The organism is Nonomuraea sp. NPDC049637, assembly GCF_040675235.1.
Lineage (GTDB): Bacteria > Actinomycetota > Actinomycetes > Streptosporangiales > Streptosporangiaceae > Nonomuraea.
Window position 1 is genome coordinate 1 of record NZ_JBFAOM010000010.1, and the last position, 57671, is coordinate 57671.

A 57671-nucleotide genomic window follows, 5' to 3' on the forward strand; every position below is an offset into this window, starting at 1 on the left:
CGCGCGGAGTGGCCGCCGCGGCGGCGCATCCGACCAGCACCACCGCGGCGGCCGCCAGCACCAGCACCCTGGTACGCCGGCGCACCTCGCGATCGCGCCCGGCGCCGCCCCGGCGGTCGTCGGCGTCGTCGGTCCAGCCGGAGCCGAGGAAGCCGCGCCTGGTCTCACCCGCGTCGTCGTCGCGTCCGGGCTTGTAGCCCTGGTCCAGCGGCAGGTAGGGCAGGTCGTCGTCGGCCGCCCGGTCGCCGCCGGGAACGTCGGTTCCGTCCGCCCCGACGACCGCGTGCGGCCCGCTCAGGCTCTCGTGCGGCCCGGCCAGCGTCTCGTGCGGCCCGGCCAGCGTCTCGTGCGGCCCGCTCAGTGCCTCGTGGGACCCGCTCGGCCCGTCCAGGACGTCGTGCGGGCCGCTCGGGCCATCGAGCACGTCGTGCGGCGCATCGGCCGGGGTCGCCGGGGTCGCCGGGGTCGCCGGGGTCGCCGGGGATTCGACGGGCTGCGCGCCCTGGCCGGCCGGGAGGATGTAGGTCTCGTTGCCGGAGACCTGGATCGCGGGCTGCTCGTCGGTGTCCTCGGTGCTCCACCGGGGGGACAGCACGTCTCCGGTCAGCTCCGGGTTTAACGATTTACCCTGCCCATCCTCGTACGGCCTGTCGTTCTCGTCGCGCGCCACGATGGAACCTCTCTAGCTCTGAATACGGACCGCGACCTTTCTTAACAGACTTGTCCGGATATTTCACATGTTTCGCTAAAGTTACTCTCCGTCACATCCGCCCCAGCCAGCGGGCGAGCGCGGCCTCCAGCGGGTACCCCCGCGCCGCCGACGTCCAGGCCGTATAGCCGTCGGGCCGCACGAGCAGCGCCTCGGCGTCGTGCTCGGCGGCGCCCCGCACGATCTCCAGCCGGTCCGCCCACGGGGCGGCCGCGGCCACCAGGTCGTCGCGCCCGCCGAGGTCCAGCAGCAGCGCCCGGCCGCCGCGCAGCAGCTCCGCGGTGCGCACCACGCCGCCGGCCGTCTTGACCGGCAGGTCGGGCGCCATCCGCCCGGCCCCCGGCACGCCCACGTCGTAGGCGGTGTCCACCCCGGCGATCATCCCGCTCAGGTACTCGTTGACCTGGTCGAACCGCATCAGCTCGGCGAACAGCTCGCGCAGCGGGTCGACGGCCGGGTCGGGGTCGGCCAGCGCGCTCTGGGCCCGCACGTTCCACAACACCCGCGCGCCGACCGGATGCCGCTCGGCGTGGTAGCTGTCCAGCAGCCCGGCGGGGGCCTCGCCGCGCACCTCGGCGGCCAGCTTCCAGCCCAGGTTGAAGGCGTCCCCCAGGCCGGTGTTCAGCCCCTGGCCGCCCCACGGGAAGTGCACGTGCGCGGCGTCGCCGGCCAGCAGGACGCGGCCCGCGCGGTAGGTCTCGGCCTGCAGGGCGGCGTCGCCGTACCGGGACAGGTTGCGGGCGCCGGCCATCGGGACCGGGGCGCCGAGGATGTGTTCGGCCGCCTCCCGCAGCTCCTCGATCGCGACGGGCGCCTCCCGGTCGGCGTGCGGGCCGCGGAAGTCGTAGGTGGTGACGCGGCTGTGCCCGGCGGGGTCGAGCCAGACGATGATCCAGCCCCGCGGCGTACGCGTGTAGCCCGGCGGCACCGTGTACGGGTCGAGCAGCCGCACGTCGCCCATGAGCGCGGCGACGCGGGCCCCGGCGCCGGTGAACGGGATGCCGGCGGCCTTGCGCACGACGCTGCGCGCGCCGTCGGCGCCGACGACGTACCGGGCGGTCAGCTCGCGGCCGTTGACGGTCAGCACGACGTGGTCGTCCCGCTGCTCCAGGCCGGTGACCTCCTGGCCGCGCCGGATCTCCGCGCCCAGGGCCGCCGCGCGGCGGGCGAACACCTGCTCGGCCCACGCCTGCGGGCTGCCGACGATGCTCGGGCCGCCGTCCGAGACCGCGCCGAGGTCGAGCCCGAACATGCCGGAGAAGTGGAAGCTCACGCTCCCGTACGTGGACCGTCCCACCGCCTCCAGCAGCCCGCGCCGGTCGAGGCTCCGGGCCGTGCCCGCGTGCAGCGTCCCGGCCTTGGACTGGCCGGTCGGGACGGCGAGCCGTTCGAGCACGAGCGGCCGCACCCCCTGCAGGCCCAGCTCGGCGGCGAGCAACATGCCCACGGGCCCGCCGCCCACCACGGCGACATCGAACACAGCACCCTCCTTGAACCCGGATGAGTACGCAATCTTCGTACATACGAACAATGTCCGTCAAATCATCGTTCGTGTTATCCGTACAATGGCGGCATGCTGCACCCGTCGCGTGACCAGATCCAGTTGGTGGAGGTGCTCGCCGCGCTCGGCCATCCCGTACGCGCCAAGATCGTGCGCGCGCTGGCCTCGGGGGACGAGCTGTTCTGCGGCGAGGTCGTGGCCGACGTGCCGAAGTCGACGCTGACCGCCCACTGGCGGGTGCTTCGCGAGGCCGGCGTCATCTGCCAGCGCCCGGAGGGCCGCAAGCTGTTCATCCGGCTGCGCCGCGACGACCTCGACGCCCGCTTCCCCGGCCTGGTCGACCTGGTGCTGGCCGAGGACCTCTAACCCGCCGGCCGGCTCACAGGCAGGGGTTCGTGGTGGAGTCGACCACCTTGTCCTTGAGCGAGCCCGGGATCGCCGACGCCACCCGCACGCCCGGCCAGTCGGCCCCGATGACGAGCTGCACGATCGGCCCGTCGGGCAGCGGGGTGACCTTGGTGGGGTACGGCTTCGGGTTCACCGGCGCGACCTTGCCCGCCACCGGCGTGCGCTTGTCCTTCGACAGCCGGGCGGCCACGGCGTCCCCGTAGGCGGCGCCGTTGTCGGCGTCCTTCTTGGCGTACCGGATCGAGGTGGTGGCCACCGGCGCGGCGTTGCCGACCTGGACGACGGCGAACCCCTGGTCGGCCAGCTCGTCGGCCACCTGACCGGCCTTGCCCAGCTCGGTCGTGCCGTTGAGCACCTGGACGCGTACCCGCTCGTTCGCGACCTTCGGCGTGGTGGCGGCGGCCGAGGGCGGGGTCACGTTGACGTCGGAGCGCACGGCCTCGAAGAAGTTCCGGGCGTCCGGCTGCTTGAGCTGCACCCGGTTCTTGTCGGCCGGGTACGCCTCCACCGGCACGGTGATGCCCTTGAGCTCCTTGGCGGTCAGCCCCTGGACGCTTCTGGCGATCTCCAGCATCCGGTCCGGCTGCGCGAGCTCGGTGTCCAGGGAGACGGCCTTGACCCCGGCCCGCAGGAACGCGTTCAGCTTGACGGGGTCGGTGAGCAGCCCGCCATCGGTGATCTTGTCCAGCACCTTGGTGAGGAAGACCTGCTGGCGCTGGATGCGGCCGAGGTCGCTGCCGTCGCCGAGGACGTAGCGGGTGCGCACGTACCCGAGGGCCTGCTCGCCCTTGACGACGTGCTTGCCCGCGCTGAGCACGAGCTTGGCCTTGGGGTCGTTGACCGCCTTGGGCAGGCAGATCTCGATGCCGCCGAGGGCGTCGACGATGCCCTTGAAGCCGGTGAAGTCGACCTTCACGATGTGGTTGATCTTGATGTTGGTGAGCGACTCCAGCGTGCGGACCGTGCAGTTGATGCCGCCGTCGTTGAAGGCGGAGTTGATCTGGCGCAGCCCGCCGGCCAGCATCGCGCCGGAATGGCTCCGGCACGGCGGGATCATGACCATGGTGTCCCGGGGGAAGCTGATCATGGTGGCCTTGTCCCGGTCCGGGGAGATGTGCAGGACCATGATCGTGTCGGTGCGCTCGCCGAGGCCCTGCGACTTCGCGCCGTACTTCTTGTTGTCGCCCTCGCGCGAGTCCGAGCCGACGAGCAGCACGTTGAGCGCGCCGGTCTCGGGCGGCCGCGATCCGGCCTCCACCGGCGGCAGGATCGGGATGCCGGCGAAGATGCTGCGGTAGTACGCGTACCCGCCCAGCGTGACGACGACCAGCACGAACGTCAGCGCCATGCTCACCCACGCCAGCGGCGTGATCCGCCGAGCAGGCCCCGAGGGCCGGTCCAGGCGACGGCCGGGGTGGCGGTCCGGGAGGCGGTCGGGGCGATGCTGCGGCCGTTCCGGCGCTCTCCGGCCCTCGCTCACGCGCCCCCCTCTACGCGCGCCCGCACAGGACGCAACCCCGCGCGCCCCTCGCAGAGCGCGGCCCCCTCTGGTGTGACGCGCAGCATACTGACAATCCGCCGTATATACGGCGTGTCGCAAATTTCGCCCGATAGCAGCCTCCGGCGGACGCGTCCGGCGAGGGCTCCATGCAATGCGCGCGAATCCGCGGCGTCACTACCGTCCGTGACGCCATCATGACGTCCATGTTTCTGACCGAGATGGCGCCCCCTCCAGGCGCCGAGGCGCTGGCCGGGCTGCGCGCCGCCGCCCGGACCGCCCGCCGGGCCGTCTTCGTCGCGCTCACCGGCTCGATCGCGCTGCTGGCCACGTCCCAGGTGCTGGCCGACCGCGCGCCGACCAGAGAGCAGACGTTACCGCTCGCCATGCTCTCGCTGGCGGTGTTCGTGACCGCGGTGCCCATCCTGGCGGGCACCCAGCTGGTGTGGGGCGCGCGGGCGCGCCTGGTGCGCCGGCGCGAGCGCGAGCTGTTCGCCGTGCCGCCCTCGGCCCGGCGGCGGCCGCTGAGCCGGCTCGGCGTCGCGTCCGGCTGGGCCGTGCTGCTGCTGCTCGGCGGCACCTCTCCCGGGCAGTTCAGGGCGGCCGCTCTGTACGCCTTCGCCGACGCCCTGAGCTGGGCCGTCGAGGCCGCCATGGTGATCGGCCTGGCCGCGGGGGTGTCGTTCCTCATCTGGTGGGCACGGGACGCCCTGGGGATAGTGGCGCGCGCCGGCCGTCCGGGAGGATCACCTGGCGATCCGTGGGATCCCGGCCGGAGCGCGCGTCCACGAGGGGGCGCGGCGCTCTGGACGGGCGCGGCCGTGGCGGTCGCCGCCCTGCTCGGAGCCCGCGCCCATCTCTGGGAACCACCCATGCCGATCGTTTACGGGCTGCTGACCGCCGCCCTCGTCTGCGGGGTGGTTACCGACGAGTAGCATAGGCGCGGAACCCCATCCAAGAACGAGGAGCGAATCCGTGCCTTCCTCTCGTGACGTCGTGTTCGTGGACGGCGTACGCACGCCCTTCGGCAGGTCAGGGCCGAAGGGACTGTACGCGGAGACCCGCGCCGACGACATGGTCGTCCGCGTCATCCGCGAGCTCATCCGGCGCAACCCCGGTCTGCCTCCCGAGCGCGTGGACGAGGTGGCCATCGCCGCGACGACCCAGATCGGCGACCAGGGCCTGACCATCGGCCGCTCGGCCGCGGTGCTGGCCGGTCTGCCCAAGAGCGTGCCCGGCTACGCGATCGACCGCATGTGCGCGGGCGCGATGACCGCGGTCACCACGGTCGCGGGCGGCATCGCCTTCGGCGCCTACGACGTGGCCATCGCCGGCGGCGTCGAGCACATGGGCCGCCACCCCATGGGCGAGGGCGTGGACCCCAACCCGCGGTTCCTGTCGGAGAAGCTGGTCGACCCGAGCGCGCTGGTCATGGGCATGACCGCCGAGAACCTGCACGACCGCTACCCGTCGATCTCCAAGGAGCGCGCCGACGCCTACGCGGTGCTCTCGCAGGAGAAGGCGGCCAAGGCGTACGCCGACGGCAAGATCCAGCCCGACCTCGTGCCCACCGCGGTCAGGACGGCCGAGAAGGGCTGGGGCCTGGCCGCCGAGGACGAGGCGCCGCGCCCCGGCACCACGATGGAGGCGCTGGGCGCGCTCAAGACGCCCTTCCGCCCGCACGGCAACGTCACCGCGGGCAACTCCTCCGGCATCAACGACGGCGCCACCGGCTGCATCGTGGCCGCCCGCGAGGTCGCCGGCGAGCTGAACCTGACGCCGAAGATGCGCCTGGTCTCCTACGCCTTCGCGGGCGTGGACCCCGAGGTGATGGGCGTGGGCCCGATCCCGTCCACCGAGCGGGCGCTGCGGCTGGCCGGGCTGTCCATCGGCGACATCGGCCTGTTCGAGATCAACGAGGCGTTCGCCGTCCAGGTGCTGGCCTTCCTGGAGCACTTCGGCATCGCCGACGACGACCAGCGCGTCAACCCCTACGGCGGCGCGATCGCCTTCGGCCACCCGCTGGCCTCCTCGGGCGTACGGCTGATGACGCAGCTCGCCCGCCAGTTCGGCGAGCGGCCCGACGTGCGGTACGGCATCACCACCATGTGCGTCGGCATGGGCATGGGCGGCACTGTGATCTGGGAGAACCTGGCATGAGCGACATCGAGACCTGGCGCGCGCTGCTGAGCGGGCGCAACACCGACGAGGTCGTCACCAAGGCCCTCGTGCGCGACGTGCCGCTGCCCGGCGGCGCCGGCACGATGGCCCTGATCACCCTGGACAACGGCTTCGACCACACCAAGCCCAACACCTTCGGCCCGCACGGCCTGTTCGCGCTGGAGGAGGCCCTGTCGGAGATCGCCGCGCGGACCGACCTGGCCGCCGTGGGCGTCACGGGCAAGCCGTTCATCTTCGCCGTCGGCGCCGACCTCAAGGGCGCGGCGGCCGTGGCCTCCCGCGAGGAGGCCGAGGCCATCGGCGCGCTGGGCCACCACGTCTTCCGCCGGCTGGGCGAGCTGCCGGTCCCGACGTTCGCGTTCGTGAACGGCGCGGCCATGGGCGGCGGCCTGGAGATCGCGCTGCACTGCGCGTACCGGACGATCTCCTCCGGCGTGCCCGCGGTGGCGCTGCCCGAGTGCTTCCTCGGCCTGGTGCCCGGCTGGGGCGGCACGCAGCTGCTCCCCCGCCTGATCGGCCCGGCGAACGCGATCAAGCTGATCATCGAGAACCCGCTGTCGCAGAACCGCATGATCAAGGGCGCGGACGCCTACAAGCTGGGCGTCGCGGACGCGATGTTCGAGCCGGCCGACTTCCTGGAGGAGTCGCTGCGCTGGGCCGCCCGCGTGGTCAAGGGCGAGGTGACCGTCGAGCGGCAGGAGCACGACGACTGGGACAAGGCCGTCGCCGACGCGCGCTTCCTGGTGGACATGAAGCTGCGCGGCGCCTCCCCCGCCCCCTACCGGGCGCTCGACCTGATCGCGCTGGCCGCGACCGCCTCGCGCGACGAGGGCTTCGCCGCCGAGACGCAGGCGCTGGCCGACCTGCTGATGAGCGACGAGCTGCGGGCCGGGCTCTACTCCTTCGACCTGGTCCAGCGCCGGGCCAAGCGTCCGGCCGGCGCGCCGGACCGGTCGCTGGCCCGCAAGGTCACCAAGGTCGGCGTCGTGGGCGCCGGGCTGATGGCCTCGCAGATGGCGCTGCTGTTCGCCCGCCGCCTGGAGGTCCCGGTCGTGCTGACCGACCTCGACCAGTCCCGCCTGGACAAGGGCGTGGGGTACGTGCACGCCGAGGTCGACAAGCTGCTGGGCAAGGGCCGCGTCTCGGCCGACCAGGCCAACCGGCTCAAGTCCCTGGTCACCGGCTCCCTGACCAAGGACGCCTTCGCCGACGCCGACTTCGTCATCGAGGCCGTCTTCGAGGACATGGCGGTCAAGAAGCAGGTGTTCGCCGAGGTCGAGGCCGTGGTCTCGGCCGAGTGCGTGCTCGCCACCAACACCTCCTCGCTCTCGCTCACCGAGATGGGCGCCGGGCTGGCCCACCCCGAGCGGCTGGTCGGGTTCCACTTCTTCAACCCGGTCGCCGTGATGCCGCTGCTGGAGATCATCAAGGGCGCCTCGACCGACGACGCCACGCTGGCCACGGCGTTCGCGGTGGGCAAGTCGCTGCGGAAGTCGTCCGTGCTGGTCAAGGACGCGCCGGCGTTCGTGGTCAACCGGCTGCTGACCTGCTTCATGGGCGAGGTCGTGGCCGCCGTGGACGAGGGCACGCCGCTGGAGGTCGCCGAGCACGCGCTCGACGGTCTGGGACTGCCGATGACGCCGTTCGCGCTGCTACAGCTCGTCGGCCCGGCCGTCGGCCTGCACGTCGCCGAGACGCTGCACGCGGCCTTCCCCGAGCGGTTCGGCGTCTCGGAGAACATGGCCAAGCTGGTCGCCTCGGGCAAGCCGGGCGTCTACCGTCCGGACTTCTCGCTCGACCCGGAGGCGGTGGCCCTGTTCGCCGGCGGCACGTCGCCGTCCACGGCCGAGCAGGTCCGCGAGCGGGTGCTCGGGGCGCTGTCCCGGGAGATCCGGATCATGCTGGACGAGGGCGTCGTCGCCGGGCCGCAGGACATCGACCTGTGCATGATCCTGGGCGCCGGCTGGCCGTTCCATCTGGGTGGCATCACGCCTTATCTGGACAGGTCGGGGATCGCCCAGCCGCGGTTCCTTCCGCCCGGTGTGGCCTCGCTGCCCGCGTGATTTTACGGAGGCCCGCCCGGCGGGTCTCCGTACGTCATGGCCGCCTTCGCCGTAGCGTACTGTGCCGTCCTACGAACGGAGAGTAACCATGATGCGAGCAGTCGGCACGATCGCTCTGTGCGGAGCCCTCGTGCTGGGCGCGTCGTCGCCCTCCCTGGCGGCGCCGCGCACCCCCAAGGTCGTCCTCAAGGTCACCATGGCAGTGAAGAACGGCCCCACCAAGGGCGCCTGGCTCAACTGCAGCCCCGACGGCGGCACCCACCCCTCCGCCCACGCCGCCTGCGACCTCCTGCGCAAGGTGAAGGGCGACCCGGCCAAGATCAACGTCTCGCCGAAGGCGGCCGCGGCCTGCGGCAAGGAGGTGGAGCCGCGCGCCGTGATGATCCTCGGCAAGTGGTACGACAAGACCGTCAAGTGGGGCAAGGTCTACACCAACGCCTGCACGATGAAGGCGGGCCTCGGCACGCTCCTGGCCATCTGAGCGGGTGAGGGGGGCGGGCGGCCGGCCCGCCCTCCTCGCGCGTCACCGGCCGGGCACGGCCCCCCGCCTGCTGTGACGGTAGCCGTAGGCGAAGTAGACGACCACGCCGATGACCATCCAGACGACGAACCTGAGCCAAGTCTCCAGCGGCAGGTTGAGCATCAGGTAAAGGCAGGCCAGCACCGACAGGATCGGCAGCAGCGGCACCATCGGCACCCGGAAGGCCCGCTCCAGGTCGGGCCGGGTGCGCCGGAGCACGATCACGCCGACCGAGACCACCATGAACGCGAACAGCGTGCCGATGTTCACCAGCTCGGCCAGCTCCCCGAACGACACGAACCCGGCCAGCGCCATGGTCACCAGGCCGATGAGGACGGTGAGCCTGGCGGGCGTGCCGAAGGTGGGGTGGACGACGGCCAGCCGGCGCGGCAGCAGGCCGTCGCGGCACATGGCGAACAACACCCGGGTCTGCCCGAGCAGCAGCACCAGCACCACGGTCGTCAGACCGGCGATGGCGCCCACGCTGATGATGCCGGCCAGCCACGGGTGGCCGACGGCGGTGAACGCGTCCGACAGCGGCGCGCTCGTGCTCAGCTGCTTGTACGGCTGCATGCCGACCACGACCAGCGAGACGGCGACGTAGAGGATCGTGCAGACGGCCAGCGAGCCGATGATGCCGCGCGGCACGTCGCGCTGCGGGCGCACGGTCTCCTCGGCGGCGGTGGCCACGATGTCGAAGCCGATGAAGGCGAAGAACACGATCGCCGCGGCCGAGAAGATGCCGATCACGCCGAACGCGACGGGCGTGATCCCGAACAGCACCTGGATCAGCGGCGCCTTCAGCCCCTCGACCCGCGGCGAGGCCACCGGCTCGGGGATGAAGGGCGTGTAGTTGGCGGCCTTGACGAAGAACAGCCCGGCCACGATGACCAGCAGCACCACCGTGATCTTGGTGATCACCAGGATCAGGTTGACCCGCGAGGAGATCTTGATGCCGGCCACCAGGACCGCGGTGAGGATCAGCACGATGGCCACCGCGGGCACGTTGACCACCGGATCGTCGCCCGCGATGGAGGCCGGCAGGTGGATGCCGACGGAGTCGAGCATCGAGGCGAAGTAGCCCGACCAGCCGACCGACACCACGGCCGCGGCCAGCGCCAGCTCCAGGATCAGGTCCCAGCCGATCACCCAGGCGGGGAACTCGCCGAGGGTGGCGAAGGAGAAGGTGTAGGCGGACCCGGCCACGGGGATCGTCGAGGCGAACTCGGCGTAGCACAGCGCGGCCAGGCCGCACACGACGCCCGCCACGACGAACGAGACCGCGACCGCCGGCCCGGCCACCTCCTTGGCCACCTGACCGGTGAGCACGAAGATCCCGGTGCCGACGATCACGCCGATGCCGAAGACCATCAGGTCCATGGCGCTCAGGCGCTTGCGCAGCTGGTGCTCGGGAGTTTCGGTGTCGCGGATCGACTGTTCGACGCTCTTCGTGCGAAAGATGTCCACGATCAGCGATCCTTCCCAGACCCTCCGTGATCATGCGCTCGCGCCGGGCTCGCCGGTGAAGCGCCTCGTCGGGGGTAGCGGACCCGCATCATGCTGGACGACCTGCTGGACACGCTGGCCGGTCAGGACGTGGCGGTGGTGCTGGCGCTCGTCCTGGTCTTCCTGACGCTGGACGCCTCGGTCGGGATCGGCCTGATCACGCCGGGCGACGGCCTGCTGCTCGTCGCGGGCGCCACGTCGGGCAGCGTGCCCGAGACGCTGGCGCTGATCGGCACCGGCGTGCTGGCCTGCCTCCTGGGCGCGACGGGCGGCCACCGCCTGGGCCGCCGGTACGGCCCCCGCCTGCGCAACAGCAGGCTCGGCCGGCGGGTCGGCGAGGAGCGCTGGGCCCGCGCGGAGCGGATCCTGCGGCGCAGCGGCTGGGCGCTGGCCCTGGCCTACTTCCTGCCGGTGGTGCACGCGCTGACGCCGGCCCTGGCGGGCGCGGTGGGCATGCCCTACCGCCGGTTCATGCCGTGGGCCCTGCTGGGCAGCACGGCCTGGGTGAGCGCGTACGTCGTGCTGGGGGCGGTGGCCGGGCAGGTGGCGCGGCGGGAGGCGGGCCTGCTGCTGCCGGCGGCGGCCGCGGCGGTGGTCGTCATGCTGGCGATCACCGCCGTGGTCCGCCGGGTGCTCAACGGCGGACCGGCTGCTCCACGCGGGAGGTCCGCTTGGCGACGGCCTCGGTGATCTGGCGTGCGAGGTCCTGGCCGGTCAGGCCGATGCGACCGAGGATCGCGGCCCGCTTGGCGTGGTCGAGGAACTCCTGCGGGATGCCGAAGGTGCGCACCGGGACGTCGACGTCGGCGTCGCGGAGCAGGCGGGCCACGGCGTCGCCCACGCCGCCCACGCGGCCGTTGTCCTCGACCACGGCGACCAGCTTGTGGGCGCCGGCGGCCAGCGTCAGCGCCTCGTCGAGCGGCTTGACCCAGCGCGGGTCGACCACGGTGGCCGAGATGCCCTGCGCGTCGAGCAGGACGGCCGCCTCCATGCACACGTGCGCCATCGGGCCGACGCCCACCAGCAGCACGTCCGGCTCGCCCTCGGCGGCCCGCAGCAGGTCCATCTCGCCCAGGCGGCCCACGGACTCCAGGGGCTCGGCCACCGGGCCCTTGGGGAAGCGCAGCACGGTCGGCCCGTCGGAGACCTCCACGGCCTCGCGCAGCAGCTCGGTGACGCGGTCGCCGTCGCGCGGCACCGCGATCCGCAGGCCGGGCACGACCTGGAGGATCGACAGGTCCCACATGCCGTTGTGGCTGGCCCCGTCGTCGCCGGTGACGCCGGCCCGGTCGAGGACGACGGTGACCGGCAGCCGGTGCAGGGCGACGTCCATCAGGAGCTGGTCGAAGGCCCGGTTGAGGAAGGTGGCGTAGACGGCCACGACCGGGTGCAGGCCGCCGAGCGCGAGGCCGGCGGCGCTGGTCAGCGCGTGCTGCTCGGCGATGCCGACGTCGTAGATGCGGTCGGGGAAGGCGTCGGCGAAGGCGTTGAGGCCGGTGGGGTGGAGCATGGCCGCGGTGATGGCGACCAGGTCCTCGCGCTCCTTGCCGAGCCTGACCAGCTCCTCGCTGAAGACGTTGGTCCAGATGCGCGGCTTGGGCTTCTCGGCGCCGGTGGCGCGGTCGAAGGCGCCGGGCGAGTGGAACTGGTCCTCGTCGTGGTTCTCGGCGGGGGTGTAGCCGCGGCCCTTCTGGGTGAGGGCGTGGACGATGACCGGGCCGCGGAAGGCGCGGGCCTTGCGCAGCGCCGCCTCCATGGCCTGCTCGTCGTGGCCGTCGATGGGGCCGACGTACTTCAGGCCGAGGTCCTCGAACATGACCTGCGGGGCCAGGACGTCCTTGACGCCCTTCTTGAATCCGTGGAGGGCGTCGTAGAGGACAGGAACGTTCCCGAGCTTGTCCTTGACGTATTCGAGCATGTCCTCGTAGCGGCGGTTGACGCGCAGCGAGGACAGGTGGGAGGCCAGGCCGCCGATGGTCGGGGAGTAGGAGCGGCCGTTGTCGTTGACCACGATCACGACGGGCAGGTCCTTGATCGCGGCGATGTTGTTGAGCGCCTCCCAGGCCATGCCGCCGGTGAGCGCGCCGTCGCCGATCACCGCGACGACCGTGCGCTCGCGCTCGCCGCGCAGCTTGAACGCCTTGGCCAGGCCGTCGGCGTAGGACAGCGCGGTGGAGGCGTGGGAGTTCTCGACGAAGTCGTGCTCGGACTCGGTCTGGCTCGGGTAGCCGGACAGGCCGCCCTCCTGCTTGAGCGCCTCGAAGCCGGCCGCGCGGCCGGTGAGCAGCTTGTGCACGTACGCCTGGTGGCCGGTGTCCCAGATCACCGGGTCGCGCGGGGAGTCGAAGACGCGGTGGACGGCGATGGTGAGCTCGACCACGCCGAGGTTCGGCCCGAGGTGGCCGCCGAACCTGGCGCAGGCGTCGACGAGCAGGTCACGGATCTCCCCCGCGAGCCGCGGCAGCTCATCGACAGCGAGCCGTTTGACGTCGTGCGGTCCCTCTATCGAGCCCAGCAACCCGCTCACGGATGCGACTCCCCTCTGCCTCGTTCGCCGTCTGTTCCTTTTCGACGACGCAGAAGAGTCTAGTTCGCCGACGTCTCGCTGACTCCATCGAGTCAAATCCGCCCACCTATGTCCGATCTTGACCTAGTCTTGCAGGACATATGAACTCCGTCCCTAAAGGTAAGGTCGCGGCACTGGTCGGCGCGGCCCTCGCGCTCGCCCTGGCCGCCGCCTCCTTGGTGCTCGTGCTCGCCGACGTCGCCACGACCTCGACCGAGCGCTCGCCGATCAACGAGGCCCAGCAGGTCGCCTCGCCCCCGGCCAAGGCGACCGCCAAGAGCAAGGGGCCGGCCACCTCCGGCGGCAGGAAACTGGCCACGGCCAACCCGCTGTACAAGACCGGCAAGCTGGTGGACGTGAACTGCGAGCCCGGCGACCTGCCCCCGGGCAGCATGATCGCCTACCGGCGGTACCTCACCCGGGTCACGAACTGCCTGAACAAGACGTGGGCGGCCCAGTTCCGCAAGGCGGGCCTGCCGTTCACCAAGCCGCGCCTGCGCATCATCACCAAGAAGGTCAGGACGCCCTGCGGCGCGTGGAACACCGGCGCCGACGGCGTCTACTGCTCCACGGATCGCACCATGTACCTGATGATCAGCCGCGACCAGCTCCGCAACCCGTTCCCGCTCGGCATCACCCGCCTGGTCGCCCACGAGTACGGCCACCACGTCCAGCAGGCCTCCGGCATCTGGAACTACTACTGGACGGCCAGGAACACCGCGAGCAAGGCCAGGCGCCTGCAGTTGTCGCGCAACTCCGAGCTCCAGGCCGAGTGCTTCTCCTCCATCTTCATGAGCACGATGAAGGAGTCCCCGCTGGTCACGCAGTCCGACTGGGCCTACACGGTGGAGTGGTTCTACAAGAACGGCGCCAAGGGCTGGCCGCAGAACGACCACGGCAAGGGCCCGACGCAGGCGGCCTGGATGACCAGGGGCTTCAACCGGGGCGCGCCGGGCTCCTGCAACACGTGGGCGGCGGCTGCACGAAACGTCCAGTGACGTCTGGCATTTCTGCTTTACCTGGATGTCCCTGTTTTGTAGTGTGCCTTCCCATGCGTACCCCCCGATTGGCGATCATCGCCGGAGCCCTGGCGAGCGTCTTCGTCGCCGGTACGGCCCACGCCGCCGTGGCCGCACCGGCGAGCAAGCCGGCCCTGGCGAAGAACCCGATCCACAAGACCGGCCGGCTCGCGCTCAGGACGTGCGAGGAGCCGCCGGTCCAGTCCGGGACCGAGGACGAGGCGCGGGTCTACTTCGAGGCGGTGCTCGAATGCCTCGACAAGGCCTGGGGCCCGAAGGTCAAGCAGGCGGGCTTCGCCTTCGGCAAGCCGAAGTTCCGGGTGATCACCAAGGCGGGCGCCCCCACGGGCTGCGGCCCCTTCCCGGGCGACGAACAGGCGCAGGCGCTGTACTGCCCGGTCAACAAGACGATGACCCTCCTGCTCAGCCCGAACGTCGTGGCGAAGCCGTCGGACCCGGTGCTGATGCTGGTCGTGGCGCACGAGTACGGCCACCACGTCCAGAAGCTCACCGGCATGCTCCGGCACGACAAGCACGGCGCGTACGTCCTGGCCAACCCGCGGAGCCTGGAGCCGGTGCGCCGCGCCGAGCTGCAGGCCGAGTGCTACGCCGGGGCGTTCATGGGCAGCGTCTGGGACTCGCTCGGCCGTAGCCAGAAGGAGTTCGACTCCCTGCTCAAGGGCACGCACGACCGGTTCGACGTGAGCGCGCTCGGCATCAAGACGCGCTCTTCGGCCGACCTGAGCCACGGCTCGGACGCCAACGTCGTGTGGTGGCTCAAGCGCGGCTTCACCGGCAGGTCGGCGGGCTCCTGCAACACCTGGGCCGCCCCCAAGAGCAGGGTCAGCTAAGCCTAAGTCGTACAAACTCCTCTAAGATCCGCGATCGTGCGCATTCCCCTCATGGCGCTCGCCATGTGCATGATCGCGGTTCTTCTGTCGCCGGCTCCGTCGGCCGCGGCGGGCCGCCCGGCACGAGGGGGGTTGTCGGCCGCGCCGGCCGTCTCGCGGGAGCGCCTGGCCTGCGCGGTCCCCGCCATCAGGACGGGCAGCGCCGCCTCGCTCAAGTCGTTCCACCGGGCCATGGCCAGGTGCGCCGACCGGTTCTGGGCCGGCCGGTTCGCGGCCGCGGGCCTGACCTACACCCCGCCCACGGTGACCGTCACCACCGGCGGCGACTCGGTCTGCGGCCGGATCACCGCCAACGGCGCGCAGTACTGCCCGGTGCAGCGCACGATCGTCATCCGCATCATGAAGCACGACCTGGACGACCCGTTCCGGATGAACATCGCGCACTCCGTCGCGCACGAGTGGGGACACCACGTCCAGGAGCTCACCGGCGTGCTGGACGCGCAGAACGCCCTGTACCAGCCCGCCTCCACGGGGGCCCGCACCCTGCTCAGCCACCGGCTGGAGATGCAGGCCGAGTGCTTCGCCGGCGTCTTCTACAACGCCGCGCTCACCTCGATCGAACCCGACGTCACCTGGCGCGAATGGCTGGACGCCGTCCGCCGGGCGGACTACAGCAAGATCCACGGCCGCCCGCGCAACCTGGCCTACTGGCAGAACCGCGGCTACCGCGACGGCTCCGCCGCCGCCTGCGACACCTGGACGGCCCCCCAGGCCCGGGTGCGCTAGGAGCTGACCCTGGCCAGCACTTCCAGCGGGTCGGCCAGCACGTGGGCGAAGGCCAGCTCGGCCGCCCCGACCAGGGTCACGTGGTCGCCGAGCGCCGAGGTGCGCAGCCGTACGTGCTCGCGCTGGGGGGCCATGGCGTGCAGCGCCAGCCGGGTGCGGACCTGCGCCGCCGAGCCGAGGTAGACCTCCCGCAGCATGCCCCCGAAGATCACCATCTCCGGGTTGAAGATGTTGACCAGGTTCGCCACGCCGAGCCCGAGCCAGTCGCCGACCCGGCTCAACGCCTCCTGCGCGACGATGTCGCCCCGATCGGCCGCGTCGACCACGGCGCGGACCGCGTCGCGGCCGTGCTGGCCGGGCCCGAAGCGGCCGGCCAGCTCCAGCAGCGCCCGCTCCCCCACCTCGGCCTCCAGGCAGCCGTGCGAGCCGCACGAGCACTCGCGGCCGCCGGGGTTGACGACCATGTGGCCGACCTCGCCGCCGTAGCCGTCGAAGCCGCCGAGCAGGTGGCCGCCGGTGATGATGCCGCCGCCGATGCCCACGTCGCCGTGCAGGCAGATGAGGTCGCGCACGCCCACGCCGAGGCCGCGGCTGTGCTCGGCCAGGGCCGCCAGGTTGGCGTCGTTGCCCACGCTGACCGGCAGCCCGAGGCCCAGCCTGCGGCCCAGCTCCTCGCCGAACGGCACGTCGTGGGCCATCAGGTTGGGCCCGAACGTCACCACGCCGTCGCCCTTGCGCACCCCGCCGGACACGGCGGCGGCGGCGCCGACGCACACGGTGTCGTCGCGCGTCTTGCGCCGCATCTGCCTGGCGAACCCCGACAGCACCCCGGCCAGCTCGTCGAGGGCGAACCTGCCCCGGTCGCGGGTGGTCTCCCTGCGGTCGAGGATGACGCCGCCCAGCCCCACCCGCGCCGCCACGAGCCGGTCGGGGCCCACGTCGAACGCGAACACGTAGACGCGCGCCGACTCCGGGCGCACCACCAGCGAGGGCCGGCCGGCCCGGCCGGTCTCGCGCGGCAGCTCCTCCCGCACCAGCCCGGCGGCGGTGAGGTCGGACGTCAGCGCCATGATGGTGCTGCGGTTGAGCCCCATCTTCGAGGTCAGCTCGGCGCGCGAGATCGGCCCGCCCAGATGGACATGGCGAAGCAGCGCGCCGAGATTGTGGCGCCTGATGTCCTCCTGGGACGGTCCGGCACGCATCGTCTGGGGTTCCTTCAGGGGCTGCGGGTCGCTGATCACCTTAGACCAGCAGCAGCCGCCCGCTTGCGCGCCAGGGCGTCGACGCCTGCGGCGAGCAGCAGCACGCACCCGGTGACCAGGTACTTGACGCTCGCACCGTAGCCCATCAGGCCCATGCCGTTCTCGATCACGGCCACCACGGCGCCGCCGAGCACCGCGTCGAGCACCCGCCCCTTGCCGCCGAACAGGCTGGTGCCGCCGATGACGGCCGCGCCGACCGCGTACAGCAGCACCGAGCTGCCGCCCGTGTTCGGGTCGACCGAGCTGGCCCTGGAGGCGGCCACGATCCCGCCGACCGCCGCCATCGCGGAGCAGATCACGAACGCCGCGATCTTGATGCGGTCGACCGGGATGCCCGCCCGCCGCGCGGCCTCGGTGTTGCCGCCGACCGCGTACAGGTGCCGGCCGAACGCCGTGCGCCGCAGCACCAGCGTCCACACGACCAACAGCACGACGATCACCGGCACCACGATCGGCACCCCGGTGAGCGAGACCAGCGCGGGGTTGCGGCTGCGCTCCAGGTTGAGCACGTAGACCGCGAGCCCGCCGAGCAGCGCCAGGGCGCCCACACGGGCCGCGATGAGCGACAGCGGGTCGGCGACCAGGCCGCGCGCCGACCGGTTCCTGGCCCGCAGGAGCTGCACGGCCGCGAAACCGGCCACGCACACCGCGTACAGGATCCAGCCGAGCAGCGGCGGCAGGTTCTTGTTGGCGACGGCGACGATCACGCTGTCCCGGACGGAGATGTTCGTGCCCTCGTTGACCAGCACCAGCACCAGGCCCTGGAAGGCCAGGAAGGCGGCCAGCGTGACCACGAACGACGGTATGCCGACCTTGGCCACCAGCGTGCCGAGCACGATCCCGATGAGCACGCCGGTGGCGATGGCGGCCAGCACGCAGACGTACCAGGGCAGGCCGAAGGTGGCCAGCGTGACGGCGAGCACCGCCGCGCAGACGCCGCTGGCGAAGCCGGCCGACAGGTCGATCTCGCCCAGCAGCAGCACGAAGACCAGGCCCATGGCGATGAGCGTGACGTTCGCGCCCTGGGTGAACAGGTTGGCGAAGTTGATCGAGGTGACGAAGGCGGGCCGGGCCAGGGCGAAGACCGTGCAGAGCACGACGAGGCCGAGCACGGCGGGCAGTGCGCCCATGTCGCCGCCCCGGACGCGCTCCCAGTACGCCCGCACGCTGTGCGCGATCGACGGGGACTGCGCGGCGACGACGATGGCCTCGCCCGGGAGTTCCTTGACCTTGCTCATGGGGTGACCCCGTTCTTGAGGCCGAGTTCGCCGCTGCGACCCGAGGTGATCAGTTCGACGACCTGGGCGTGCGTCACGTCGGCGGTCTTGACCTGGGCGGCCATCCTGCCGAGGTAGAGCGCCGCGATCCGGTCGGAGACGGCGAACACGTCGTTCATGTTGTGCGAGATGAGGACGACCGCGAGGCCCGTGTCGGCCAGCCTGCGCACGAGTTCGAGCACCTGCGCCGTCTGGGCCACGCCGAGGGCCGCGGTGGGCTCGTCGAGGATGACGACCTTGCTGTTCCACAACACGGCCTTGGCGATCGCGACGGTCTGCCGCTGCCCGCCGGACAGGCTGGAGACCTGCTGCCTGATGGACTTCACCGTGCGCACGGACAGGCTGCTGAGCGTCTTCTCGGCCAGTTCCTCCATGCTGTCCTCGTCGAGCAGGAAGCCGTTCTTGCGTTCCCTGCCGAGGAACATGTTCTGGACGATGTCGAGGTTGTCGCAGAGCGCCAGGTCCTGGTAGACGATCTCGATGCCGAGCTCGCCCGCGTCCCGGGGGGTGTGGACGGTGACCTGGCGGCCGTCGAAGAGGATCTGGCCGGAATCGATGGGGTAGATGCCGCCGATGCACTTGACCAGCGTCGACTTGCCGGCGCCGTTGTCGCCGACCAGCGCCGTGACCTCGCCGGGGTAGGCGGAGAACTCGACCTCGTGCAGCACCTTCACCGGACCGAAACTCTTGTCGATCCCGCGCACTTCGAGGAGGGGGGTCATGGGGCTCCCTAAAGAGGGGCGCGGCCTCGCGCCGGTGGCACCCGGCCGCGCCCGTCCATGCTATTGAATTCCGGCCTCAGTGCACTTCTTGGCGAAGTCGGCGGTGCAGAGCTCCTCCTTGGTGACGTAACCGTCGGCCACGACGTCCTTGACGTTGTCGAAGGTGATGGCCTGCGGCTCCAGCAGCTCGGAGGGCACGTCCTGGCTGGTCTCGGGGTCCTTGACGCTGGCGCTCGCCGTGGGCTTCTCGCCCTTGGCCAGCGCGACGGCGAGCTTGGCCCCGGCGTCGGCCTCCTTCTTGACCGCCTTGTAGACCGTCATGCACTGGTCGCCCGCCAGGATGTTCTGCAGGCCCTGGACCGTGGCGTCCTGGCCGGTGACCGGCACCTTGCCGTTGAGGTTCTGCTTCTTCAGCACGGTGATGGCGGCGTTGCCGAGGCCGTCGTTGGCGGCCAGCACGCCGGCGATCTTCGGCTGCTGGGTGAGCATCTGCTCGAAGATCGTCCCGGCCTGGGTGTTGTCCCAGTCGGGCACGGCCTGGTCGGGGCCCTTGACGTACTCGCCGGAGTCGAACTTGGGCTTGAGCACGCCGTCGTAGCCGTTCTTGAACAGGGTCGCGTTGTTGTCGGTCGGCGAGCCGTTCAGGTAGGCGACGATGGGCTTGTCGGCCTTCTTGTCGGCCAGGCACTTGCTCAGGCCCTCGCCCTGGAGCGTGCCGACCTTGGTGTTGTCGAAGCTGACGTAGTAGGCGGCGCCGCCGCCCAGCGTCAGGCGGTCGTAGTCGATGGTGGCCACGCCCTGCGACTTGGCCTTCTCGATCACGGCCTTGCCGCTGCCGCTGTCCAGGTTGACGATCATCAGGACGGTGGCCCCGTTGGTGATCATCTGGTCGGCGATGGTCTGGAACGCCGTCTTGTCGTTCTGGGCGTTCTGGATGTCGTACTGGACGCCGGCGGCCTTGAACGCCTCTTCCAGGTACTTGCGGTCCGCCGTCTCCCAGCGCGCCGACGACTTGCTGTCCGGGAGGATGACGCCGATCTTGCCGGCCTTCGCGGGCTGCGTCGCCGAGGCGGAGGAGGTCGAGGTGGTGCCGGTCTGACCGCTTTCGCCCCCGCAGGCGGTGAGACCGAGGGCGAGCGTCGCCGCCGCGGCGGTCAGGCTGAGGATCCCCTTGCGCATGATGCAGGGTCCTTTCTTCCGGAGGGGCCCGGATGAATGTTGTTTGCGGCAACGTATTCCGCCACGGCCTGCTTTGGAAGACCCTTCCGTCCGGCAGTTTGTTGTTTCCGGTAACAATCCAGAAACACGGACCCACAGCCTGGTAATGCAGAGTAACCGCTTGGCTACTTATTGTGACTGTTGAGGCTCGTGAGGATGGAGGGGCCCCCGAAACGAAAGGACCCGACCATGCGCAACCGTGCCCGTCTGGCCGCGTTGACCCTGGCCCTCGCCTGCGCGACCGTCCCGCTCCTCGCGCCCGCGCCCGCCCTGGCGGCGACCGGCCAGGTCGTCGTCTTCCAGGCCGAGCTCGTGCCCCTGGAGATCTACGACGACCCCAGCGGCTGCACCAGGCTGCCCCTCGCCGCGCACGTGCTGAGCAACCAGACCGACCGGCCCGTGCGCGTCCACGGCGACCCGTTCTGTCTCGGGCCGTCCGTCACGATCCAGCCGGGTTTCGGCAGCCACGTCCCGGCCGGGTCGGGGAGCTTCTCCGTCGCCTAAGCGATCGCCGTACCGCGAGCGGCCCGCGGTGGCCGCTCGCTCAGCGGCGCGAGCATACGGAAGGGGCGGGAATCGCCCTGCCGTTAGACTGCCCGACCATGACCGAACTGGACGAGCAGGGACGCCCGGAACCGCCCCTCCTGGGCGACGAGGTCGAGACCCTTCTGGGCTTCCTCGACTTCCTGCGGGCCACCCTGGAGTGGAAGTGCTCCGGCCTCGACGCGGCGGGCCTCGACGCCACCACCGGCGCGTCCTCGCTGACGCTCGGCGGCATGCTCAAGCACCTGGCCTACGTCGAGGACCACTGGTTCTCCCGCCGTCTGCACGGGAACGCCCCGCACGCCCCCTGGGACACCGTCGACTGGACGGCCGACCCCGACTGGGACTGGCACTCCGCCGCCCACGACTCCCCCGACGAGCTGCGCGCACTCTGGCGGGACGCGGTGGCCCGCTCGCGCGCCCTGACCGCCGAGGCGCTGGCCTCCGGCGGGCTCGACCAGCCCGCCCAGCGCCCCTGGCCGGACGGCCGCCGCCCCCACCTGCGCTGGATCCTCGTCCACATGATCGAGGAGTACGCCCGGCACAACGGTCACGCCGACCTCATCCGCGAGTCCGTCGACGGGCAGACCGGCGAGTAGCCCGGCGAGTAGCCCGGCGGGTCAGGTGAGCAGGCTCTGCGCGATCAGGGCCAGCGCCGACGCGGTGGCCACGACCAGGACGGCCGTGCGCACCTTGCCGCCGTCCAGGTGGCGCCGCAGCGGCCGCGACGCCAGGAAGCCCAGGATCATCGGCACGATCAGGATCGCGCCCGTGGCCAGCGCGCGGCCGGGCAGGTGGCCGACGAACGCCAGGATGCCGATCGACTGCGCGGCGCTGAGGAAGAAGAACATCGCCAGGGTGGCCCGGATCTGCGGCCCCTTGGCATTCTGGTACACCAGCGCCAGAGGCGGGCCGCCGATGCCCGTGGCGGTGCCGGTGACCCCGGACGCGAAGCCGGCGCCGGTGATCGTCGCGCCGTTGCGCACGACGCTGACCGTACGCGCGGTGAGCCCGACCGCCAGCAGCACCATCACCCCGACCAGCACCCCCAGCGCCTGGACGGAGACGTACACGACGATGACGGCGCCGACGGCGCTGCCGGGGACCCGGCCCAGCAGCGCGAACCCCAGCCCCCGCCAGTCCACCCGGCGCCACTCGGCGGCCAGGGTGAACAGCGGCAGCGTCATGTTGACCACCTGGATCGCACCGGGCATCAGGCTGTGGTCGAGCATCGTCAGCACGGGCGCGGCCACCAGCCCCAGCCCGAACCCCACGCTTCCCTGAACGACCGCCCCCAGAAAAACCGCCACACTTCCGACAAGCAGCACCAATCCCGCATCGCTCACGCGCGAAAGTCAACCACCCTCACGCGGAGTCACCCCCGCTGGACAGCCCACCCACCGAACGGACGCGCCCCACGGAGCCGGGCTGGACGGCGGGAAGGCTCTCGGTGAAGCCTTATGCTGCTCACCGTGCACTCCCCCGCCCCGCGTGCCCTCGTCGTCCTCGTCGCCCTGTCGGTGCTGGCGGTCGTCCTCCAGGCCGGGCCCGCGGAGGCCGCCGCGGCGCCGAGGCTCGGCCGGTCGGCGTGCCCCGAGACGCCGATGAGCTCAGGCGGGATCCCCCGGAGCCGCGAATACCTCACAGCGATCATGAAATGCCTGGACAGGTCGTGGTCCGCCTATTTCAAGCGCACCGGCCGGACGTTCCGCAAGCCCGTCGTCCGCTACTACGACGAGCCGGTGCGCGAGGTGTGCGGGCTCGCCTGGCCCGCGCACGCGGCGGCCTTCTACTGCATCGGCCGCGACACCCTCGTCCTCCCGCTGACCGGCGGCTGGATCGAGGACCGCACCGACCTCTACCCGTTCAAGGTCGCCGCCCACGAGTACGGCCACCACGTGCAGAGCCTCCTCGGCGTGCGCAAGGGCACGCAGAGCCGGCGCTACGAGCTCCAGGCCGACTGCCTGGCCGGCGCGTTCCTGGGCAGTGTGTGGCCGTCGCTGAGCCGTACCCGGCAGGACTGGACGGCGCTGCTCGACGCCACCAGGGCCGCCGGCGACGAGGGCGAGGAGCACACCCACGGCACCGGGGCCAACCGCGTGCGCTGGCTGGAGCGCGGCTACCGGGCGGTCTCGCCGGCGGCCTGCGACACCTGGTCGGCCCCCGCCCCCCGGGTCTCCTGACGGTCGAGGCGGCCCTGCATGCCGTCGAGGATGAGCCGCAGCCCGTCCTCGAAGGAGCGTTCCCCCTGCGGGTCGCCCACCTCCGCCAGCCCCGCGGTCAGCCGGGGGTGGGCCCGCTGGAAGGCGGCCATGTCGGGCATGGCGCCGCCGGCGTCCGGGCGGGTCCGGTCGGCCTGCTCCTCCAGCACGAACCCGGCGACGTACACGCTCATCGCGAACAGCCCGCGGACGGCGTCGCCCACCGCGAACCCGGCCGACTCCAGGGCCGCCACCGACCGCTCCACCACCTCGAACAGCACCGGTGACGGCCGGGTGCCGGCCACCAGCCGGGCGCCGTCGCGGTAGGAGTTGAGCATCGCCCGGTCGCGGTGGGCATGGTCCCTCATCCACTCGCGCCAGGCGGCGGGCTCGGTGAGCGCGGGGCGGGCCATGTGGGCGGCGGTCATCGCCTCGGCCATCGCGTCGAGAAGCTCCTGCTTGTTCTTGAAGTGCCAGTAGAGCGCGGGCGCCTGGACGCCCAGCTCGCCCGCGAGCCGCCGCAGCGTGAGCCCGTCGAGCCCGGTCTCCTGCAGCAGCCGCAGCGCCGCGGCCACGATGGTGCCCTTCTCAAGTGCCACGGTTGACAGCTTAACAACGTTCAATGCATCCTCGAAGCGTTGGATTTAACGCCGTTAAGGAGCCTCGCGATGATCCACGCGGAGGGTTTGCGGAAGCGGTACGCGGCCACGGAGGCGCTCAGGGGCATCGACCTCGACGTCCCGGCCGGCACGGTGTGCGGGCTGCTCGGCCCCAACGGAGCAGGCAAGACGACGACCGTGCGCATCCTGGCCACCCTGCTCCAACCGGGCGGCGGCCGGGCCGAGGTCGCGGGGCTCGACGTGGTGCGCGACGCGGCCCGGCTGCGCTTCCGCATCGGCCTGGCCGGCCAGCACGCCGCCGTGGACGAGCTGCTGACCGGCCGGCGCAATCTGGAGCTGTTCGGCCGCCTCTACCACCTGCCCAGGGCGCGGGCCAGGAGCAGGGCCGATGAGCTGCTGGAGCGGTTCGGGCTGGCCGCGGCCGGGCGGCGGCTGGTCAGGACGTACTCGGGCGGCATGCGGCGGCGGCTCGACCTGGCCGCGAGCCTGATCGTCGCGCCGCCCGTGTTGTTCATGGACGAGCCGACCGCGGGGCTCGACCCGCGCAGCCGCCGCGAGCTCTGGGACGCGCTGCGCGACCTGGTCCGCGAGGGCACCACGCTGCTGCTCACCACCCAGTACCTCGACGAGGCCGACCACCTGGCGGACCAGGTCGTGGTGCTGCGCGAGGGGCGGGTCGCGGCGGCGGGCTCCCCCGGCGCGCTCAAGAAGCAGGTCGGCGGCGACCGCGTGCAGATCGTCTTCCACGACCCCGGCGACGCGGCCGCGGCCCTCCGCACGCTCGGGACCGCGTCCGACCTCGCCTGCGAGCCGGGCGGGACCCGGGTGACCCTGCCGGCGCCCGACGGCGCCCAGTCGCTGGTCCGCGTCGCCCGCGCGCTCGACGTGGCCGGGATCGCCGTCGAGGACCTGGCGCTGCGCCGTCCGACGCTCGACGAGGTCTTCCTCCACCTGACCGCATGACAGGAGCCACGAGCATGAACCTGCGCTGGACCGTCACCGACTCCCTGACCATCGCGGGCCGCACGTACTCGCGCTGGAAGGCCCAACCCGGGGAGATCGCCGGGTTCCTGGTGTTCCCCATCATCATGACCGTGCTGTTCGGGTACGTCTTCGGCAGCGCGATCACGCTGCCCGGCGGCGGCGACTACCGCAGCTTCCTGATGCCGGGCATCTTCATGCAGGTCATGGCCATGACGGCGACCGCGGCCGCCACGGCGGTGGCCGAGGACATGGAACGCGGGATCATCGACAGGTTCCGCGCGCAGCCCATCGCCCGCAGCGCCGTGCTCATCGGGCGCAGCGTGGCCGACCTGTCGATGCACCTGATGTCGCTGGCCGCCATGGTCGCGGCGGCCGTGCTGCTGGCCGGCTGGCGTGCGCACGGCTCCCCGGGCGAGACGGCGGCGGCGTTCGGGCTGCTGGCGCTGTTCGGCCTGGCGATGATCTGGGTGGGCACCTGCATCGGCCTGTACGTGCGCAGCGGCACGCAGGCCGACGCGGCCACGTTCGGCTGGCTGTTCCCGATGACCTTCCTGGCCAACACGTTCGTGCCGACCGAGGGCCTGCCCGCCTGGCTGCGGCCGGTCGCCGACTGGAACCCGATGAGCGCGACCGTGGCCGCCGCCCGCCGCCTGTTCGGCAACCCCACCTCGGCGGGGTCGGTCTGGCCGCTGCAACATCCGGTCGCGGCGAGCCTGCTGTGGTCGGTGGCGCTCATCGCCGTCTTCGCCCCGCTGGCGACCCACCGTTACCGCACGTCCAGCCGGTGAGACCCCGCTGAACGGCGGAGAGCCGCCCGGCGGAGGGTGTTCCGCCGGGCGGCTCTCACGGGTCGGGTGAAACCCCCGATGCGGGCGCGTGAGGATCCGCGCCCCGTCCCCGGCCCGCGTCCGGCTCTTGACCGGGCGCGGGCGCGGGAAGTCCTACTTGGCCAGCAGCGAGCGCAGGACGTACTGCATGATGCCGCCGTGCCGGTAGTAGTCGGCCTCGCCGGGCGTGTCGATGCGGACGACCGCGTCGAACTCGACGTCGCCGGCCTTGACGTGCACGGTGGACGGGATGCCGCCGCCGTTGAGCGCCTCGACGCCGGTGATGTCGAACGTCTCCTCGCCGGTCAGCCCGAGCGAGGCCGCCGTGGCGCCCTCGGGGAACTGCAGCGGGAGCACGCCCATGCCGATCAGGTTGGAGCGGTGGATGCGCTCGTAGGACTCGGCGATCACGGCGCGCACGCCGAGCAGCGCGGTGCCCTTGGCCGCCCAGTCGCGCGAGGAGCCCGAGCCGTACTCCTTGCCCGCCAGCACCACCAGCGGCGTGCCGGCCTCGGCGTAGTTGACCGAGGCGTCGTAGATGAACGACACCGGGCCGTCGGGCTGGGTGAAGTCGCGGGTGTAGCCGCCCTCGGTGCCCGGCGCGATCTGGTTGCGCAGGCGGATGTTGGCGAACGTGCCGCGGATCATCACCTCGTGGTTGCCGCGCCGCGAGCCGTAGGAGTTGAAGTCGCGCACCTCGACGCCGTTGGCCTGGAGGTACTGGGCCGCGGGGGTGCCGACCTTGATCGAGCCGGCCGGGGAGATGTGGTCGGTGGTGACCGAGTCGCCGACCTTGACCAGCACCCGGGCGCCCGAGATGTCGGTCACCGGCTCCGGCTTCTCCGGCATGCCCTCGAAGTAGGGCGCCTTGCGCACGTACGTGGAGGACGGGTCCCACTCGAAGGTGTCGCCGGTCGGGATCGGCAGCGACCGCCAGTGGTCGTCGCCCTTGAACACGTCGGCGTAGTCGCGCTCGAACATGTCGCGGCCGATCGAGGAGTGGACCACCGAGGCGATCTCCTCCGGCGCGGGCCAGACGTCGCGCAGGAACACCGGCTGCCCGTCGGAGCCGAGGCCGAGCGGCTCGTTGTCGAGGTCGATGTCCATCGTGCCGGCCAGCGCGTACGCCACCACGAGCGGCGGCGAGGCCAGGTAGTTCATCTTGACGTCGGGGTTGATGCGACCCTCGAAGTTCCGGTTGCCGGACAGGACCGCGGTGACCGCGAGGTCGTTGGCCTGGATGGCGTCGGAGATCTCGGTGGGCAGCGGGCCCGAGTTGCCGATGCAGGTGGTGCAGCCGTAGCCGACCAGGTTGAAGCCGATCTTGTCGAGGTACGGCTGCAGCCCGGAGCGCTCGAAGTAGCCGGTGACGACCTGCGAACCCGGGGCCAGCGAGGTCTTGACCCACGGCTTGCGGGTCAGGCCCTTCTCGACGGCGTTGCGGGCCAGCAGCGCCGCGCCGAGCATGACGTACGGGTTGGAGGTGTTGGTGCACGAGGTGATCGCGGCGATCGACACGATGCCGTGGTCGATCTCGAACGACGTGCCGTCGGCCAGCGTGACCGGGACCGGCTTGTGCGGCCGGCCGCCGTCGGCGCGGGCGTTGGAGGCGGGCGCGTCGGAGGCCGGGAAGGACTCCTCGCCCTCCTCGTCGACGCCGTCGGCCACGTAGTTCTGGACGTCGCGGCGCCAGGCGTCCTTGGCCGCCGACAGCTCGATGCGGTCCTGAGGACGCTTGGGGCCGGCGATCGACGGGACGACCGTGCCGAGGTCGAGCTCGATGTACTCGGAGAAGACCGGCTCGGGGCCCTGCGGGTCGAGCCAGAGGCCCTGGGCCTTGGCGTACGCCTCGACCAGCGCGACCTGCTCCTCGGAGCGGCCGGTCAGGCGCAGGTATTCGACGGTCTGGCCGTCGATCGGGAAGATGGCGCAGGTGGAGCCGAACTCGGGGCTCATGTTGCCGATCGTGGCCCGGTCGGCCAGCGGTACGGAGGAGACGCCCTCGCCGTAGAACTCGACGAACTTGCCGACCACGCCGTGCTTGCGCAGGATCTCGGTGATCGTCAGGACCAGGTCGGTGGCGGTGGCGCCGGCGGGCAGCTTGCCGCTGAGCTTGAAGCCGACCACGCGCGGGATCAGCATGGAGATCGGCTGGCCGAGCATGGCGGCCTCGGCCTCGATGCCGCCGACGCCCCAACCGAGCACGCCGATGCCGTTCTCCATCGTGGTGTGGGAGTCGGTGCCGACGCAGGTGTCGGGGTAGGCCTTGCCGTCGCGGATCATGACGACGCGGGCCAGGTGCTCGATGTTGACCTGGTGGACGATGCCGGTGCCGGGCGGCACGACCTTGAACTCGTCGAAGGCCGTCTGGCCCCAGCGCAGGAACTGGTAGCGCTCGCGGTTGCGCTCGTACTCGCGCTCGACGTTGCGCTGGAAGGCGTCGGGGTGGCCGAAGTAGTCGACGATGACGGAGTGGTCGATGACCATCTCGGCGGGCGCCAGCGGGTTGATCCTGGCGGCGTCGCCGCCCAGGTCGCGCACGGCCTCGCGCATGGTGGCCAGGTCGACCACGCAGGGGACGCCGGTGAAGTCCTGCATGATGACGCGGGCCGGGGTGAACTGGATCTCCACGCTGGGCGTCGCGGCCGGGTCCCAGCCGCCGAGCGCCCGGATGTGGTCGGCGGTGATGTTGGCGCCGTCCTCGGTGCGGAGGAGGTTCTCCAGCAGGATCTTCAGGCTGTACGGGAGGCGTGCGGCGCCCTCGACGGCGTCAAGCCGGAAAATCTCGTACGACGCGTCGCCGACGCGTAGCGTGTCACGGCTGCCGAAGCTGTTCGCGGACACGGTGATTCGCCTCCTCCATCAGACAATTGCTCAGTTGAATCCTGCCGCACCCACGGAACGACACGTACGTTAGGTGAACCTAACCTGCGGGGCTCGCGGCGGATGTCTCGACGTCAAGATATTACTACGGTATCTCGACATCAAGTTAAAGCGGGGCGAGCCGCCAGAAGAGCAGGCCGATGATGGCGACGGAGAGGATCGGCGCGAGGATCTTCTGCTCGAACTTCTTGCCGGTCTTGATGCCGATCTTCCACGGCAGCACGAACTTGGCGCCGAGCGGCCACAGCACCGGGCAGCCCCGTTCCGTCATGCAGTCGCCGACGACGTGGATCAGGCAGCCGACCCCCACGGCCAGCCCGAGCCAGGCGTAGCCGACGTTCAGCGAGAGGAACACGGCGTAGAGCCCGGCCGTCATGCCGATGTTGATCATGATCGACCCGGCCTTGTTGCCCGGGATGCCGATGCCGATCGCCCGCAGGGCCAGCCCGATCATCAGCACGACCGTGATGTCACGGGCGATCGGATAGGAGTTGACCAGCCAGTGGACGCCGAACCCGAGCGCCGCCGCGAAGGCCAGCGAGTGCGTCATGCCGCGGTGGCCGCCGCTGATCCAGGACACGAACTTGCTGAGCAGCCAGGTGACCGGGCCGAAGGTCTGGGCGATGGTCGCGCTGGGATGGTCGAGGTCGGGCAGCATGGCCGCCCCCGCGCAGACCAGGGCGCCGGCGATCAGCTCGGCCGGGCCGAGCGCGCCGGCCATGATGCCGGTCTCGATGAACCGGGAGCTCTCGTTCAGCAGCGGCAGTGCGGCGAGCGGCGGCGCCAGCGCCAGCCACGCGATCGCCCCGGTCATCGCGTGCGTGTGCCCCATCATGATCGGGACTGTATTGCAAAGAGCCGCTTTACGCGGAGATCCCGGCCGCCAGGTTCTGCTGACGCTGGAACGGTCCGCCCGAAAACACCCGCAAACGCAGACGAGGTCGTCTCCGCGGCGACAGCACCCCCCAGCCCTGCCGACGCGGAACGACCTCGTCTGCTCTGTTCAACGGCGGACATCCCAAGACTGTTCCCCAATTCCGCAACTTTTTCGTGATCTGGCTCACTCTGCGCCCTGCCTTGCCAACGAAACAGTAGCGATATATCTTTGACGCATCGAGAACAGATCGCGATATAGGGAGTAAGAACATGACTTACGCACACGCAGCGGGCGACCAGTGGTTCGGCCCTCGGGAGAACCTGCGCGCGGCCCGCGAGAAGCTGAGGGCCATCGCCGACGCCTTCGAGCAGATGGGCGGCCATCACCACCATCACCGGGGCGGCGGCGGGCCGGGCGAGCGCCGGCAACGCGGCCGGCGCGGCGGGCCGGGCGGACCGTTCCCGTTCGACTTCGGCCGCGGCGGCCCCTTCGGCCAGGGCGGGCCCTGGGGCGGGCACCACGGCTGGGGCGGCGGCCGGGGCCGTAAGGCCAAGCGGGGCGACGTCCGCGCCGCGATCCTGGCCCTGCTGGCCGAGGAGCCGCGCAACGGCTACCAGATCATCCAGGAGATCGCCGAGCGCAGCGAGGGCGGCTGGAAGCCCAGCCCCGGCGCCGTCTACCCGGCGTTGCAGCAGCTCACCGACGAGGGCCTGGTGATCGCCGAGGAGAACGAGGGCCGCAAGACCTTCCGCCTCACCGACGAGGGCCGCGCCTACATCGACGCGCACACCGACGAGGTCCGCGCCCCCTGGGACGAGATGCGTCCGGACATCGACGACAACACCGCCGATCTCTGGCACATCGCCCGACAGTCGGCATTCGCCATGATGCAGGTTCTCCAGACCGGAAACGACGCACAAATCCGCGAAGCGCGTAAGACTCTGGTTGAGACCCGGCGCAAGCTCTACCAGATCCTGGCCGACGGCGAACCGGGCGAGGAGTAACCAGGTGACCGGCTCCGCAGCGACAGGCCGGTTCGGGGAGAGCGAGGAACCAGACATGGACCACAACGATCTCCGCATCGGCGACGCCGAGCGCGAGCAGACGATGGCGGCCCTGCGCGAGCACTTCGCCCAGGGCCGCCTGACCCACGAAGAGCTCGACGAACGCCTCGACCGGGCGCTGGCCGCCAAGACGGTCCGCGACCTGTCCCAGGTGACGGCCGACCTGCCCGGCTCGTCCCCCTCCTACGCCCACCCTCAGCAGATGCCCCAGTTCGACCGGGACGCCTGGCGCCAGGCGATGAGGGCGCACCGCCACCAGATGCAGACCATGCGCCACGCGCAGGCCGGCCGTCCGTGGCACGACCATTCCCGCCGTCACTGGCGCGGCCACCGCGGTCCCGCCCCGCTGCTGCCCTTCCTGATCGTCTTCGGGGTGCTGGGGCTGGTCTTCGGGTTCGGCCTCTTCAAGATCCTGCTGGCGGTCTTCCTGGTGGCCACCGTGTTCAACCTGGTGCACCGCCGCTTTCACTACCGCGGGTGACCTTCGCGTCCCTTCGTGACGTTGGGCCTTGACCAGAATCAACTGACATTTCATGATCTGGCGGGCGGATCTGACCGAACGAAGGGGCGTCGTATGACCGAGCCGGGTTCCGTGGCGGCCCTCACGAATCCGTTCGCCGCGGTGGGCGGCGCCGACGCACTCGTCCTGGACGCGCCCGGCTACCTGGCGGCCTTCGAGCGCGACCACGCGGGCTGCGTCGTCCCGCTGTGGAAGCTGGAGCGCGCCCAGAGCTTCTACGAGCCGGACGTGGCGAGCTGGCGGGCCATGATGGACGGCGACTGGGCCGGCTCGCTCTCGCTGGCCGAGCAGATGGCGCCGCTGGTGGCCGGCTACTTCCGCCACCGGATGCCGGTGCGCCGGGTGCGCGTGGTGGAGTTCCCCGTCAGCGCGTATCTGCAATGGGAGATGCACCTGCTGGACATGCGGGCCAGGGCGGGCTCCCCCTGCCGGGTGGTGCCCGCGGCGCGCGTGGCCGCCCTCGAACCGGTGCCCGAGCTGGTGATCTTCTCCCCCGACCTGATGTACGAGGTCCTCTACGACGAGCACGGCGGCGGCCGCGGCGGCCGCCGCATCACCGATCCCGGCGTGATCGGCCCCTGCCTGCGGGCGGTCCGGCAGCTGTTCGCCGAGGGCGAGGACGTGCGCGACTTCCACCGGCGGGAGATCGTGCCGCTGCCGCCGCCGTCGGTCACCGACGAGATGCGGGCCGCGGTGCCCCCGTACGCCCACCGGACGGAGGAGTTCCGGGTCTGAGCGCGCCCGGGATTCCGGCCCGCGGCTGGAACGGGCCACGACGCATCTACTGACACTTTGGTTTACCCGGACATCAAGGGAATTTCGCAAATTTCGTGACACGGGGGTTGCGGTCCTACCAGAATGCGGTGCGATCCAGCGTCCATCGCAACTGGAGGAAGCCCCCATGCGCAGACCCCTAGGGGTACTCGCCGGCCTGGTGAGCCTGGCTGCACTCGGCACGCCGACCCCGGCGCACGCCGCGACGGCAGCCGCGGCCGGCGGCGAGGCCGCCGGCCGCTGCCGGGTCACCGTGGCCACGCCTCGCGTCAACGACACCGCTCAGATCGTCTCCTCCGCCGCCCGTCAGGGCTGCCGTACGGACGCGCTGCTGCGCGTGCGGCTCAAGCGCGCCGTCCCGGGCGCCGACCCCGTCGTCAAGAGCGGCGCCACCCGGTCCGGCAGCGTCGCGCTCACCCTCCCCTGCGCGCCCGGCGTCTACTACGCGGTCGCCACCGACCACCGGGGCCGCGGCGCCACGTCCAGGGCGGTCCGGCTGACCTGCGCCCCGGCCCCGACGCCCACGGCGCCCCCCAAGCCCACCCCGACGGGCGCCCCGACGGCCACCGGCACCCCGGCTCCCCAGCCGACCGCGACCGGCCCCGCCGGCACGGTGGGCACCGCCGAGGAGAACGAGGTCCTGCGCCTGGTCAACGCCGAGCGCGCCAAGGGCGGCTGCCGCCCGCTCAAGCACGACGCCCAGCTGCGCGCCGCGGCGTACGGCCACTCCGCCGACATGGCCGCCAAGGGCTACTTCGACCACACCTCGCAGGACGGCCGCAGCTTCATGGACCGCATCAGGGCGGCCGGCTTCGCCGGCGGGACCGCCTTCGCCGAGAACATCGCCAAGGGCCAGGCCACCCCGGCCGCCGTGATGAACTCCTGGATGAACAGCTCGGGCCACCGGGCCAACATCATGAACTGCCGGTACACGGTGATCGGCGTGGGCGCGGCCAGGAAGGGCCAGGGCCCCGTCCACTGGACGCAGGACTTCGCGGCCAGGTAGCCCTCGGCGGGTGCCCCGCGCCGCGCGGGGCACCCACGGGTCAGACGCGGGTCAGACGCGGGTCAGCAGGACGTTCCCGTCGCCGGCCTTCCTGACCACGATGACCGCGTACAGCCCGGTCACCTTCGGATCGCTGATGGTCAGGCGTTCCATCTTGTTCGGGCCGCCGCTCGCGGACTTGCGGGCGGCGGAACGCGGCAGGCCCCACACGGCGGGGTCGGGCGCCATCACGAACAGGTCGACGTCCTGCCCGTTGCGCGGCACGACCGTGAGCGTGGCGGGCACGCCCTTCTCGATCCACGTCGTGCGCACCTCGGCCAGCCGGCCGGCGGCGATGGGGAACTCCTGCGGCGTCCCGGCCTCCAGGTTGCCCGCGGGCGCCTCGGTCACCTCCATCGCGTACTCCTCGTAGTCGGCGTCGGAGCTGACCGAGTTGACGAACCAGTTGCGGGTGGCGGGGCTGGGCTGCACGGCGACGAAGTCCGCGCTGGTGGCGGTCCAGTCGGCGCTCCTGACGGCGTCGCCGCCGGCGTTGGGCGTCGTGGCCAGGTCCACGTCCGCGCCGTCCGGTCCGGTGACGGCGGCGATCACGTGCCACCTGTCCGGGGTGGTCATGAAGGCGGTCTGGAGCGGGACGTTGGCGGGCCGGCGCACCGGGGTCCGGTCGGTCAGGTTCTCCACGAAGTCGGCGCTGATGGCGTTCTGGAACATCGCCCCTTCGGTCAGGTCGTAGTGCTGGGCGCCGAACGCGGTCAGGAAGTGGGCGAGGTCCTGGGCGGCCAGCTTCCTGAAATGGGCCACGACGCCCTCAGGACCGATGCCGCCGATGTCCCAGTACTTCTCGTCGCGCGTCCCGGAGTCGGCCAGGTCGAGGAGCACGCCGGCGACGCGGCCCTCGGTCTTGACCGCCTCCGCGCCGGTCGGCCAGCCCTCGCTGAACCAGCGCGGGCTCTCCAGGTCGATCGCCGACGTGGGCCACCGGTAGTGCGTGTCGTCGTAGGTCTGGACGGCGATCCAGTCGGCCCAGCCTTCCTTCCACGCGCAGACCGGGCTGATCATCGGCCTCTTCATGTAGTGCTCTCCGCACCCGCCGGCGACCGACGGCATGGCGCCGTAGGTGTAGTCCATGATGAAGTGCCCCAGCTCGTGGGGGACGGTCATCTTCTCCAGGTGCTCCGAGGCGTCCAGGTTGATCTGGAACCGGTCCAGGCATTCCTTCCCGTTGCCGCCCCAGCAGTAGTACGACGTGTGCAGGACCTTGTCCGGCCGCCAGATCAGCATCACGGACTGGCAGTTCGCCTCGCCCGGCTTCCAGCAGTCGTCGGCCGGGTCGTTCAGCCAGCCGGTGTAGGCCTTCCACGTGTCGTAGGCGGCCGAGTGCAGGCGGAACGCCCCCTCCATCGGGTCGCCGGCCGCGCTGCGGTAGTCGATGACGGTGGCCGACGTGCCGGGAGGGACGTCCTGAGTGACCGGACCGGCGTCGGTGTAGACGTCGCCGGACTTCTCCGAGAAGCGCACGGACCAGTAATTGCTGATCGGGCTGACCTCGATGTTGACGTCCTGGCCCGTGCCGTCCTCCTCGGTGCCCGGGAAGCACAGCTGGTAGCCGCCGGTGGCGTCGGTCTCGGCCCAGCCGAGGCTTTGCCGGCCGTTCGTGTCGGTGTCGAACGCGTCCACCTCGGCCATGGGCACGCCGCCGATGGTTCCGTCCGTCCTGAGGTAGGTGACGCGCCCCTGCACGCACGTGTCGAAGGCCGCCACCGCCCTCGCGGTCCTGTCCGTACGGCGCCCGCGGCCCTCGCGCGGCATGCCGAACACCGACGACCGCTCGCCCACGGTGACGTAGGCGAGCCCGTCGGACGAGGGCCCCGGACGCCCGTCGCGGGCCTGGACGCGTACGGAGGCGGGCCCGGGCCTGACCGCCGTGACGACGCCCTCGTACCGGACCGTCCGGCCCGCGCGGGCCCGCCAGGTCCGGGTCGCCCGGTCCACCGGGCTGCGGCCGATCGTCGCGGCGGCGCGGTCGAGCCCGGCGGGCGGGGTCGCCCACTTCAGGGTGTCCGGCAGCTCGATGATCGTGGTCGCGTCGGATATGTCCTGCTTCGGGGTCACCTCGACGGTGAGCTTCGCGCTCTGCCCCACGGCGGGGGCACGGTCGAGCGAGACATTGACGGTGAAACAGTCCCCCGGGACGCAGGACGGCTGTCCCGGGGCGGCGGCCTGGGCCGGGGCCGTGGTGAGTCCCACGGCCGCCAGCAGCCCCGCCAAGGTGGTCGCCATCAGTCGGCGTGACATCGGCATGTCTCCTGATCAGCCCGCGCAGGCCACGGGCGAGTCGAAGTGGCCAGGTGAGGTGGGATAGGGCGAACCGCTGTCGCCCGAGGCCGGGACGGCCACCTCCCGCGACCCCGACGGGTCGCCCGCGCTGCGGCCCGCACCCGCGCCCCAGGCCACCTTGGCCAGGAAGTCGAGCATCGCCGGGGAGTGCTGGCGGACGATGTTGTGTCCGCCGTTGGCCGGGCCGCAGTGGGTGTAGAGGTTGAAGCCGCCGTTCCAGTCGATCATCTTGTCGCCGGGGTTGGGCCCGTTGGCCGTGCGGTCGCCCTGCAGGACGTCGCGGTCCGCGCCGCCGTACTGCCAGTCCACGCCCTGGTGGTGCTGGTCGTCGGCGGTGGCGGCGTTGTCCTTGTCGGTCATGCGGAACCACGCGCACGGATCCACCACCGTGGTCAGCTCGCCTTCCGGCATCTTGCCGGGGGCGCACGAGCCGGGGTAGGAGCCGCGCGGGTTGTAGTCGAGCAGGTCCGCGCCGGCCCCGCCGAAGACGTGGTCGACGAAGCGGTCGCCGGCGCCGCGGGCGGCCGGGTCGAACACGCCGCCCGACAGGCAGTCCGCGGTGGCCGCGTCCAGGGCCGGGTCGCAGCCCTTTCCACCCCACAGCAGGTCGTCGCCGTCGCCGCCGAACACCTCGTCGCCGCCGCTGTCGCCGTTGACCAGGTCGTCGCCGGCGCCGCCGTGCATGCTGTCGCGTCCGGGGCCGCCGCGCATGCGGTCCGCGCCGCCCTTGGCGAAGCCGTCGTGCGGCATGGCGGCGGCCGTCCAGGTGTCGCCGTCGGTGTCGTGCAGCAGGTCGGTGCGGCGGTCGTAGGTGCCGGCCTGGAAGCCCTTGTAGGTCTCCTTCGGCGGGGCGTTGAGGCTGACGGTGAAGCCGAGCCGCTGGGCGTCGGAGGCGTCGATGCGCTCGTTCAGCACGCCGCCGCGGTCGCCGAGCATGGCGTCCTCGCCCGCGCCGCCGGACAGGTCGTCGTCGCCCAGCTCGCCGAACAGGTCGTCGTCGCCCTGGCCGCCGTGCAGGGTGTCGTCGCCGTCCTGGCCCCACAGCGCGTCGTCGCCGTCGTCGCCGTACAGGTGGTCGGCGCCGTAGGAGCCGGCAGGCTCGCAGGTGGCCTGGGCCTGGGTGCAGAACCGGGTCGAGTCGCCCGGCAGGGCCGGGTCGTGGCTGCGTACGCGGGTCGCGTCCGCGGGCGCCTGGCCCGCCGGGTAACGCTCGGTGTAGACCTTCTCGGCATTGCCCGTCACGGTGCGGACGAGCGAGCCGTTGTCACCGAGCAGGACGTCGGCGCCGCCGTTGCCCTCGATCGCGTCGGCCGCGTCGGGGGCGGCCTGCTTGGCCGAGCCGCCGATCAGGTCGTCCTGACCAGGGGCGCCGTCGCCCTCCAGGTCGGCGGGGCCACTGGCGTCGCCCCTCCAGCCGGGGTCGGCGAGCGGTTGCGTGGTGGTGTGGGCGGACTCGGCCGTCAGCGGCAGGTCGCCGCGGATCTGGTCCTTGCCGTCACCGCCCTCGGCGTAGTCGCCGTGGCCGCCGCCGGACATCTGGTCGTCGCCGCCCTGCCCCCACAGCACGTCCACCCCTGCCCCACCCGATATGCGATCCCCACCCGAGCCGTCGCTCAGGAGGGTGACCGCGCGCGGGGTCATCGGGGCGCCCGCCGAGCCGATGCGGACGGTGGCCCTGGCCGGGGTGCCGGTCAGCGTCACCACGGCGTTGTCACCGGCCACGACGTCGTCGCCGGGGCCGCCGTGGAGCGCGTCGGCGGCGTCGTCGATCGTGGTGTGGCTGCCGCCGACCAGGTCGTCGTCGCCCTGGTCGCCCTCGACCCAGTCCACGCCCGCGCCGCCCTCGGCGTAGTCGTCGCCCTCCTGGCCGCGCAGCCGGTCGGGGCCGCCCTGGCCGAAGATCGCGTCGTTGCCCGCGCCGCCGTCGGCCACGTCCGGGCCGGAGCCGCCCGCGAGCAGCTTCACCTGGTGCGCGGCCGTCTGCCCCGTCCGCACGGCGACCGAGGTCGCCGACGGGCCTTCCGCGGCCGACGTGTCTTCCTTGGCCGACGGGCTTTCCGTCGCGGATGTGCCCTCCTTGGCCGACGGGCTTTCCGTCGCCGACGGGCCTTCCGTGGTTGACGGGCTCTCCGTGGTTGACGGGCCTTCCTTGGCTGACGTGCCTGCCTTGGTGGAGGTCAGGGTGGCGTTGTCGGCGGCGATCACGTCCGGGCCGTCGCCGCCCAGCAGCGTGTCGCCGCCGTCCGGGTACGCGCCCGAAGCGCCGCCCACCAGTTCGTCCTCGCCCGCCTCGCCGTACACCTCGTCGCCGCCGACGCCGCCCTCCAGGTGGTCGTCGCCCGCGTCGCCGTGCACCTCGTCGGCGCCGATCCCGCCGTGCGCCCGGTCGGCGCCGTCGCCGCCGTGGATCACGTCCGGGCCGCCGGCCTCCTCCGGGGTGCCGTCGAGGTCGAACGGGCCGTCGGCGTCGCCGTTGTCGCCGATCAGCTGGTCCGCCCCGGCGTCGCCGTACAGGAAGTCGCCCTTGTCGTCCTTGCCCGCCGTACGGGTGCCGCCGATGACCAGGTCGTCGCCGTCGCCGCCGAACGCGCGGTCCTGCCCGGACTCGCCCACGACGGTGTCGTCGTGCGCGCCGCCGTACAGGGTGTCGTCGCCGGAGCCGCCGGTCACCTCGTCGGCGCCGTCGTCGCCGAGCGCCGTGTCGTCGCCCGAGCCGCCCGAGACCCGGTCGTCGCCCGAGCCGCCGGACAGGCGGTCGTCGCCGCGTTCGCCGCAGACCACGTCCTGGCCGCCGCCGGCCTCGACCCGGTCGGCGCCGCCGCCGGCCGACACGGTCTCCTTGCCCGCGCCGCCGATGATCAGGTCCCGGCCGTCGGCGGCGCCGTCGTGCTCCTCGCACGGCTCGTCCCGCCGGCGGTCGCCGAAGACGGTCGCGCCGCCGTCGCCGCCGACGACGTGGTCGTTCCCGTCGCCGCCGGACAGCTCCTTGGCCGAGGGCTGGACGCCCGCGGGCAGCGGCAGGTGACGCACCTGCCTGGCCGGGCCGAAGTCGTCGCGGCCCTGGGCCTCGCCGACGTCGGACGGCTCGGCGATCACCCAGTCGTCGCCGGGGCCGCCGGAGATGTCGTCCTTGCCGTGGCCGCCCGCGAGCACGTCGTCCCCGCCACCGCCGATGATCTGCACGGCCTCGCCGGGGGCCGAGTGGCCGGCGACCAGGTCCACGCCCTGACCGCCGTACACCTTGTCGGCGCCCGCGCCGGTGTCGACGTAGTTCGGCCCGGAGTCGGCGGGTCCCGCCTCGTCGCGGCCGATCTTCTCGCGCGGCCCGGTGTAGATCTCGTCGGCCGCCGAGCCGCCGGTCAGGGTGTCGGCGCCGGGGCCGCCGACCAGCAGGCTCGGCTGCGCGCGGAACCGCGGCGAGGGGTCGGTGGCGGCCAGCGGACTGTCGGAGGCGACGGCGATGGTGTCGTTCCCGCCGTTGCCGTACAGCCGGTTCGCGCCGAGACCGGCCGCGATGCGGTCGCCGCCGTCGGCCGGGCCGTCGTCCGGCGCGCCGGGCAGGTCGTCGCCGGTCCAGTCGGCCACATCGACGTCGCCGACCTTGCGGGTGGCGGGGGTCAGGCGGCCGTCGCCGGCCACCCAGCCGCCCGCGCCGCCCATGGTGACGTAGTCGTCGCCGGGGCCGCCGGCCACGATCGCGGCGGGCCCGTCGTACTGGTCGCCGCTGGTGATCTGGTCGTCGCCCTTGCCGCCGTCGATCACGTTGCGGCCGGCGCCGGCCAGGATCAGGTCGTCGCCTTCGCCGCCGAAGGCCACCACCGTCCGGTCGAACGGGTGAGCTCCGGCGGTGTCGTCGCCGTACCCCTGGAAGACCAGCCGCAGCGCGCCCTTCGCGCCCCGGCCGTCGGCCAGCACCCGCGTCAGGCCGGACGCGCGGTGCTCCTCGCGCACGCCCAGCGCGCTGACCACGAAGCCCTCGTCGCCGGGGAGCTGGCTGACGGTCCACTGCTCGGCGTCGTCGCCCGGCTTGGCGGTGCTGCCGCCTCTGGCCTTGCGCATCGCGCCGACGTGCAGCACCAGGGCGTCGCCCGCCTCGGTCGCGAGCTTCGGCGGGTCCTCGTCGCACTTGGGCCGGACGGAGAAGTCGAGCAGCTTGGCCTCGACGATGGTCCAGTCGAACCGCTTCTTGAAGATCGAGATGCCCACCTCGACCCACGCCTTCAGGTAGACCTTCAGCTCACCGTCCAGGGAGAACAGGCACAGCGGGTTGCGCAGCAGGACGTCGGCGAACTCGAAGAACCTGAACTTGCCGTCGTTGGTGGGGTCGAGCCAGTTCATGGCGACGGTGAGGAAGATGCCGCCGCTCACGCCCGCCTTGACCAGCACCACGTCGACCGCCGCGCCCGCCTCCAGCCGCCCGGTCAGGGAGATCGCCGGCAGCGGTCTGCCCTGGTCGTCGGTGGTCTTCAGGTAAAGGCTGTCGAGGACCTGGAGGTCGACCTTGCCCTGCTCGATCGCCTTGCGGATGCCGTAGGTGTCGAAGCCCGCCCTGATCTGGGCCTCGACCCCGGCCGTGCCGGAGATGACCACCATGATCGGCGGCGGCGACCAGACCGGGCCGAAGGACTGGCTGTAGGAGAAGCCGAGGCGCAGCGGCCCGGAGTCGAACGCGACCAGCTCCACGTCCTTGCCCATCAGCAGGCTGAAGATCGACCGTCCGGCGTTCTGCAGCACGGGGAAGCTGAAGCCCGCCTTCGCGGAGTGCTCCATCGGCCCCTGCGCGTCGGCGGCGGCGGTCCTGCCCTTCCCGCACGACCTGGCGCCCTGGTCGAGCGCGGCGAACAGGTCGTCCGTGGCGGGCGCCACGTCCTTGATCAGCGAGTCGGCGACGTCGGGCGAGTTCTCGGTGTTCAGCGCGCGGTCACCGGCCACGGTGAAGCTGCCGATCGGGATGCGCAGCTCTCCCTGGCAGTCGGGCAGCGACGTGACCAGCCTGCCGACCTCGATCATCCGCTCGATGAACTTGGTCGTGCCGCCGCCCGCGACCGTGTTGTACTTCTTGGCGATCGTCATCAGGTTCACCTCGCCGCCGCCCGCGGCCCTGCTCAGGTCCGACAGCACGGGGATGGGCGCGTAGAGCTGGTCGATCACCGGTTTGACCGGGTCGGTGACCTTCTTGACCTGGGTCACCACCGGGCCGAGCACGCTCCGGAAGAAGTCGCCGGCCTCCAGGTTCACGTTGTTGAAGGCGATGTTCAGGTTCGCCGGATCGGGCGAGCCGCCCTTGGTGAGGTCCCAGTCCAGGTCGAAGTCGCCGTACAGGCCGGGGAACATGGCCGAGCCGGCCGTCACCTTGAAGCGCCAGTCCACGGCGACCTTGGCGTTCAGCGACGTCTCCACCAGGCTGCCGGCGTCGGCGAGCTGGTCCAGGCCGATCCGGCCGACCGGCTTGAAGCCGATGGTGAAGGCGCCCGCGAACAGGTCGGGGGCGTTCTGCTCGCGGTTCTTGAGCGTGACGTCGAGGATCGCCAGCCTGGCGTTGATCTCGTCGGGCAGCGAGACGTTCACGCCGACGGTCGCCCGCGGCCGGTTGGCCTCGCCGGCGTCGACGTAGAAGCCGCTGGTCCGGTCCAGGCCCACCATGACCTCGGCGTGCCAGCCGAGCTCGGCCCGTACGCCCTTGCCCTTGCCCTGCTTCAGCGCGAGGCCGGGCACGCCGACGTCGAGCGGCCGCTCCACGCCCAGGCAGTCCTTGACGCAGCCCTGTTCGGGATCGACGTCGCCCTTGCCGACGCTGACCTTGAACGCGATGCCGGTCAGCTCGGTGCCCTTGGCCGCGTCGCAGGCCTCGGGCTTGGCGGGGTCGGGGACGGGCGCCTGCACGCAGGTGATCACCGGCTGCACGCCCGGCCCGACCTTGGGCGCGAGCTCGTCGTTGTACCACTTGCGCAGGTCGCCGCCGGTGGGCACCTTGCCGCCGTTCGGCAGCTTGGCCAGGGCGGCCTTGATCTCCTGGCGCTTGGCGCCGACGAAGTCGGCCCCCTGCTGGAGGTCGGCGCCGACCATGGGCAGCCGGCCCTTGCCGGAGGCCATGCGCATGCCGGTCTCCAGGGCGGTGAGGTAGCGGTCGATGCCGTCGCCCAGGTTGGTCCAGTCCAGCTCCAGGCCGGGAGGCAGGGTCGAGAAGTCGAAGGAGGGCAGCTCCAGCCGGTTCACGTCGCCGGGCAGCTTCTTCGTCAGGTCGAACATCTCGGCCAGCGGGGCGGACCTGGGCAGCCGCAGCACGAGCGCGTGCTTCCCGTCCGCGGTGAGCGGCGCGCCGTTGAGGTAGGCGGGCAGGACGGCGCACAGCGCCAGGTCGGTGTCGTCGCGGTGCGGGTCGCGGTCGCAGGCGACCGGCTCGCTCGTCTCGTTCAGCGCCAGGTCGAGCCCGGAGAAGAACGCGGCGGGGGTCACCGCGTCCTGGGCCTCGCCGCCGTAGCGCAGGGTCATGCCGTAACCGAGCCTGGCCTGCAGCGGGTCGTCGCCCTCCTTGCCGAGCGCCAGCGGCAGCGGGCCGACGTCGGCCTGGACGGTGCCGTCGAGCTGCGCCTTCGCCTGGAGGTCGAGGCCGGAGTCGGTCTCGACGAGCAGGTCGCGGGCCGGGTCGAAGCCGCGCTTGAGCGCCACGCGCAGGCCGAGGCGCACCTCGCCCTCGACGGCGGCGTCCAGCGTGGCCGAGCCCTTGGCGGCGACCAGGCTGCTGTCGCCGAAGGCGAAGCGCAGCGGCTCCTGCACGGCCGCCTTCTTGTCGTAGGCCAGCGACAGCCGCAGGGCGCCGTCCTCGTAGCCGATGCGCACCTGGCCGCCCAGCGCCTTGTTCAGCTCGGCGACCAGCGCCTGGACGGTGTCCGGCGGCGCGGCGGTCAGGCGGTCGATCGCGTCCCGCAGCGGCGAGCGCAGCGCGTAGGCGGCGCCCGCCTCGGGCACGGCCTGGCCGAACTTCTCGGCGAAGGACAACGTGTGCTCGCCGCACGCGGTCGCGACGGTCAGCACCCGAGTGCCGACGGCGACGCGGCGGCCGACGTGCGCCTGGGTGAACGTGCGCCTGGGGTCGGTGACGTAGGCGTTCTCGTTGCCGCAGGCGCCGTCGCCGTAGACGACGCCGGGGCCCGAGCCCGTCTCCTCCGCGGCCACCAGGTCGGACAGCGAGCGGCCGAGCAGCGGCAGCTTCGCCGTCATCGCCTCGTTGACCGGCCCGGCGCCCTTGACGCCGTCGAGGTACGTGGCCACCGCGCCCAGGGACTTGATCAGCGCGCCGAACAGCGCCTGCGGGTTGTCGGGGTCGAAGGCGAAGTCCTTGACCTTCCCGATCTGGTCGAAGCCGCGGAAATCGACGGTGGCGGGCTTGCCGAGGTCCGGCATCTCCACCTCGCCGGTGACCTTCCCGCCGAAGAAGTCGGCCAGGCCCGGCACGCCCAGCGTGAGCCGGGCCTTGGCCACCGCGTCCACCTGGGAGGTCAGGACGTCGCCCGGCTTGCTGGCCAGCCGCTCGAACAGCCGGGTCAGCGGCACGTCGCCGAGGTCCTTGAGCCCGACCTTGACCAGCTCGCCGCCGTTCCTGCTGCCCATGGTGAGGTCGCCGGTGATCTGGACGCCCAGGTAGCCGGCGACGGCGTTGACGTTGACCGAGGAGAGCACCGACACGCGGGCGCCGAACAGGTCGCGGCCGGTCCGCAACATGATCCGGTCGGCGGCCCTGGGCAGCTCGTTCACCACGGTGGCGCTGCCGTCGGCGTTGACGTGCTTGTACGGGCACGCCTTCTGCTGCCCGTCCGGCCGCTGCGCGCACCCCTGGCCCGTCACCGGGTCGCTCAGGTCGAGCACGACCGTGGCCGAGGCGTGGTAGCCGCGCATGACGCCCGCCACCGCGGCGGTCGCGTTGGCGCGGTCGAGCCCGGCGGCGGCCTTGAAGGTGTCGCCGAAGGCGATCTGCCCGATCATGGGGTCGTTCGCGGAGATCCGGTACGGCGCGCCCGCGGCGGGCACGCCCCCGCGCCAGCCCTCCTCGGCGAGGGTGACGGTGTCGGCGGTGTTGCCGGCCACGATGCCGCTGGACGTCCCGGCGGTGACCGTGCGCCCGGCGAACTGCCCCGGCGTCCACTTCTGCCCGGCGTGCCGCAGCGTCTTGGCCTCGTACGTGACGCCCGCGCCCGTCCCGCTGACGGTCTGCCCCACGGGGTTGAGCGGCTCGGGGGCCTGGTTGACGGTCCGGTCCACGACGACGGTGAAGGCGATCTTCTTGGCGGCGTCGTCGTAGCCGGCGTCGGCCACCTTGATGATCGCGCCGCCGGGCAGGCCGCGGGCCTTGCCCAGCGCGGCGAACAGGTCCTGGATCGAGGTGAAGGTGGGCCGGCCGGTGTTGCGGTCCACGCTGGCGGCGGCGAAGGCGTGGATCGCCTCCGACACCTGCACGGCGTCGGCCAGCGAGCCGCGCATGAACGGCAGGTCGAGGTCGCCCTGCCCGTCCCAGCGGGCGCGCTGGGCGGCGGTGACGGCGTTGGCCAGGTGGGTCAGGCCGTCGAGCAGGTCCTTGGGCGTGAGCGTCTGGAAGCGGCCGAGCCGGTCCAGGTCGGCCTGGGTCACGCTGACGGCCGGCCCGCCGGTGGCCAGGTCGGGCCAGCTCGCGTCGATGGTCGCGGCGGCCCCCTCGACCTGGGCGCCGGCGAACGGCTGCGCGGTGACCTGCAGCCTGGCCGCGGCCGAGCCCTTGCGGGCGAAGCTGAACAGGCTTTCCGAGCCCAGTTCCGAGGTGTCCAGCCTGCCGTTGCCGTCCGGGTCGGCGGCGGTGGCGGCGAACTCGGCGTCGACGGAGAGCGTCGAGGCCGCCGAGAGGTCGACGCCGAGGATGCCGAAGGCGGCGGTGGGCCTGGCCCCGGCGGCGAGCCTGCCCTCGGCCCGCACGGTCATGGCGGCGTCCTTGGCCAGCCAGGCGGACTTCGTGGCCGGGTCGTAGGCGAAGGGCAGCTTGGCGGTGAGCTTCAGCGTGACGTCCACGCCGCCCGAGGTGGTCAGCGAGACCTTGGGCTGGGCGCTGCTGACGGAGATCGGGCGGCCGGCCGCCGTCCTGGTGACCTCCAGGGTCAGGTCGAGCCGCCTGATCCCGTTCTGCGTGCTCGCCTTGGCCAGGAGCTTTCCCGCGCGGGGGCCGGACAGCTCGTACTCGTCCTGGAGGTCGTCCAGGGTGGTGAGGCCCTTGAGCTTGTCGTGGACGGCCACCTGGAACAGGTCGTTCAGGCCCAGGGCGTCCTCGCCGCCGGGCACCAGGCCGACGAACGGCAGTTGCTCGCCCATCGGGCCGAGCGTGGCCAGGCCGCCGCTCGCGACCGTGAACCGTTCGACCGCGGACAGCAGCGCCGCGGTCTCGGCGTCCGGTGCCGCGGACGCGACGGCCGGTGGCGGCACGGCCGCGACCAGACCCACTAACAACGCCAATGCGCAGACCACGCGCGACAATCGCCGGCTTGCCACCAGACCCCCCAGTGCGAAGACACAACGAACCGGGTACGTATCTAGCGATCAAGGCTTGTGCGTGACTTGGAACCGGCTACAAGCGCAGGTCAGGGACGGTCGGTTCCGGCCCCGGGCGCAGCGAGGCGCGCAGGCGGGCCATCTCCCCGGCGATCGTGGCGACGGTCCAGTGCGCGTTGAGCCCGCTCGGGTTCGGCAGCACCCACACGCGGGCTCCGCCGACCTGCTCGGGCTGGGGGCCGATGACCGCCTTGGGCCGCGCGAAGGCCGTCCGGTACGCCGAGATGCCGAGCACGGCCAGCACCTGCGGCCCCAGCTCGCCCACCTTTTCCGCCAGCTGCCGGCCGCCCGCCACGAGCTCGTCCCTGGTCAGCTCCGCCGCCTTGGCGCTGGCCCGGGGGACGATGTTCGTGATGCCCAGCCCGTACGAGGGGAGCAGGTGCTGCTCGGCCGGGGCCAGCAGGCGCGGCGTGAAGCCGGACAGGTGCAGCGCGGGCCAGAACCTGTTGCCGGGCCGGGCGAAGTGGTGGCCGGTGGCCTCCGACATCAGGCCGGGGTTGATGCCGCAGAACAGCACGTTCAGGCCGGGACCGAGCACGTCGACAAGCACGTGCCGGAGATTAGCCCACTCCGCGGCGTGGTCAGCCCATGTCTTCCAGCTTGCGGCCCTTGGTCTCCTTGACCCATTTGCTGACGAAGAAGAAGGACAGCGCGGCGAACAGGGCGTACATGGCGTAGGTGAGCGGCAGGTTCCACTCCGACAGCGCCGGGAACGAGACCGTGATCAGCCAGTTGGCGATCCACTGCGCCGCGGCGGCGACGCCGAGCGCGGCGGCGCGGATGCGGTTGGGGAACATCTCGCCGAGCAGCACCCAGACCACCACGCCCCACGACAGGGCGAAGAACAGCACGAACACGTTGGCCGCGACGAGCGCGATCGGCCCCTGCGGGCTGGGCAGCGAGACCACGCCGCCGACCTCCCGCGACGCGCTGAACGCCCAGGCCGCGGTGCCCAGCGCGATCGCCATGCCGGCCGAGCCGACGAGCAGCAGCGGCTTGCGCCCGATCCGGTCGACCAGCGCGATCGCGATGAACGTGCCGATGATGTTGATGATCGAGCTGGAGAAGCTGATCAGCAGCGAGTTGCTCTGGTTGATGCCCACCGACTGCCACAACACCGACGAGTAGTAGAAGATCACGTTGATGCCGACCAGCTGCTGGAACGCCGACAGGATGACGCCCACCCAGACGATCGGCAGCAGGCCGAGCGCGCTGCCGCGCAGGTCCTTCAGCCCCGGCACGCGCTCGGTCCGCAGCACGTGCTGGATCTCGGCGATCCGGGCGTCGAGGTCCACGTCGTCGCCCTCGACCTCGGCCAGCACCTCGCGGGCCTTACGCGACCGTCCCGACATGATCAGGTAGCGCGGCGACTCGGGGATGGTGGAGGCGAACAGCAGGTAGAGCAGGGCCGGGACGGCGCAGGCGCCCAGCATCCACTGCCAGGCCTGCAGCCCCCACAGGTGGTTGTTGACGTCGCCGCCGGCCAGCTCGGCGATCAGATAGTTGACGAGCTGCGAGACCGCGATGCCGAGCACGATGGCGAGCTGCTGGAACGAGCCCAGCCGCCCCCGGTAGGCGGGCGGCGCGACCTCGGCGATGTAGGCCGGACCGAGCACCGACGCCATGCCGATCGCGAAGCCCGCGATGACCCGCCACAACCCCAGGTCCCAGATGGCGAACGGCAACATCTGCCCGATCGAGCTGACGGTGAACAGGCCGGCGGCCACCTGCATCGACCTGGTACGCCCCCACCGGTCGGCCAGCCCGCCGCCGATCCAGGCCCCGAGCGCGGACCCGAGCAGCGCGATGGCCACGACGAAGCCGATCTGGACCGCTCCCACGTCGAAGTGCCGCTGGATGCCGGTGACCGCGCCGTTGATGACCGAGCTGTCGTATCCGAACAGGAACCCGCCGATGGCCGCCGCCGCGGTGATGAAGACGACGTGGCCCAGATGCTCCTGATGGGTGTACCGAGTTGCCATACAGGTCCCTTCCCCGTGATCGGGGACCTACCCGGAGATCACCTGTATAGCGCGGCGCTTACCCAACCTTGCCACAAACCGGACGTCACGCCCGGGTCAGCCAGAAGACCGCGATCACGACGACCGCCACCACCACCGCCACGGCGTACCGCAGCAGCGCGCGCCCGAGAGCACGCCGGACGTAGCCGGGACGGTGACGGTCGGCGGTCATCACGTTCTCCTTCGCGAGGTTGGGCTCCTGCTCGGGAAAGGCTCCCGCACGGGGACGGGGGCCGGGGTCACAGGCGCGGGTCCACCGGCTCGGACTCCAGGGCGAGCACCGCGAAGACCGGCTCGTGCACCCGCCAGCCCGCCTCGCCGACCGCCAGGCGCGACAGCGCCTCCAGGCCGAGGGCGTACTCGCGCAGCGCGAGCGAGCGCTTCTTGCCCAGGAAACGGCGGCGCAGCACGTCGAGGGACTCGGTGTAGTCGGGCCCGTAGATGATCCGCAGGTACTCCCGGCCGCGCACCTTCACGCCGGGCTGCACCCGGCCGGGCACGTACGTGGCCGGCTTGACCACCATGCCCTCTCCCCCGGCGGCGGTCAGCTCCTCCCACCACGCGGTGGCCGCGGCCCTGGACTCCGGCGAATCCAGCGTGACCGACACGTTCCTGGTCGGCGCGATCAGCGGCGAGTCGAGCAGCGCCAGCGTGGACAGGTGCCAGGCGTGCGGCTGCAGCGCCGTGGCCCGTCCCTCGCAGGCCAGGATCTGGAACGGCGCCAGCCTGATGCCGTCGAGACCGTCGACCGGCCAGCAGTAGCGCGCATAGGCGTCGCGGAACAGGGCAGCGTTCTCGGAGCGGCGTCGGGTGCGGGTCAACAACCCACCCACATCCAGCCCGCGTCCGGCCGCCGCTTCCAGAGCCGTGACGGCCTCGGGCAGCGCGGCCCGCGCGGCGGCGCCGACGGAGGCGTACTGCGACCTGATCAGCTCGCCCGCCTTGGCCGACCAGGGCAGCAGCTCGCAGTCGAGCACGACCCAGTCGGAGCCCAGCTCCTCCCACAGCGGCTCGCAGGCCGCGCGCACCGCCTCGACCAGCGGCGTCATGTCCCGGAAGAACGGCCGTCCGGTACGCGTGTAGACCGCGCCCGTGCTGCCGTCGGCCACGCCGAACCGGGCCGCGGCGACCTCGGGCGTCCTGGCCAGCACGGCGACGGCGCGCGAGCCCATGTGCTTCTCCTCGCACACGACCTCGCTCACCCCCGCCGCGGCGAACTCCTCGAACGCCTCGTGCGGGTGCTCCAGGTAGCCGTCGAGCCTGGACGTCTCCGGCGGCGCCATCGTCGGCGGCAGGTAGACCAGCCAGCTCGGGTCGACCGCGAACCGGCTCATCACCTCCAGCGCGGCGGCCGCGTTCTGCTCCAGCACCTTGACCCGGCCGCCGAAGCGGGTCTCGACGTGCCGGGTGCCGATCACGTCGCCGACGTCGAGCATGCCCGGCTCGCGGGCGGGCTCGCCGAGCGGCTTGGTCGGCTCGTACCAGACCTGCTCGGCCGGCACCTGGACGATCTCGCGCTCGGGGTAGCGCAGCGCGGTCAGGTGGCCGCCGAAGACGCAGCCGGTGTCCAGGCAGATCGTGTTGTTGACCCACTCGGGGGTGACCGTGGGCGTGTGGCCGTAGACGACCATGGCCCGGCCGCGGTACTCGTCGGCCCACGGGTAGCGGACCGGCAGGCCGTACTCGTCGGTCTCGCCGGTGGTGTCGCCGTACAGGGCGAAGGCGCGCACGCGCTTGGAGGCGCGGCCGTGGTAGGACTCCTTCAGCCCGGCGTGCGCGACGACGAGCCGGCCGCCGTCCAGGCGGTAGTGGCTGAGCAGGCCGTCCATGAACGTCCGGGCCCGCTCGGCGAACTCGGGCGGCCCGGCGGCGAGCTGGTCCAGCGACTCGCGCAGGCCGTGGGCGACGGTGACCTTGCGGCCGTTCAGCGCGCGCACGAGCTTCTGCTCGTGGTTGCCGGCCACGCAGAGCGCGGTGCCCGCCTCGACCATGTCCATGACCAGGCGCAGCACGCCCGGCGTGTCGGGCCCGCGGTCGACCAGGTCGCCGACGAACACGGCGGTGCGGCCCTCGGGGTGGGTCAGGCCCTGCCAGCCCAGCTTGGCCAGCAGCCTCTCCAGCTCCGAGCGGCAGCCGTGCACGTCGCCGATGATGTCGAACGGGCCGGTCAGCTCGGTCCGGTCCGACCACGCCTTCTCGTAGGTGATCTCGGCGTTGTCGATCTCCTCCAGGCCGCGCAGCACGTGCACCCGCCGGAAGCCGTCGGCGGAGATCTTGGACAGCGAGCGGCGCAGCTCCTTGCGCTGGCGGATCACCACGCCGGGGCCGAAGTCGCGGTCAGGACGCGCGGCGTTGCGCTCGATCGCCACCTCCTCGGGCGTGTCCAGCACGATGGCGTCGGCCAGCACGTCGTGCTTCCTGGCCAGCTCGATGAGGCTCTTGCGGGCGGGGTACTGGACGTTGGTGGCGTCCACGACGGTGAACAGCCCCCTGGCCAGGCGGACGCCGACGATGTGGTGCAGCAGGTCGAACGCCGCGGGCGTGGCGGCCTGGTCGTTCTCGTCGCCGGACACCAGGCCGCGGCAGAAGTCGGAGGAGATGACCTGCGTGGGTTTGAAGTGCCGGCGCGCGAAGGTGGACTTGCCGCTGCCGGAGACGCCGACGAGCACCACGAGCGACAGCTCAGGAACGCTGATCACGGGTGAAGACTCCCATCTGGGTGGGCGGGCCGACCTCGGGGTCGTCCTCGCCGACGGGTTCGACGGCGACGTGGTAGCCGTACCGGGCGGCCACCTGGCCGGCCCAGGCGGCGAACTCGGCCCGCGTCCACTCGAAGCGGTGGTCGGGGTGGCGCAGGCCGGTCAGGAACTCGTAGCGCACGTTGTGCTCGATGTTGGGGGTGGTGACGAGCACGTGGTTCGGGCGGGCGCGGCCGAACACGACGCGTTCGAGCGCGGCCAGCCGCGGCGGGTCGACGTGCTCGACGACCTCCATGAGCACGGCGGCGTCGTAGCCGGCCAGGCGCTTGTCGGTGTAGGTGAGCGCGCCCTGGAACAGGGTGAGCCGGGCCCGCTTGCTGTCGGGCATGCGGTCCAGGCGCAGCTTGCGGGCGGCGATGGTGAGCGCCAGGGAGGAGACGTCCATGCCGGCCACGCGCGCGAACCTGGGCCTGGCCAGCAGCGCGGCGACCAGCTCGCCCTGCCCGCAGCCCAGGTCGATCACGCTGACCGCGCCGAGCTCTTCCAGCTTGCGCAGCACGGCCTCGCGCCGCAGCGTGTTGAGCGGCCGCGCCTTCCGCACCGCGCCGGCCCCCTCGGCTTCGGCGGCGGCCTCGGCGAAGGCGGCCTCGTCGGCCGCGGTCTCCCCGGCGGGGGCCTCCTCGGCGAGCGCCGGCTCCAGCTCCTCCTCGGTCTCGTCGCCCAGCTCGGCCAGCCTGGTCAGCGCGGTGCGGGCCAGCGCCCAGCGCCGCCCGAAGTAGCGCCGGGCGATCAGCCCGCGCTCCGGGTGCCCGCCGAGCCAGCCCGCCCCCGCCCTGACCAGCTTGTCGATCTCGTCGGAGGCCATCCAGTAGTGCTTGCCGTCGTCGAGCACGGGGAGCAGCACGTAGAGGTGGTTGAGCGCGTCGGCCAGCAGCAGGGTGCCGCGCAGGGTCAGCCGCACGTACCGGGACTCGCCCCATTCGGGGAAACCCTCGTCGAGCGGCAGCGTCTGCGCCTCCACCGCCCACCCCAGCGGCTCGAACAGCCGCCGGGCCAGCTCGGGGCCGCCCCGGCAGGGCAGCGCGGGCACCCGGATCTCCAGCGGCAGCGGGGTGCCCGGCAGCTCGGGACGGGCCTTGCAGCGGCCCGCCCGCGCGGTGCGGAAGACGTCGGCGAGCGCGACGGCCAGCAGCGAGGAGGCCGCGTACGGTCGATCGTTGACGTACTGCGACAGGCTGAAGTCGGGCGAGTTGCGGCCGCGCGAGCGGACCAGCGCGATCGGGTCGACCTCCAGCAGCAGGGCCGCCGTGCAGCGCTCCTCGCCCGCCTCCGGGTAGAACACCGTGGCCGTGCCGAACGATTGGCTGAACTCCTGCACGCGCTCGGGATGCTTGTGCAGGAGGAAGCCCAGGTCGGTGGCCGGCGCGGCGGTGGTCGTGATCGTCAGCAGCACGTCCCAAGTGTGCCGTAGCCGGACGAAGCACCGCCAACGGAATTACACGTGCGGCAACACCTCGGCGGCGATGAGCTCCAGGTGCTCCAGGTCCGCCAGGTCGAGGACCTGGAGGTAGACGCGCTCGGCCCCGAGCTTGGCGAAGGCGCCCAGCTTGGCCAGCACCTCCTCGGGGGTGCCGCACAGGCCGCCCTCGCGCAGCGCGCCCGGCTCCTGGCCGATGGCGGCGGCGCGCCGCTCGATCTCGGCCTCGTCGGCGCCCACGACGACGGTCTGCGCCGCCGACAGGATCAGGCCGCGGCCCGCCTCGTCGGCCGCCTCCCGGACCCGCGCGAACGCCTGCCCGGTGTCGGCCAGGGTGCGGAACGGCACGTTGTACTCGTCGGCGTACGCGGCCGCCAGCCGGGGCGTGCGCTTGGCGCCGAAGCCGCCGATGATCACCGGCGGCCGGGGCCGCTGGACCGGCTTGGGCAGCGCCGGTGAGTCGACCAGCCGGTAGTAGCGGCCCTCGAAGGAGTAGGAGTCCTTCGCCGTCCACAGGCCGGTGACGATCTCCAGCTGCTCCTCGAACCGGCCGAACCGCTCGCCGAGCGGGGGGAACGGGATGCCGTAGGCGGAGTGCTCCCCGTCGAACCAGCCGGTGCCGAAGCCCAGCTCGACCCGGCCGCCGCTCATCTGGTCGACCTGGGCCACGCTGATCGCCAGCGGGCCGGGCAGCCGGAAGGTGGCCGGCGTCACCAGCGTGCCGAGCCTGATCGTGGAGGTCTCCCTGGCCAGGGCGCCGAGCGTCACCCAGGCGTCGGTGGAGCCGGCGCCGGGGTCGCCGGGGCCGATGCGCTGGTAGTGGTCGGACCGGAAGAAGGCGTCGAACCCCAGGCGTTCCGCGGCCTGGGCGACGGCGAGCAGGTCGTCATAGGTGGCGCCCTGCTGGGGCTCGGTGAAGATCCGCAGCTTCATGAAGCTCATTATCCGCCCACATCGGACGGCGACCGGAAAAGCCCCACGCCGTCCGGCGAACGCTTGCTACCTTCACCAGCAACCGCTGAAAGTAGCCGATCGATCACGATGGGTGGCATATGTCGCGGAAAGCAAGAGAGTCCGGCACGCTCCCCCGCCCGCTGGCGGTGCTCGCCGCGTTCGTGCTCGCCGGAGCCACGGCCCTGGCGATCCGGATGTTGCCCGCGGGCGCCGAGCCCGCGCCGCCGGCCGGCGCCGCTCCCGTCCGCTTCGCGCCGCCGCAGCGGCCGGCGGCGGTCCGGCAGCCGCCGGGTTCTTTCGTGGGGTTCGTCGACACCGCCCGCGACCCGGAGTTCGACCTGGCGGCCGAGTCGCGCGCCACCGGCGTCGCCCGGTACGCGCTCGGCCATCTCGTCGCCGACGGCGACGGCTGCCTCGTCCGGTGGGCCGGGCCGCCGCAGCCGGCGGACGACCCGGATGCCGCCGGGCTCGGACGGCTGCGGGCGGCGGGCGAACCGGTAGCCGGGCTCGGGCGGCTGCGGGCGGCGGGCGGCGACGCCTTCCCGGTGTTCGGCGGGCCCGGCGGGGACGACCCGGCCGTCACGTGCACCAGGCCGGGCGGTCTGGCCACCGCCTACCGCAAGGCGGTCGGCGCGTTCGGGGCGGCCGCGGCGGCGTTCGAGATCCGCGACGCCGCCGACCCTGCCGTCGCGCCGCGCAGGGCGCGGGCGCTGCGCGCCCTGCAAGGGGAACGGCCGCTGCGGGTCTTCTTCACCCTGCGCCTGACACCGGACGGGCTGGACGCGGCCGATCTGGCGGCGCTGCGCGCGACCCGGCGGGAGGGCGTCCGGGTGGACGCCGTCGAGCTGCTGGCCGAGATGGAACCGCGTACCGGGCCGCAGGGGCGGCTGCGCAGGCTGGGATCGGCCGTGCGGGCGGCGGCCGGGCAGCTCGCGCGGGCCTACGGCCTGGCCGACGAGGAGCAGGTGTGGGAGCGGCTCGCCCTGACCCCGGTGCTCGCCAGGGCCGGCGATCTGGACGAGCCGGAGGCCCGCAAACTGGCGGAGTACGCCGTCCGGCACGGGCTGGCCTGGTTGTCCCTGCGCGGCGCATCCCCCAAACCGGAGATATCCCGCATTCTCTGGATGACACACTCCTGACATAGGATTTCTCCCGAATCCAGGGGGTGAGGGAGACGATGGCGAGCCGTGCCGAGAGCGCACGCAAGATCCTCATCCACTGGATGGACGTCATGGTCACCCTCCTGGGCCTGGTGTTCGTCACCCTCGTCATCGTCTACGCCACGCGCGGCCTGATGGGCCTGCCGCAGGCGCTGCTCGCGATCGCCTGCCTGGCGGGCCAGTTCGCGCTGTTCCCCTCCGTGCTGCGGGCCGCCTTCGACGACCGGCCGCGGCCAACGGCGAAGCTGCTGGTGTCCGGGGCGTGCGCGGCCGGCTCGGTGCTGCTGCTGCCGCACGACGAGATCGCGAGCACGGCCACCTGGCTGGAGACCGGCGTCCTGTGGGTGTCGGTGGCCGCGTTCTACCTGCCGCTGTGGGCCACGGCCTGCCTGGGCGCCACCGTGACCGTCCTGGTCAGCGCGTACGTCGTGGCGATCACCGACCGGTCCTGGGCCGGCACGCTGATCCCCGAGGCGGCCAGTTGCGCGCTCATGGTCGCGGCCATGCTGCTGTGGCGCTGGCTGTGGTGGACGATCAGGGACGCCAGCGACGGCCAGGAGGCCAAGGCGCGCCTGGCCATCGCCGAGGAGCGCCTGCGCTTCGCCCGCGACCTGCACGACCTGCTCGGCCGCAGCCTGTCGGTGATCACGCTGAAGAGCGAGCTGGCGGCCAAGCTCGCGGCCAAGGACCAGGCCAGGGCCCTCGCCGAGATGGACGAGGTGCGCGAACTGGCCCGCAGCTCGCTGGCCGAGGTGCAACTGGCCGTGGACGGCTACCACACGCTCGACCTGGACACCGAGCTGGCCGGCGTACGGGCGGCGCTGGAGGCGGCCGGCGCCCGCTGCCTGATCGAGACCAGGGCCGGCGACCTGTCCCCCGCCGGGCGTGCGCTGCTGGCGTGGGTCGTGCGCGAGGGCGGCACGAACGTGCTCAAGCACAGCTCGGCCACCACCTGCGCGATCACGATCGAGGGCGGCGTGCTGGAGATGCGCAACGACGGCGTCAAAGATCTCTCCGCGGCGCCGGGCAGCGGCCTGCGCGGCCTGTCGGAGCGCCTGACCACGGCGGGCGGCTCGCTCTCGGCCGCCCCGACGCCCACCGGCGAGTTCCTGCTGCGCGCGGCGGTGCCCGCGTGAGGCGGCCGACCCGGCTGGACAAGGTCCGCTGGCTGATCGTCTACTCCACCGACATCATCCTGCTGGTGTCCGCGACCGGCTTCTACAACCTGTACCTCCTCGGGCAGAGCGTCGACCTGCCCGGGCAGGTGTTCGTGGCCGCCGGCGTGCTGCTGCTGGTCTTCATGGCGCTGGCCACGCGGCCGTTCCGGATCGCCGTGCGCGGCGGCCCCCGCCCGACGGCGCTGCTGGCCGTGTCCGGGGTGCTCGCCGTGGTCCTCGCGGCCGGCACGATCCTGTACACCGTGCCGGTGTGGCTGGCGATGCTGGCCCCCTTCGTCCGCCGCCGGACGATCGTCACGTTGTCGGCCGGCTGGATCGCCGTCCTGGTCGTCGTCCTCGCGCTGACCATGGGCCTGCCCGTGGAGATGGTGTCGGCGGTCGCGGTGCTGGCCGTGTTCACCGGGATCGGCGTGGGGGGCGTGCTGGCGAACCTGTGGTTGTGGCGGGTGGCCAAGGAGGCGCACGAAGGGCAGGAGGCCAGGTCCAGGCTGGCGGTCTCGGAGGAACGGCTGCGCTTCGCCCGCGACCTCAACGACCTGCTCGGGCAGAGCCTCGCCGACGTCTCGGCCAGGACCGCCCGCGCCGCCGAGTCGCTGCCCGGCGACCCGGCCGCCGCCGAGCGGGCCATGTTCGAGGTGCGCGACCTGGCCAGGCGGTCGCTGCGCGAGGTGCGGGCCGTGGTGCAGAACTACCGGGCGCTCGACCTGGACGAGGTGTTGGCCGGCGTCCGGGCGGTGCTGGAGGCGGCCGAGGTCCGCTGCACGGTACGGGCCGACACCACGGCGCTGGCCCCGGAGGCGCGCACCCTGCTGGCCACCGTCGTCCGCGAGGGCGCCACCAACGTGCTCAAGCACAGCACGGCCGAACGCTGCACGATCACGATCGAGAACGGGGTCCTGGAGATGTCCAACGACGGGGTGAGCGGCCCGGTGGGCGAGCACGCGGCCAACGGGCTGGCGGGCCTGGCCCAGCGGGTCGGCGCGGCGGGCGGCGTGCTGCGGGCCGAGCCGACGTCCGACGGCGGCTACCTGCTGCGCGCGGCGGTGCCGGCATGACCACCCGCGTGCTGCTCGCCGACGACGAGCACCTGATCCGCGGCGCCATCGCCGCGCTGCTCGACCTGGAGGACGGCATCGAGGTCGTGGCCCAGGTGGGCCGGGGCGACGAGGTCGTGGACGCGGTCGCCGAACACCGCCCCGACGTGGCCGTGCTGGACATCGAGATGCCCGGCATGGACGGCCTGAGCGCCGCCGAGCGGATCAGCGCGCAGTGCAAGATCGTCATCCTGACCAGCCTGGGCCGCCCCGGCTACCTGCGCAGGGCGATGGCCGCCGGCGTGAGCGGCTTCCTGGGCAAGGACGCCTCCGCCGAGGAGCTGGCGATGGCGATCCGCAAGGTCATGGCCGGCGGCCGCTACCTGGACGCCGAGCTGGCCGCCGCCGCGATGGCCGCCGGCGACAGCCCGCTGACCGAACGGGAGCGCGACGCGCTGCGCCTGGCGGGCGACGGGGCGACGATCTCCAGGATCGCCGGCGAGCTGCACCTGACCGAGGGCACCGTGCGCAACTACCTGTCCAGCGCCATGACCAAGCTCAACGCCCAGAACCGGCTGGAGGCGATCCGCACCGCCCAGCGCATGGGCTGGCTCTGACCCCAGCGCTGGTCGCCTCAGCGCTGGTCACCCCAGCCCCGGTCACCTCACCCCCGGTGACCTCAGCCCCGGTGACCTCAGCGCCGGTGACCTCAGCGCCGGTGACCTCAGCGCCGGTGACCTCAGCGCCGGTGACCTCAGCGCCACTGGGTGATCCGGCGCAGCACGTACTCCACCGGGCCGTGGCGGTGGGTGCGCAGCCAAAGTGCGCTCGCCCACACGAGCACGGTGTAGATCACCAGGGCGACGCCCATCACCGCGATCGGTGACAGGCGGCCCGCGAGTGCGAGGCCGTACCCGGTGAAGACCAGCGCGATGAGCAGCGACTGGCCGACGTAGTTGGAGGCGGCCACCCGTCCCGGCGCGGCCAGGACGCGGGCCGCCGCCGGGAAGCGCCCGATCAGCCGGAGCAGGGTGGCGACGTAGGCGGCGGCCAGCAGGATCGAGGTGAGCGTGTTGACCGCGCCGCCGATCAGCTCGACCGCGCCGGTCCGGCCGGACGTCCAGGCGTACAGCAGGCCGCCGGGCAGGCCGACGCCGAAGCCGGCCCACTGGACGCGGGCCAGCAGGCGGGGCCGGCGCCCGAGTCCCTCCAGCAGCCTGGACTTGCCGGCCGCGAGCCCGAACAGGAACATGGCCAGCGCGGTCGGCCCCTGGAAGAGCCAGATCATGGCCACGAGCGGCGGATAGAGCTCGGTCTGCATCGTCAGGAAGTCCAGCGGCCCGCCGGTGGCCAGGGCCAGCACGCGGGCGGCCGCCGCCGGGTCGGCCGCGGCGGGCTGCCCGGCGGCCGGGTCGAGGGTGGACAGCCAGGCCAGGGCCAGCCAGAACAGGGTCAGCGCGCCGATGATCGAGGAGCCGGCGATGACGGCCGTCCTCGGTCTGAGCCCGCGCAGGGCCAGCAGGACCAGGCCGAGCACGGCGTACAGGGTGAGGATGTCACCGATCCACAGCAGCAGGCCGTGCGCCAGCCCGATGACGAACAGCGCCAGGCAGCGGCGCAACGTCCTGGCCCGCACGCTCGCCCCCGCCCGCTCGGCCGCCCGCATCTGCAACGTGAAGGAGTACCCGAACAGGAACGAGAAGATGATGTAGAACTTCGTCAGCACGAACGCCGTGATCGCCAGAGCCACGGGCCCGTCGGGGATCGGCATGGCGCCCGACAGCGCGTACCCCGGGTCGGCCAGGAAGCCGATGTTCGCGACCAGGATGCCCGCCAGCGCGAACCCGCGTACGGCGTCGATCTCCTGGACGCGTCCGGCGAGGGTGGTTTGCGTCATGCCCCGACGCTAGGGACGCCTCCCCGCGCGGCGCGTCCGTCCTTGGTCTGGACGGGCGTGACCAAAGACTCAGCCGGGCGGATCGGCCGCGGCGGCGGCCACGGCGGCCTCGGCGGTGGGGTAGACCGGCAGGTGCGCGTCGACCCCGGTGATCTCCAGCAGCCGGGCGGGGGCGCCCTGCGGGGCCGCGAGGTAGATCCGGGCGTCGTGCGCGCGGGCCTCCTGGTGGCAGGCGAGCAGGGCGTGCAGCCCCGAGCTGTCCATGAACGTCATCGCGCTCAGGTCGAACACCACGTGATCGGCCGGACGCGCCCTGGCCTGCCGGACGTGCTCCCGTAATCGCGCGTGGTTGGTGGCGTCGAGCTCACCGCACACCTCGATCACGGTCACGCCGGGCAGGTGCCGATGGCTCATCGTCAGCGGCGTCATCGGCGGCCTGTCCGATCCTGGGCGGCCCGCGCCTCCGGAGGCGACCATGGATGCACGATAGACAGCTTCACCCGCCCGAGGTTCCGGCAAACCGTCACGATGAGGTCACGCCTTGCCCGGGCGGCGGCAGTCAGCGCTTCACCAGCAGCGCCACGCACTCGACGTGGTGGGTCATCGGGAAGGCGTCGAAGGCGCGCAGGTCGGTCAGTTCGTAGCCCAGCTCGCCCAGCCACTTGAGGTCTCTGGCCAGCGTCGCCGGGTCGCAGGAGACGTAGACGATGCGCAGCGCCTCCAGCCCCGCCACGCGCTCCACCACCTCGCGCCCGAGGCCCGACCGCGGCGGGTCGACCACGACGAGGTCGGCGCGCTCGATCTGGAACCGGTCGAGCGCCTCCTCGACCCGGCCGCGCTCGACCCTGGCCTGCGGCAGGTCGCGCAGGTTGGCGCGGGCGTCGCGGACGGCCGCCGCGTCGGACTCCAGCCCGAACACCGCGCCCTCGGGCCCGACCGCCTCGGCCAGCCCGGCCGC

At 72.2% G+C, this 57671-nt stretch carries 45 protein-coding genes and 1 pseudogene (1 of these 46 running past the window's edge); 22 read left to right on the forward strand and 24 right to left on the reverse strand.

The features are described from left to right. Both AB0J71_RS15935 and AB0J71_RS15940 read right to left on the reverse strand, forming a co-directional pair. Positions 1-670 (reverse strand): annotated as a pseudogene (locus AB0J71_RS15935) (hypothetical protein); the annotation flags it as partial. 91 nt (positions 671-761) lie between these two features. Next, positions 762-2189 carry an FAD-dependent monooxygenase gene (locus AB0J71_RS15940; RefSeq protein ID WP_364414661.1) on the reverse strand — a complete coding sequence of 476 codons (1428 nt, stop codon included), beginning with the start codon at positions 2187-2189 and terminating at the stop codon, positions 762-764. 93 nt (positions 2190-2282) lie between these two features. On the opposite strand from AB0J71_RS15940, the gene AB0J71_RS15945 reads away from it, so the two are divergent. Then, complete coding sequence (locus tag AB0J71_RS15945) at positions 2283-2576, forward strand: helix-turn-helix domain-containing protein (protein WP_352329347.1); 294 nt, start codon at positions 2283-2285, stop codon at positions 2574-2576. Positions 2577-2589: 13 nt separating this feature from the next. On the opposite strand, the gene AB0J71_RS15950 is transcribed toward AB0J71_RS15945, so the two are convergent. Further along, positions 2590-3966 (reverse strand): LCP family protein, encoded by a 1377-nt coding sequence (locus tag AB0J71_RS15950; RefSeq protein ID WP_364389931.1) that lies wholly within the window; start codon positions 3964-3966, stop codon positions 2590-2592. Between the two features lie 356 nt (positions 3967-4322). On the opposite strand from AB0J71_RS15950, the gene AB0J71_RS15955 reads away from it, so the two are divergent. The 4 genes from AB0J71_RS15955 to AB0J71_RS15970 all read left to right on the forward strand — a co-directional run bounded on the left by AB0J71_RS15955 (position 4323) and on the right by AB0J71_RS15970 (position 8841). Continuing rightward, a complete protein-coding gene (locus tag AB0J71_RS15955) occupies positions 4323-5051 on the forward strand; it encodes a hypothetical protein (protein WP_364414663.1) in 729 nt (242 codons plus the stop codon). Between the two features lie 40 nt (positions 5052-5091). Then, complete coding sequence (locus AB0J71_RS15960; RefSeq protein WP_352329342.1) at positions 5092-6276, forward strand: thiolase family protein; 1185 nt, start codon at positions 5092-5094, stop codon at positions 6274-6276. Next, positions 6273-8360, forward strand: coding sequence for a 3-hydroxyacyl-CoA dehydrogenase NAD-binding domain-containing protein (locus AB0J71_RS15965; protein WP_364414665.1), 2088 nt, complete (start codon positions 6273-6275; stop codon positions 8358-8360). The genes AB0J71_RS15960 and AB0J71_RS15965 overlap by 4 nt, the downstream gene beginning before the upstream one ends. A gap of 88 nt (positions 8361-8448) precedes the next feature. Then, entirely contained in the window at positions 8449-8841 is a 393-nt protein-coding gene (locus AB0J71_RS15970) for an SSI family serine proteinase inhibitor (protein WP_352325899.1), read from the forward strand. A gap of 42 nt (positions 8842-8883) precedes the next feature. Here AB0J71_RS15970 and AB0J71_RS15975 read toward each other — a convergent pair whose 3' ends face one another. After that, positions 8884-10347, reverse strand: coding sequence for an amino acid permease (locus tag AB0J71_RS15975; RefSeq protein WP_364414667.1), 1464 nt, complete (start codon positions 10345-10347; stop codon positions 8884-8886). A 90-nt stretch (positions 10348-10437) separates the two neighbouring features. On the opposite strand from AB0J71_RS15975, the gene AB0J71_RS15980 reads away from it, so the two are divergent. Then, on the forward strand, positions 10438-11076 hold the full coding sequence (locus AB0J71_RS15980) for a DedA family protein (RefSeq protein WP_352325902.1): 639 nt from the start codon (positions 10438-10440) through the stop codon (positions 11074-11076). On the opposite strand, the gene dxs is transcribed toward AB0J71_RS15980, so the two are convergent. Next, positions 11021-12904: a 1-deoxy-D-xylulose-5-phosphate synthase gene (dxs, locus tag AB0J71_RS15985; RefSeq protein ID WP_364390140.1), complete on the reverse strand. Its 1884-nt coding sequence runs from the start codon at positions 12902-12904 to the stop codon at positions 11021-11023. The genes AB0J71_RS15980 and dxs overlap by 56 nt on opposite strands. A 149-nt stretch (positions 12905-13053) precedes the next feature. Between dxs and AB0J71_RS15990 the strand changes: the two genes are divergently transcribed. The 3 genes from AB0J71_RS15990 to AB0J71_RS16000 are packed head-to-tail and all read left to right on the forward strand — an operon-like array spanning position 13054 to position 15608. Further along, on the forward strand, positions 13054-13950 hold the full coding sequence (locus AB0J71_RS15990) for a neutral zinc metallopeptidase (RefSeq protein ID WP_352325903.1): 897 nt from the start codon (positions 13054-13056) through the stop codon (positions 13948-13950). A gap of 53 nt (positions 13951-14003) precedes the next feature. Next, positions 14004-14822 (forward strand): neutral zinc metallopeptidase, encoded by an 819-nt coding sequence (locus AB0J71_RS15995; protein WP_364414669.1) that lies wholly within the window; start codon positions 14004-14006, stop codon positions 14820-14822. A 36-nt stretch (positions 14823-14858) separates the two neighbouring features. Then, entirely contained in the window at positions 14859-15608 is a 750-nt protein-coding gene (locus AB0J71_RS16000) for a neutral zinc metallopeptidase (protein ID WP_352325905.1), read from the forward strand. On the opposite strand, the gene AB0J71_RS16005 is transcribed toward AB0J71_RS16000, so the two are convergent. Genes AB0J71_RS16005 through AB0J71_RS16020 form a run of 4 tightly spaced genes read right to left on the reverse strand, consistent with a single transcriptional unit; the run spans position 15605 to position 20048 of the window. Then, complete coding sequence (locus AB0J71_RS16005) at positions 15605-16810, reverse strand: ROK family transcriptional regulator (RefSeq protein WP_352325906.1); 1206 nt, start codon at positions 16808-16810, stop codon at positions 15605-15607. The two genes, AB0J71_RS16000 and AB0J71_RS16005, sit on opposite strands and share 4 nt — an antisense overlap. Before the next feature lie 35 nt (positions 16811-16845). Next, positions 16846-18108, reverse strand: coding sequence for an ABC transporter permease (locus AB0J71_RS16010; protein ID WP_352325907.1), 1263 nt, complete (start codon positions 18106-18108; stop codon positions 16846-16848). Continuing rightward, positions 18105-18869: an ATP-binding cassette domain-containing protein gene (locus AB0J71_RS16015; protein ID WP_352325909.1), complete on the reverse strand. Its 765-nt coding sequence runs from the start codon at positions 18867-18869 to the stop codon at positions 18105-18107. Before AB0J71_RS16015 ends, AB0J71_RS16010 begins: the two co-directional genes overlap by 4 nt. A 60-nt stretch (positions 18870-18929) precedes the next feature. Beyond that, complete coding sequence (locus tag AB0J71_RS16020; RefSeq protein WP_352325910.1) at positions 18930-20048, reverse strand: substrate-binding domain-containing protein; 1119 nt, start codon at positions 20046-20048, stop codon at positions 18930-18932. Positions 20049-20276: 228 nt separating this feature from the next. Here AB0J71_RS16020 and AB0J71_RS16025 point away from each other — a divergent pair, with 228 nt between their 5' ends. Together AB0J71_RS16025 and AB0J71_RS16030 are read left to right on the forward strand one after the other, a co-directional pair. Continuing rightward, entirely contained in the window at positions 20277-20591 is a 315-nt protein-coding gene (locus AB0J71_RS16025; protein ID WP_364414670.1) for a hypothetical protein, read from the forward strand. 98 nt (positions 20592-20689) lie between these two features. Then, on the forward strand, positions 20690-21229 hold the full coding sequence (locus tag AB0J71_RS16030) for a DinB family protein (protein WP_364414671.1): 540 nt from the start codon (positions 20690-20692) through the stop codon (positions 21227-21229). A gap of 21 nt (positions 21230-21250) precedes the next feature. Here the strand turns inward: AB0J71_RS16030 and AB0J71_RS16035 are convergent, their stop codons facing one another. After that, positions 21251-21976 (reverse strand): sulfite exporter TauE/SafE family protein, encoded by a 726-nt coding sequence (locus tag AB0J71_RS16035; RefSeq protein WP_352325913.1) that lies wholly within the window; start codon positions 21974-21976, stop codon positions 21251-21253. Positions 21977-22102: 126 nt separating this feature from the next. Here AB0J71_RS16035 and AB0J71_RS16040 point away from each other — a divergent pair, with 126 nt between their 5' ends. Then, positions 22103-22813 carry a neutral zinc metallopeptidase gene (locus tag AB0J71_RS16040; protein ID WP_364414673.1) on the forward strand — a complete coding sequence of 237 codons (711 nt, stop codon included), beginning with the start codon at positions 22103-22105 and terminating at the stop codon, positions 22811-22813. On the opposite strand, the gene AB0J71_RS16045 is transcribed toward AB0J71_RS16040, so the two are convergent. Continuing rightward, positions 22750-23430 (reverse strand): TetR/AcrR family transcriptional regulator C-terminal domain-containing protein, encoded by a 681-nt coding sequence (locus tag AB0J71_RS16045; protein ID WP_364414675.1) that lies wholly within the window; start codon positions 23428-23430, stop codon positions 22750-22752. The genes AB0J71_RS16040 and AB0J71_RS16045 overlap by 64 nt on opposite strands. Before the next feature lie 69 nt (positions 23431-23499). Here AB0J71_RS16045 and AB0J71_RS16050 point away from each other — a divergent pair, with 69 nt between their 5' ends. Both AB0J71_RS16050 and AB0J71_RS16055 read left to right on the forward strand, forming a co-directional pair. Next, positions 23500-24414, forward strand: a complete 915-nt coding sequence (locus AB0J71_RS16050; RefSeq protein ID WP_364414677.1) for an ATP-binding cassette domain-containing protein — start codon at positions 23500-23502, stop codon at positions 24412-24414. Between the two features lie 14 nt (positions 24415-24428). After that, entirely contained in the window at positions 24429-25223 is a 795-nt protein-coding gene (locus AB0J71_RS16055; protein ID WP_352325919.1) for an ABC transporter permease, read from the forward strand. Between the two features lie 153 nt (positions 25224-25376). Here the strand turns inward: AB0J71_RS16055 and acnA are convergent, their stop codons facing one another. Together acnA and AB0J71_RS16065 are read right to left on the reverse strand one after the other, a co-directional pair. Next, the gene (gene acnA / locus AB0J71_RS16060) at positions 25377-28106 is read right to left on the reverse strand and encodes an aconitate hydratase AcnA (protein ID WP_364414679.1); all 2730 of its coding nucleotides are present in this window, start codon (positions 28104-28106) and stop codon (positions 25377-25379) included. A gap of 145 nt (positions 28107-28251) precedes the next feature. Continuing rightward, a complete protein-coding gene (locus AB0J71_RS16065) occupies positions 28252-28980 on the reverse strand; it encodes a metal-dependent hydrolase (RefSeq protein ID WP_358284688.1) in 729 nt (242 codons plus the stop codon). 311 nt (positions 28981-29291) lie between these two features. On the opposite strand from AB0J71_RS16065, the gene AB0J71_RS16070 reads away from it, so the two are divergent. From AB0J71_RS16070 to AB0J71_RS16085, 4 genes are all read left to right on the forward strand, one after another. Then, positions 29292-30026 carry a PadR family transcriptional regulator gene (locus tag AB0J71_RS16070; protein WP_352327355.1) on the forward strand — a complete coding sequence of 245 codons (735 nt, stop codon included), beginning with the start codon at positions 29292-29294 and terminating at the stop codon, positions 30024-30026. A 55-nt stretch (positions 30027-30081) separates the two neighbouring features. Further along, positions 30082-30567, forward strand: a complete 486-nt coding sequence (locus AB0J71_RS16075; protein WP_364414681.1) for a DUF1707 domain-containing protein — start codon at positions 30082-30084, stop codon at positions 30565-30567. A gap of 93 nt (positions 30568-30660) precedes the next feature. After that, positions 30661-31341, forward strand: a complete 681-nt coding sequence (locus tag AB0J71_RS16080) for a DUF6879 family protein (protein ID WP_352327353.1) — start codon at positions 30661-30663, stop codon at positions 31339-31341. Between the two features lie 166 nt (positions 31342-31507). Further along, positions 31508-32386 (forward strand): CAP domain-containing protein, encoded by an 879-nt coding sequence (locus tag AB0J71_RS16085; protein ID WP_364414683.1) that lies wholly within the window; start codon positions 31508-31510, stop codon positions 32384-32386. 51 nt (positions 32387-32437) lie between these two features. On the opposite strand, the gene AB0J71_RS16090 is transcribed toward AB0J71_RS16085, so the two are convergent. The 8 genes from AB0J71_RS16090 to AB0J71_RS16125 all read right to left on the reverse strand — a co-directional run bounded on the left by AB0J71_RS16090 (position 32438) and on the right by AB0J71_RS16125 (position 51423). Then, entirely contained in the window at positions 32438-34681 is a 2244-nt protein-coding gene (locus AB0J71_RS16090) for a hypothetical protein (RefSeq protein ID WP_364414685.1), read from the reverse strand. Positions 34682-34696: 15 nt separating this feature from the next. Next, complete coding sequence (locus AB0J71_RS16095) at positions 34697-44197, reverse strand: calcium-binding protein (protein WP_364414687.1); 9501 nt, start codon at positions 44195-44197, stop codon at positions 34697-34699. 112 nt (positions 44198-44309) lie between these two features. Next, positions 44310-44843 (reverse strand): G/U mismatch-specific DNA glycosylase, encoded by a 534-nt coding sequence (gene mug / locus AB0J71_RS16100; RefSeq protein WP_364414689.1) that lies wholly within the window; start codon positions 44841-44843, stop codon positions 44310-44312. Between the two features lie 31 nt (positions 44844-44874). Further along, positions 44875-46275, reverse strand: coding sequence for a sugar porter family MFS transporter (locus AB0J71_RS16105; protein WP_364414691.1), 1401 nt, complete (start codon positions 46273-46275; stop codon positions 44875-44877). Between the two features lie 85 nt (positions 46276-46360). Beyond that, positions 46361-46486: a hypothetical protein gene (locus AB0J71_RS16110; RefSeq protein ID WP_352326762.1), complete on the reverse strand. Its 126-nt coding sequence runs from the start codon at positions 46484-46486 to the stop codon at positions 46361-46363. 67 nt (positions 46487-46553) lie between these two features. Further along, positions 46554-49013, reverse strand: a complete 2460-nt coding sequence (locus tag AB0J71_RS16115; protein ID WP_364414693.1) for a polynucleotide kinase-phosphatase — start codon at positions 49011-49013, stop codon at positions 46554-46556. Continuing rightward, complete coding sequence (locus tag AB0J71_RS16120; RefSeq protein WP_364414695.1) at positions 48997-50466, reverse strand: 3' terminal RNA ribose 2'-O-methyltransferase Hen1; 1470 nt, start codon at positions 50464-50466, stop codon at positions 48997-48999. The genes AB0J71_RS16115 and AB0J71_RS16120 overlap by 17 nt, the downstream gene beginning before the upstream one ends. Before the next feature lie 42 nt (positions 50467-50508). Then, positions 50509-51423: an LLM class F420-dependent oxidoreductase gene (locus AB0J71_RS16125; RefSeq protein WP_352326765.1), complete on the reverse strand. Its 915-nt coding sequence runs from the start codon at positions 51421-51423 to the stop codon at positions 50509-50511. Positions 51424-51542: 119 nt separating this feature from the next. Here AB0J71_RS16125 and AB0J71_RS16130 point away from each other — a divergent pair, with 119 nt between their 5' ends. Genes AB0J71_RS16130 through AB0J71_RS16145 form a run of 4 tightly spaced genes read left to right on the forward strand, consistent with a single transcriptional unit; the run spans position 51543 to position 55433 of the window. Next, positions 51543-52583 carry a hypothetical protein gene (locus tag AB0J71_RS16130; protein WP_364414697.1) on the forward strand — a complete coding sequence of 347 codons (1041 nt, stop codon included), beginning with the start codon at positions 51543-51545 and terminating at the stop codon, positions 52581-52583. A gap of 38 nt (positions 52584-52621) precedes the next feature. Then, positions 52622-53740, forward strand: coding sequence for a histidine kinase (locus tag AB0J71_RS16135; RefSeq protein WP_364414699.1), 1119 nt, complete (start codon positions 52622-52624; stop codon positions 53738-53740). Continuing rightward, entirely contained in the window at positions 53737-54837 is a 1101-nt protein-coding gene (locus AB0J71_RS16140; RefSeq protein WP_352324058.1) for a histidine kinase, read from the forward strand. The genes AB0J71_RS16135 and AB0J71_RS16140 overlap by 4 nt, the downstream gene beginning before the upstream one ends. After that, entirely contained in the window at positions 54834-55433 is a 600-nt protein-coding gene (locus AB0J71_RS16145; protein WP_125646369.1) for a response regulator transcription factor, read from the forward strand. The genes AB0J71_RS16140 and AB0J71_RS16145 overlap by 4 nt, the downstream gene beginning before the upstream one ends. A gap of 137 nt (positions 55434-55570) precedes the next feature. Here AB0J71_RS16145 and AB0J71_RS16150 read toward each other — a convergent pair whose 3' ends face one another. The 3 genes from AB0J71_RS16150 to AB0J71_RS16160 form a co-directional block, all read right to left on the reverse strand. Then, a complete protein-coding gene (locus tag AB0J71_RS16150) occupies positions 55571-56713 on the reverse strand; it encodes a DUF418 domain-containing protein (protein ID WP_364414701.1) in 1143 nt (380 codons plus the stop codon). A gap of 69 nt (positions 56714-56782) precedes the next feature. After that, positions 56783-57190: an STAS domain-containing protein gene (locus AB0J71_RS16155; protein ID WP_352324056.1), complete on the reverse strand. Its 408-nt coding sequence runs from the start codon at positions 57188-57190 to the stop codon at positions 56783-56785. 82 nt (positions 57191-57272) lie between these two features. Further along, positions 57273-57671: the 3' portion of a class I SAM-dependent RNA methyltransferase gene (locus AB0J71_RS16160; protein ID WP_364414703.1), read on the reverse strand. 852 nt of this gene lie beyond the right edge of the window; only the last 399 of its 1251 coding nucleotides appear in the window; its start codon lies beyond the right edge, outside the window; it ends in the stop codon at positions 57273-57275.

Bases quoted from the DNA above. Each gene is read 5' to 3' on its own strand.
- AB0J71_RS15945 (WP_352329347.1), top strand. From the start codon at position 2,283: ATGCTGCACCCGTCGCGTGACCAGATCCAGTTGGTGGAGGTGCTCGCC.
- AB0J71_RS15950 (WP_364389931.1), bottom strand. From the start codon at position 3,966: ATGGCGCTGACGTTCGTGCTGGTCGTCGTCACGCTGGGCGGGTACGCG.
- AB0J71_RS15955 (WP_364414663.1), top strand. From the start codon at position 4,323: ATGTTTCTGACCGAGATGGCGCCCCCTCCAGGCGCCGAGGCGCTGGCC.
- AB0J71_RS15965 (WP_364414665.1), top strand. From the start codon at position 6,273: ATGAGCGACATCGAGACCTGGCGCGCGCTGCTGAGCGGGCGCAACACC.
- AB0J71_RS15970 (WP_352325899.1), top strand. From the start codon at position 8,449: ATGATGCGAGCAGTCGGCACGATCGCTCTGTGCGGAGCCCTCGTGCTG.
- AB0J71_RS15980 (WP_352325902.1), top strand. From the start codon at position 10,438: ATGCTGGACGACCTGCTGGACACGCTGGCCGGTCAGGACGTGGCGGTG.
- AB0J71_RS15990 (WP_352325903.1), top strand. From the start codon at position 13,054: ATGAACTCCGTCCCTAAAGGTAAGGTCGCGGCACTGGTCGGCGCGGCC.
- AB0J71_RS15995 (WP_364414669.1), top strand. From the start codon at position 14,004: ATGCGTACCCCCCGATTGGCGATCATCGCCGGAGCCCTGGCGAGCGTC.
- AB0J71_RS16005 (WP_352325906.1), bottom strand. From the start codon at position 16,810: ATGCGTGCCGGACCGTCCCAGGAGGACATCAGGCGCCACAATCTCGGC.
- AB0J71_RS16010 (WP_352325907.1), bottom strand. From the start codon at position 18,108: ATGAGCAAGGTCAAGGAACTCCCGGGCGAGGCCATCGTCGTCGCCGCG.
- AB0J71_RS16015 (WP_352325909.1), bottom strand. From the start codon at position 18,869: ATGACCCCCCTCCTCGAAGTGCGCGGGATCGACAAGAGTTTCGGTCCG.
- AB0J71_RS16020 (WP_352325910.1), bottom strand. From the start codon at position 20,048: ATGCGCAAGGGGATCCTCAGCCTGACCGCCGCGGCGGCGACGCTCGCC.
- AB0J71_RS16025 (WP_364414670.1), top strand. From the start codon at position 20,277: ATGCGCAACCGTGCCCGTCTGGCCGCGTTGACCCTGGCCCTCGCCTGC.
- AB0J71_RS16030 (WP_364414671.1), top strand. From the start codon at position 20,690: ATGACCGAACTGGACGAGCAGGGACGCCCGGAACCGCCCCTCCTGGGC.
- AB0J71_RS16050 (WP_364414677.1), top strand. From the start codon at position 23,500: ATGATCCACGCGGAGGGTTTGCGGAAGCGGTACGCGGCCACGGAGGCG.
- AB0J71_RS16055 (WP_352325919.1), top strand. From the start codon at position 24,429: ATGAACCTGCGCTGGACCGTCACCGACTCCCTGACCATCGCGGGCCGC.
- AB0J71_RS16065 (WP_358284688.1), bottom strand. From the start codon at position 28,980: ATGATGGGGCACACGCACGCGATGACCGGGGCGATCGCGTGGCTGGCG.
- AB0J71_RS16070 (WP_352327355.1), top strand. From the start codon at position 29,292: ATGACTTACGCACACGCAGCGGGCGACCAGTGGTTCGGCCCTCGGGAG.
- AB0J71_RS16075 (WP_364414681.1), top strand. From the start codon at position 30,082: ATGGACCACAACGATCTCCGCATCGGCGACGCCGAGCGCGAGCAGACG.
- AB0J71_RS16080 (WP_352327353.1), top strand. From the start codon at position 30,661: ATGACCGAGCCGGGTTCCGTGGCGGCCCTCACGAATCCGTTCGCCGCG.
- AB0J71_RS16085 (WP_364414683.1), top strand. From the start codon at position 31,508: ATGCGCAGACCCCTAGGGGTACTCGCCGGCCTGGTGAGCCTGGCTGCA.
- AB0J71_RS16090 (WP_364414685.1), bottom strand. From the start codon at position 34,681: ATGTCACGCCGACTGATGGCGACCACCTTGGCGGGGCTGCTGGCGGCC.
- AB0J71_RS16105 (WP_364414691.1), bottom strand. From the start codon at position 46,275: ATGGCAACTCGGTACACCCATCAGGAGCATCTGGGCCACGTCGTCTTC.
- AB0J71_RS16110 (WP_352326762.1), bottom strand. From the start codon at position 46,486: ATGACCGCCGACCGTCACCGTCCCGGCTACGTCCGGCGTGCTCTCGGG.
- AB0J71_RS16125 (WP_352326765.1), bottom strand. From the start codon at position 51,423: ATGAAGCTGCGGATCTTCACCGAGCCCCAGCAGGGCGCCACCTATGAC.
- AB0J71_RS16130 (WP_364414697.1), top strand. From the start codon at position 51,543: ATGTCGCGGAAAGCAAGAGAGTCCGGCACGCTCCCCCGCCCGCTGGCG.
- AB0J71_RS16135 (WP_364414699.1), top strand. From the start codon at position 52,622: ATGGCGAGCCGTGCCGAGAGCGCACGCAAGATCCTCATCCACTGGATG.
- AB0J71_RS16145 (WP_125646369.1), top strand. From the start codon at position 54,834: ATGACCACCCGCGTGCTGCTCGCCGACGACGAGCACCTGATCCGCGGC.
- AB0J71_RS16150 (WP_364414701.1), bottom strand. From the start codon at position 56,713: ATGACGCAAACCACCCTCGCCGGACGCGTCCAGGAGATCGACGCCGTA.
- AB0J71_RS16155 (WP_352324056.1), bottom strand. From the start codon at position 57,190: ATGGTCGCCTCCGGAGGCGCGGGCCGCCCAGGATCGGACAGGCCGCCG.